The sequence below is a fragment of the Roseateles sp. PN1 genome (assembly GCF_038419725.1).
GTDB lineage: Bacteria > Pseudomonadota > Gammaproteobacteria > Burkholderiales > Burkholderiaceae_C > Paucibacter_A.
The window spans coordinates 285,130-342,800 of record NZ_JBCARA010000004.1 but is presented as its reverse complement, the minus strand read 5'-3'; the positions used below and the strand labels follow the sequence as shown (position 1 = coordinate 342,800).

The window sequence follows — 57,671 nt, the reverse complement described above, 5'->3', positions numbered from 1 at the left end:
TTTTGCAAACCCGCCGGGAAGCGCTGCGGCTTATTGGCCGGCGTTGTCATGCCTCTTGACCGAGGCGCGCCGCCCACTCCGGCAACACGGCGTGATGGGTCAGATCCACTTGCAAGGGCGTGATCGACACTTCGCCTGCCGCCGTGGCGTGAAAGTCGGTGCCGGCGCCGGCCTCACGGGCATCACCCGCCGGGCCGATCCAGTAAATCGTCTCGCCGCGCGGGCTTTGTTGCCTGATTACCGGCTCGCTGGCATGGCGGCGCCCCAAGCGCGTCACACGCCTGGGCAAGCTCAGCGCATCGGCCCGGTTCGGAATATTCACGTTGAGCAAAAAGGCCTTGTCCAAGCCACCTTGAATGACTTGCTCCACCACTTGGCGGGCCAGCGCGGCGGCGACATCCAAATGACCCCAGCCCTTCTCAACTTGAGAGAATGCAATCGAGGGGATGCCAAAAAGATAACCCTCAGTTGCAGCGGCAACCGTCCCCGAATAAAGCGTGTCATCGCCCATATTGGCGCCGTTATTGATGCCCGAGAGCACCAGATCGGGTTTGTAGCCGAGTAAGCCGGTCAGCGCCACATGCACGCAGTCCGAAGGCGTGCCATTGACGTAGCGAAAGCCATTGGCCGCGCTGAACACCGAGAGCGGCCGCCCCAGCGTGAGCGAGTTAGACGTCCCACTGGCGTTCTGCTCGGGGGCGATCACTTCGATCTGACCCAAACCTTCACAAGCCTTGACCAAAGCATGTAGCCCGGGAGCAAGGTATCCGTCGTCGTTGGCGATAAGTATGCGCATGGCGGCATTGTAGGCACGCCGTCACCTGCGCGACCCACCTGCGGCCTGAAGCCTGCCTATCATCGCGACTAAATTTTTTTGACTTGAACATCACGCGAAAGGTTGCCCCATGCATGCTTGGCTTTGTGAAGATCCGCTCGGCCCCGAGGCCCTGGTTTGGCGTGAGTTGCCCACACCGAGCCCAGCACCCGGCGAGGTCTTGGTGGCAATCAAGGCCGCCAGCCTGAACTTCCCCGACCTGCTGATCGTGCAGGGCAAGTACCAGATCAAGCCTCCCCTCCCTTTTGTGCCGGGCGCTGAATTCGCCGGCGTGGTCGAAGCCGTCGGGGCTGGCGTCACAGGCTTCAAGCCGGGCGACGCCGTTGCCGCATTTGCCGGCACAGGCGGCTTCGGCAGCCATGCCTGCGTATCTGCCAAACAATTGATGCCCCTGCCGGCCGGCTTCCCTTTTGAGGATGCTGCCGCCTTCATCTGCACTTATGCCACCAGCCACCACGCCCTGCTCGACCGCGCGGGCCTGCAAGCCGGTGAAACAGTGTTGGTCCTAGGCGCCGCGGGCGGCGTCGGCACGGCGGCCATACAGATCGCCAAGGCGGCCGGCGCTCGTGTCATCGCCGCCGCCTCCAGCGATGAAAAATGCGCGCAGTGCATGGCGCTTGGCGCCGACATCAGCATCAACTACAGCCAAGGTGATTTGCGCGCGGCCATCAAAGAAGCCACCGCGGGCAAAGGACCCGATGTTGTTTTCGACCCGGTGGGCGGTGACTTGTTTGAACCGGTTTTCCGCTCCATCGCCTGGCGCGGCCGCTACCTCGTGATTGGCTTCGCGCAGGGGCAGATTCCGGCCTTGCCGCTAAACCTAGCCCTACTCAAAGGCGCCTCCCTGATGGGCGTGTTCTGGGGCGAGTTCGCGAAACGGGAACCCGCAGCCAATGCGCAGATGATGGGCCACCTCGCACATTGGTACGCGCAGGGCAAGGTAAAACCCGTGCTGGATTCCGTGCTGGAGATGTCGCAATTGCCGGCCGCATTTGCCCGCATGGCCAGCCGCCAAGTCATCGGCAAGATCGTGCTGCACAACTGAGCCAAGGGCCGTGGCCGCAAAGGGTGAGGATTCGCCTTACGGCCTCCTACTGCTCGATATCCGCGCTTTGTGAGATACGATGAAAGCTATCTGGAACAATTCGTCATGGCAGTCAAAGTACTCATCATTGAAGACAACCCGGTTGCCCGCAGCTTTCTGTGCCGAGTGGTGCGAGAGAGCTTCAGCGACCCGATGGAAATCATCGAGGCCGGCGACCTTGAAGGCGCCCGCCGACACACCGCCGCACTTGCCGAGAGTAGCCCCGGCGCGTGCTTCAAGCTGGTCCTCGTGGACCTTGAGTTGCCCGACGGCAATGGCATGGAGTTTCTGGCGGAATTGGCGGGCACAACGACGATCAAAATCGTCACCACGCTGTACTCCGATGACGACCATCTTTTCCCCGCCTTGCAATGCGGCGCTGATGGCTATTTGCTGAAGGAAGACCGCTTCGAAGTGCTGGTCGAAGAGTTGCAGCGCATCGTGCGCGGTCAGCCGCCTTTGTCGCCAGCCATTGCGCGCCGACTGCTGTCCCACTTCCGCCCCGGCGTAGCTAGTGACAGCAGCCCGATGGCGCTCAACTCTGGTTTTGGTGCACTGTCGTCCACCGCTACCTTTGCCAGTGGCCGCGGCGTCGTGCTGGACCCGCCACCCGAGTGGGAACGCCTGACGCCGCGTGAAAGCGAAGTGCTGACCTATCTCAGCAAAGGCTTCACCATCAAGGAAATCGCCAACCTGATGGGCATCAAGTGGTTCACGGTCAACGACCACATCAAGAGCATCTACAAAAAACTCAACGTCTCCAGCCGCGCCGAGGCGGCCGTGCTGGCCAGCAAGCAAGGACTGGTGTGAGCTAGAGCCAAGCGCTGACAAAGACGCAAAGCAAAAAGGGACCTGTAAAACAGGTCCCTTTTTTGTGATCAACGTTGATGCGTCAACGATGCGCCTGGCAGCAAGCTCAAGCGCACAAAGAAAAACAGGCCCTTGAGGAGCCTGTTTCTAGCAGACTAACAATAGTCTGCAATTTCTTGGGGTGGCTGATGGGACTCGAACCCACGACAAACGGAATCACAATCCGTGACTCTACCAACTGAGCTACAACCACCGCTGAGACTCTCATTATAGTACGACTTTTAGGTCGACTTAAGAGGTTTTTGAAAAAAATTTAAACTTTGGAAGGATCCGCCTACCGGCGGATCGATTCACGCCGACAGCGCTCAAACGCCCCGCCACCATGAACCGTTCAGTATCAGCTTACTGCTGAGCCGCCGAAGCAGCCGCGCCAGGCGCCTTCACCACAGCCTTGAAACGAGCCTTCAAGGCTGCGAGATAGGCTTGAGATTCAGCCGCGCTCCAGGCTTGCGCGTATTGCTGAGCGGCACGCTGGCCGTCGATCACAGCCGGATCACGATCGTGCAGCTTGTTGAGGCGCGCCACCACGTAGCTGCCATCACCCGCATCCACGCCCACATAGGCAGGGAGCTTGCTGGCATCGGCCGCCAACACAGCCTCCAACACCTTGCGCGGCAGACCGCGCGATTGCGCGCGCGACACCAGCGTCGGCTCACTCAGGCCTGCGGCATCGCCGCCCTTCTTCAGGGCTTCGAGCTTGGCCTCGCCGGCCTTAGCTGCTTCCGCCGTCGCCAATTTATTCAGCACCTGAGCACGAACGCGATCCCGCACCTCGGCCAAGGCTTGCATCTTGGCAGGGTTGTGCTGGACCACATGCGCAGCAGTCATCTGATTCGGCGCGGTCTCAACCGCCTCGGTGTTTCGCTTGTTACGCAGCGCGTCGTTACCGAACACAGCCTCCAGCAGCTTGGCTGATGCCAAGGGACCCGCCGCACCAGGCGCAGGGGTACGCTGCACCGTGGCAGTAGCGATGCTCAGCTTGAGCTTGTCCGCCGCGGGCTGCAGGCTATCGGCCTGCTCATAAACCATATTGCTGAACTGCTCCGCAGCTTCCGAGTAACGCTTCTGGGCCAGTTGCTTGCGCACCTCGGCTTCCACTTCGGCACGAACGGTGTCGAAGCCCTTTTTGTCACCGCCGCGCACGCCGGTCAACTCGATGACGTGAAAGCCAAAGTCCGACTCGATGGGCGAGCTGATTTCACCCTTCTTCATGGCGAAGACGGCATCGTCAAAAGGCTTGACCATGGCGCCACGACCGAAGAAGTCGAGGTCACCACCATTCACCGCCGAACCTTCGTCTTGCGAATTCTTGCGCGCCAACTCGGCAAACATGGCCGGGTTCTTGCGAGCCTGGGCGGACAATTCCTCGGCGCGCGCCTTGGCTTTGCTGCGCTCTTCCGCAGAGGCCGACTTCTCGGCCTTGATCAAGATGTGGCTGGCACGGCGCTCTTCGGCCACGGCGTAGCGCGAAGCGTTCTCGTCATAGTATTTGCGCAGGTCTTCTTCGCTGAAGCTCGCGCCCTTCTTCAAGGCTTCCAGATCTAGCACCAGGTACTGGATTTGGGCAGTCTCAGGCAATTGGAACTGCGCGGCATTGGCCGGATCTTTGTAGAAAGCTTCCAGCTGCGCTTCGGTCGGCTCAATCTTGGCCGCAAAGTCCTTGGCGTCGAAGCGCTGCAATTGCAACTCACGCTGCTGCAGCAGCGCATCAAAAGCCACATTCGCATTGGCGCTATTGGCCAAGCCAGAAGCCGTTACACCCAGTGTGACTTGACGCAGGGTCAGGTCTTGCCGCAGGCGCTCAACAAACATCTGCGAGCTCATACCTTGCGCTGCAATCACCGACTTATTGACCGAGCCATCGGGATTACGCAGGAACGCAAACTGCGGGTCGTTCAGGAACAAGGACTGCAGGCGCTCATCGCTGACGATGAAATGCTGATCCTTGGCCGCTGCCTGCAGCACGCGCTCACGCACCAAACCTTCCAGGGCCTCCTTATGGGCTTCCGGCGAATCCAGCAGCTTGGGATCCAGATTAGGCATCTGCGCGCGCATGCGCTCAGCCTGCTGACGCTTGGCGTTATCCCATTCGGTTTGCGTGATCTTTTGGCCATCGACCGTCGCCACGCTTGAATTGGCGCCGTCCATAAAGCTCGTGTAGCCCTCAATGCCCACCAAGGCAAACGATGGCAGGATCAGAATCAGCAGAATGAACTGAAACAGGCGCGTGTGTTTACGGACGAACTCAAACATCGAAAAACCTCAGACATGCATGCGAATGCGACAAAGGCGAACCGAGGTCCGCCTTTGAATGAGCTGGCATTGTGATTGATGCCATGCACCAAATCGAACTCAATCGAACTTGGCACCGTACTTCCATTGAAATTTTTGGTGGGTGCTGACGGGCTCGAACCGCCGACCTGCGCCGTGTAAAGGCGACGCTCTACCAACTGAGCTAAGCACCCGGAAAACCCGAAATTATACGGGATTAATTGACCGCATCTTTCAAAGCTTTGCCCGGACGGAATTTTGGCACCTTGGCGGACTTGATTTTGATGGCGTCACCCGTGCGTGGGTTGCGGCCCGCACGCGCAGCACGCTTGGTAACGCTGAATGTGCCGAAACCCACCAGCGACACCGTGCCATTCTTCTTCAACGTGGTCTTGACACCGACTATCACTGCTTCCAAAGCCCGCGCCGCCGCTGCCTTGGAAATATCCGCTTGCGTGGCAATGTGATCGATCAGTTCAGACTTATTCACGAAGAGTCCTCTCAAATTTGAAATCAAGGCATGCGCTTGATGCCACGATTCATTGGGCTGGTTTCATTGGGCTGGTTCGGCTGCATTTGCACCGCGGCCAAACTCAAAACATCGGCCGCAGCGCCTATCGGAACAAGCCGACAGTGGCGCAGGGAAGCGGATTCTATGGGATTCCACTGAGCTTGGATGGCCGGGAAAAGTCCTGATACAAAGTGCTGGGATTTGTGCCCGAACAGCACCCCAGCAAGCATCAATAACGCCCCTCAAGTAAGAGAAACGCCTTCAGGGCTAGAACGCGCTTGAACCCGTTTTAAAGCGAGCCAAAAAGCTCAGCGCGCCTTCGCGCGAATCTCAGGCAAGGCTTTTTGAAGGTAGTAGACCATGGACCAAATGGTCAAAATCACCGCCAAATAAATCAGCCAGGTGCCCCACAACTTGGTCGAGATCAGGCCGAACAAGGGGCCGTCAAACAGCAGGAAGGGAATCGCCACCATTTGCACCGTGGTCTTGAGCTTGCCGACCATGTGTACGGCCACGCTGCTTGAAGCGCCGATCTGCGCCATCCACTCGCGCAAGGCCGAGATGGTGATCTCGCGGCCAATGATAACCAAGGCCACCAAGGCATTGACTCGCCCCAACTCCAGCAAGATCAGTAGCGCGGCGCAGACCAGAATCTTGTCAGCCACCGGGTCCAGAAAAGCCCCGAAAGCGGAGGTCTGATTCAGCTTGCGCGCCAGATAGCCGTCGAGCCAATCTGTCAGCGCCACCAGCACAAAGAGGGCTGTGGCCAACAGGTTCTGGCTGTCTTTGGAGATGTCCAAATAGAACACGCCCACGATCAGCGGAATGGCGACGATGCGGGCCCAGGTAAAGAGCGTAGGCAGTGTGAAGAACATGCTGGGCATTGTGCACAACAAAAGGGCACGATTCCGGCTTCGCCTAGCCGCACTGTCGCTTTATTGATTCAAGCGGCCTGACTCAGTCCAGCGTACGTGGCTTGAAACGGCGCTCGTCATTGAACAAAAAGGTCTCAGTGAACTTCCAGGGCTTGGGCATGGCGGCCACATTGCCAAAGGGTGCCGCACGGTGAATGGCCTCAATGGCCAATTGCACCGTCTCCGGCGCTTGGCCCGGTTTGCGCAACACATTGACGCGCTTGACGCTGCCATCCTGGTTCAGTTCAACCTCCAGCACGGGAATGGCCAATAAGATATCCGGCACCAAACCCATATAGCTGCGCTCTGGATTGGCCGCCACCAAGCGCTGCGCAGCTTGCATGCGCAAATCATCAGGTTTCCGCACCGCCTTGGGTGGCGGCAGGCTGACGCTGGGTTTGGCTCCGGGCGCGGGTGCGCTGGGCGAGCCGGGCGTTGGCGTGCGCCCACCCTGCCCGTCTCCGCTACTGGCCCCGCTCGGCGTAGCCGGACTGGATGGGCCCGTTGGGCTCATCGAGCCCGTGTTGACAGAGCAGCCGCCCAGCAAGGCCGCCAAGCCGAGGCCCAGGGCCAGATTCTTGAAGTCGTGTTTGTCAGTGCTAGACATGGTTGTTTTCTCTGGCAATGTGTTCAGGCCCTGCCTCAGTGCAGCACGCGGTAGATTTCCTCAGCGAACTCGCGTGTTCTGCACCTCAGCCTTGTCGCTTGTTGCGCGCAAAGTCCTTCGGCAGGCGCCGCAAGCCCTGCTTGCTCGGCCCGGCCTCAGTGCAGCACGCGGTAGATCTCTTCTGCAAGCTCGCGTGTTCTGCACCTTAGTGCAGCACGCGGTAGATTTCCTCGGCAAGCTCGCGTGAAATCCCCTTCACCGTTGCAATTTCCTCCACGCTGGCTTGAGCCACCCCTCGCACACCGCCAAAGCGCTGTAGCAACTGGACGCGCTTTTTGGGGCCAATACCGTCAATGTCTTCCAACCTCGAGCCGCCCGTGCGCACCGCTGCACGCTTAGCGCGCATGCCGGTGATGGCGAAGCGGTGCGCTTCGTCGCGAATCTGCGCCACCAACATCAATGCCGCCGAATCGCGCCCCAAACCAATCTTTGCGCGACCATCGGCGAAGACCAGCTCTTCCAGGCCGACCTTGCGGCCCTCGCCCTTTTCGACGCCGACGATCAAGCTCAGGTCCAGGCCCAGCTCCTCAAACACCTCGCGCGCCATCGAGACCTGCCCACGGCCGCCATCCACCAAGACCAGATCCGGCAAGCGCCCGGTACCGAGTTGCGCGGCTTCGGCCAGTTTGCCGTAACGGCGGGTCAAGACCTGACGCATGGCGGCGTAGTCATCGCCACCAGTGATGCCTTCGATGTTGTAGCGGCGGTACTGGCTGCTCTGCATTTGGTGCGACTCAAACACCACGCAAGAAGCCATGGTGGCCTCGCCCGCCGTGTGGCTGATATCGAAACACTCGATGCGGAAGGCATCCAACTCCTGCACCGACATATCCAGGGCGTCGACCAGGGCGCGGGTACGCGCCTGCTGCGAGCCCTCTTCAGACAAGAGACGCGCCAGCGCTAACTCCGCCCCTTTAACGCACATCTCTTGCCAGATGCGGCGCTGCCCACGCGGCTGCGCCTGCGTGGTGACCTTGAAACCAGCTTGCTCGGTCAGCGCCTGTGCCAGAGCCTCATCCACCGGCTCGCTGACAACGATCAGTGAAGGCACCGCCGCCTCCAGATAGTGCTGGGCCATGAAGGCCTCCAGCACCAGGCGCTCGGGCGAGTAGTCACTGGCCTGACCAGCGCCGCCGTCTTCATCCTCATCAGCCAAGCGCAGCGCCGTGGCTTCTTCGACATGCTTGGGGAAGAAGGCGCGGTCCCCCAGATGCCGGCCGCCGCGCACCATGGCCAAGTTGACGCAAGCCCGCCCGCCTTGCACCTTGGCCGCGAGGATGTCCACATCGCGGTCGCGCCCGGTGGCGCTGTTTTCGTCCATCGACTGCTGCTGCAGCACCTTGGCCAGGGCCTGGATTTGGTTGCGCAATTCGGCCGCTTGTTCAAACTCCAGGCGATCGGCATGCGCCATCATCTGCGCCTGCAAGCCGTCCATCACTTCTTGGGTGTCGCCCAGCAAGAATCGCTCGGCATGGCTGACGTTGCGGGCGTAGTCCGGGCCCTGGCCCTCGGGCACGCAAGGGCCAGAGCAGCGGCGGATCTGATACAGCAAACAAGGCCGGCTGCGGTTATTGAAGACCGTGTCTTCGCAGCTGCGCAGCTTGAAAACTTTTTGAATCAGCTGAATCGACTCCTTCACCGCCCAGGCACTGGGGAAAGGCCCGAAGTAGCGATGACGCCGATCCACCGCGCCGCGGTAGTAGCTCAGACGCGGGAAGGCATGGCCACTGAGCTTGAGATAGGGGTAGCTCTTGTCGTCCTTGAACAAGATGTTGAACTTGGGGTTCAGCGTCTTGATCAAATTGTTTTCCAGCAGCAAGGCCTCGGCCTCGGTGCGCACTACCGTCGTATCTAGGCGGGCGATGCGCGCCACCATCATGCCGATGCGGGTGCCGCCGTGGTCTTTCTGGAAATAGCTGGAGACGCGTTTTTTTAGGTGCTTGGCCTTGCCGACATAAAGCACCTGGTCCTGCGCATCGAAGTAACGGTAGACGCCGGGCAAGCCGGGCAAAGCCGCCACCTGGGCCAGAATTTTCTCGCGGCGCTCGCGGGCGGCCTGCTCCATCTCTTGCACGCGCTGGGTTTCGGCGGCTTCGATGAGTTGGCGCTCGGCGCTCCACTCGGCTTGCTTTTGGGCGCCGAGTTGGGCTGTGCCATCGTTAGTGGCCGCACTTGTTACTGCATTGGCAGTTTCACTGGCAGTGACATCCTGGAGTACGGATTGCTCCAACGGCGGGTCTTGCGGCACGGGTTCTTGCATCTCGGGGTCAGGCATCTCTGGCACTTGCATCAGCCGGATTGTGCCGCCCCGGATAATCCCCCCATGGGAATGCAATGGGATTTGTTTTGCCGGGTGATCGACAACTACGGCGACATAGGAGTCAGCTGGCGCCTGGCCCGCGATCTGGCCGCACGCGGCCAAGGGGTGCGCTTGTGGCTGGACGATGCCGCGCCGCTGCAGTGGATGGCGCCGCAGCCGCGCCCGGCGGGGATTGAGGTCTTGCCCTGGGGTGACCCGGCGGCCAACCTCAGTGATAGCGATGTGGTAATCGAAACCTTCGGCTGCGAATTGCCCGAAGCCTTTATCGCCCGAATGGCCGCGCAAGCGCACCCGCCCCTATGGATCAACCTCGAATACCTCAGCGCCGAGGCCTATGTAGAGCGCAGCCACGGCCTGGCCTCGCCGCAATTCAGCGGCCCCGGGCGCGGCTTGGCCAAGTCATTTTTTTACCCCGGCTTCACCGAGCGAACCGGTGGCCTCTTGCGCGAGCCCGGCCTGCTGCAAGCGCAGGCAGGCTTTGATGCCCAGGCCTGGCTGGCTGCGCAAGGTGTTCAACGGCCCACACCGGAAACGCAGATCGTCAGCCTGTTCGCCTACCCCAATGGCGCCCTGCCCGATCTGCTGGCCAGCCTAGCGCAGCAAGATTGCCTGCTGCTGGTCTGCGCCGGCCAGGTGCAAGAGGAGATGCTGGCACTGAGCCGCGCCCAGGCCCTGCCTGCAGGTCTGCTGTGGCAGGCCCTGCCCTATTTGAGCCAAAACGACTTTGACCATTTGCTCTGGGCCTGCGACTTCAACTTCGTGCGCGGCGAGGACTCGTTTGTGCGCGCCCAATGGGCCGGCAAGCCCTTTGTCTGGCAGATTTACCCGCAGACGGACGGCGCCCACGCGCCCAAGCTGGAGGCTTTTATGGACCGCTGGCTGGCTGGGGCCGACAGCACGATGGCTGCCGACTACCGCCAACTCTGGCGCAGCTGGAACGGCCTGCAAGCCTGGCAAGGCCTGCCTTGGCCAGGGACTTTGGCATTGCGCCACGCTCAAGATTGGCGTGATCTTTTGACGCAGCAAAACGATCTCACCAGCCAGTTGCTCGGCCTCGCCCATAAAACAAGCTAAAATCCAAGGCTTTGCCGCGCCACGGGAAATCGTTTTTTGAATATTTCTTGCCGACGCGGGCAATGAATCAATTGCTTTATTGGCCAGTAGGGGCGCGCATAGCATGCAAAAGCCCGCTGCGAAAGTGAATCAGGCTGAAATAAACGTCAAGCCACTTTCGCGCCAAGCCAAGCCCCGTAACACCTGTCCATCCCAATATCGGAACGAACACCCATGAAGATTGCACAAGAAATCCGCGCCGGCAACGTGATCATGCACGGCAAGGACCCGATGGTCGTGCTGAAGACCGAATACAGCCGTGGTGGCCGTAACGCCGCCACCGTGCGCATGAAGCTCAAGAGCTTGCTGAACAGCTCGGGCACCGAAGTCGTGTTCAAGGCCGACGACAAGATGGACCAGGTCATCCTGGAAAAGAAAGACTGCACCTACACCTACTTCGCTGACCCGATGTATGTGTTCATGGACACCGAGTACAACCAGTTCGAAGTGGAAGCCGAGAACATGGGCGACGCCCTGTCCTACCTGGAAGACTCCATGCCCGTGGAAGTGGTGTTCTACGACGGCAAGGCCATCTCGGTCGAACTGCCCACCTCGCTGGTGCGTGAAGTGACCTGGACCGAGCCAGCCGTCAAGGGCGACACTTCGGGCAAGGTTCTGAAGCCTGCCAAGATCTCCACCGGTTTCGAAATCCCCGTGCCAATCTTCGTGGCCCAGGGCGACAAGATCGAAATCGACACCCGCACGCACGAGTACCGCAAGCGCGTCTAATTGCTGCACGCAGCTTCAGACGAGTTCAAAAAGCGCACCTCGGGTGCGCTTTTTTTATGTCAAGCAGGGATGAGCATGAGCCCAGAGTCGCGACGATTGTTTGAAGCCTATGTGCACGACCAGCAGGACCTGCCGCTGCCGGGCTACGCGCTTGAAGCCCTACCCCATCTGCGCCGCCACATCCCCTTGGGCGCGGCCGCGGACCATGAAGCCCTGCTGTGCTTCGCGCGCTTAAGCCCGGGCGAAGAGTTGGCGCAGATCCAGGCGCAGATTGATTTCTTCCAGGCCCGCGGGCAAGACTTTGAATGGAAGGTCTACGCGCTTGATCAGCCCACCGATCTCAAGCAGATGTTGGAGTCGCAAGGCTTTCGGGCCAGTGACCCCGAGGTCTTCATGACTTACAGCCTGCGCGGTGCCAGCAGACCGGCGCGGGCGCTGCCAGCAGGGGTGGAGATTCGCCGCCTCAGCAGGCCAGAACAACTGGATGACATCTTGCAGGTGCAAGCGCAAATCTGGGGCCGAGACTTCGAATGGCTGCGCGCCAAACTGGCCAGCAGCCTAGAACAGCCCGAAGCCATCAGCCTGTTCTGCGCCTATGCCGACGGCCAGGCCATCGCCAGCGGCTGGACCGACTATCCCGCCAGCTCTCGCTTTGCCGAATTGCATGGCGGCGCCGTTTTGCCCGCCTGGCGCGGGCGCGGCGTGTTCTCCGCCTTGCTGGATGTCCGCATCAGAGACGCCGCCCAGCGCGGCTACGAGTGGCTGGCTGTGGACGCTGCCCCGATGAGCCACCCGATTTTGCTGGCCCAAGGCTTCACGCCCGTCTGCATGACCTGGCCGCTGCGTCGATCTCACACCCCAATCTGCGCCGAATAGGCCCGGTCTTTCGCCAGCCAGACCTGATCATGCCCGGCGCCGGCCGGAATCATCGGAAAACAGTTTTCCTCGGCCGTCACTTGCACATCCAGGAAAAAGGGGCCATCGGAATCCAAGCAGCGCAGCAAGGCCGCGTCCAGCTCCTCGCGCCGCGTCACCCGCAGCGCCTGCCAGCCAAAAGCCTGGGCCAGTGCGACAAAGTCAGGCAAGGCCTCGGTGTAGCTGTGGCTGTAGCGGCCTTCGTGGATCAGCTCTTGCCATTGCCGCACCATGCCCATGCGGCCGTTATTGCACAGCACCAGCTTGACCGGCAGGCGATGCTGAACGGCGGTGGATAGCTCTTGAATATTCATCAGCACCGAGGCGTCACCACTGACGCACACCACCGGTTTGCCCGGATGTGCCACCTGCGCGCCGATGGCCGCGGGCAGGCCGTAGCCCATGGTGCCGGCGCCGCCTGAGGTCAGCCAGCGCCGCGGCCGCTCGAACTGAAGATATTGCGCCGCCCACATCTGATGCTGGCCCACGTCGGTGGACACGATGGCATCGCGGCCGTTCAAAGCTGACTGCAAGCGGCTCATCAAGGCCTGAGGCAAGACCTGCCCCTGGGAAGCAGACTCATCAAAGTGCAGCGAGCGGGCCGAGCGCCAGTGCTCGATTTGCGCCCACCATGAGCTCAGGTCGGCTGCCTCCGCCTCACCCCAGGCTTCCTCCAGGGCCAAGAGACTAAGGCCGCAATCACCCAGCAAAGCCACATCGGCCCGGCGCACCTTGTTGATCTGGGTGGCCGCCGCGTCCAGATGGATCACCTTGGCGCCAGGGCAAAAGCGATCCAGGCGGCCGGTCACGCGATCATCAAATCGGGCGCCGACGCAGACGATCAGGTCGGCATGGTGCATGGCCAAGTTGGCCTCCAAGGTGCCATGCATGCCCAGCATGCCGATGAACTGCGGCTCACTGGCCGGGAAGGCGCCCAAGCCCATCAAGGTCAAGGTGCAAGGCGCCCCGGTACGGCGCAGCAAGCGGGCCAGGGCCGCGCAGGCGGTGTCACCTGAATTGATCAAGCCCCCGCCACCGTAGAACACCGGGCGGCGCGCGGCACGCATCAGCGCGACAGCCGCAGCCACTTGCTCGGGCGCTGGCGCCAAGGCCGTATCACTGGACGCAGCCATCGGCAGCGGCGCACAAAATGGCTGCGACAGCGGTGCTAGCTGGATGTCTTTGGGAAAGTCCACCAGCACCGGCCCCGGCCGCCCGCCGGCCGCGCAGGCGAAGACTTGCGCCACGGTGGTGGCGACCGCATCCGCCGCACGGATCTGCACATTCCACTTGGTCACCGGCTTGGAGATGCCCAAGGCATCGCATTCCTGAAAAGCGTCGGTACCGATGGCGATGGTGGCGACCTGCCCGCTGATGCACAAGACCGGCACCGAATCACACAAGGCGTCCAGCAAACCGGTGGTGGTGTTGCTCATGCCGGGGCCGGAGGTCACAAACACCACGCCGACCCGGCCGGTGCTGCGCGCATAACCCTCTGCCGCATGGACAGCCGCCTGCTCATGGCGCACCAGCACATGGCGCAGGCGCGGCTCGCCATGCAAGGCGTCATAGAGCGGCAGCACGGCACCGCCGGGGTAGCCGAACACGGTATCCACCCCCAGGCTCAGCAGGCTGGCGATGAGGGCTTGGGCGCCATTGGCGGCGCGGGTTTCAGAGGCGAGATTCATGCCTCCACTGTGCCCAAAGCCCGGCGGCAAAGGCTTTCGAAATTCTTGTGATAAAAACGAATTTCAGCAAATCCTCCTGCCAATTCGATAATTCACAGAATGAAACTGGATAAATTCGACTTTGCCATTCTGCGCGCGCTGCAGCAGGATGCCCGCATCAGCCTGCAGGAACTCAGCGCCCAGGTCGGCCTGACCAGCTCGCCCTGCTGGAGCCGCATCAAGCGCATGGAAGAAGACGGGGTGATTGAGGGCTATGCCGTGCGCGTGAACGCGGCCAAGGTTGGCCTGGCGGACACGGTGATCGTGCAGGTCACGCTGGACAATCATTCGGACCAGGCTTTGGCCGACTTTGGTCGCGCGCTGGAGCAAATTCCAGAAGTGCTGGAAGCCTTTTTGGTCTCGGGCGACTACGACTACTACGTGCGCATCGCCGTGGCGGACACGCGCGACTACGAACGCTTGCTGCGCGAGCGGCTCTACCAAATCCCCGGCATACGCCACAGCAAATCGAGCTTTGTGCTGCGCCAGCTCAAGCAGAGCCAGCTGCCGCTGCGCGCCGGGGGTGGTGGCTGAACTCAGTGTGTCCGCTTGGTCTTGGCTGCGGCCTTGACGCCGGACTTAGCACCTGCCTTGGCGCTGGACTTGGTCCCCGCCTTGGCCTGGCTCTTGTTGCTCGCTTTTTTGGCGGTCTTGTTGCCAGACTTGGCCTTGGCCGCACTCTTGCCGCTGGCGGCCTTGCTCTTGGCCGCCTTCTGGCCAGACTTGGCGCTCTTGTTGGCGGGGGCCTTCTTGCTGCTTGCTTTGGCCTTGGCTTTAGGTGCCGATGCCGGTACCTGCGCGGCAGGCTCAGGGCTGACACGGCCGGCCACCGCGGGCGGCATCGGCTGGTCCACGGCAATGGCTTGAGATTGCTGCGGAATTTGCTGCGCCAGGGCCACGCTGCTCACCAAGCTGGCCAGGGCCAAGAGCATCATTTTTTTCATCCAGGGACTCCAATAGGTTCAGATGCCAAATCGAGGGGGGCGGCATCACTGCGCGCGATTTTAGTGGCGGGCCGACATGGCCCCTCAGATGAACTCGCCTTCACGCATCCACTTGGTTGCCACCCACTTCTCACCTTCTAGCACCGGCGCGCCGCCGTGCAGGGTTTGGGTGCTGGCATCAGGCCTGTCATAGCTGAAGAACACCGCATTGCCCTTGACGGGCGAGACGGCCAGTTGGATGTCCGGAAACACCGTGGCGCCCCCCGCCAACGGCGTGTTGAGGTAGATCACCAGGGTGCCAACCCGCTGCCCGCCGCGGGCCAGAATCGCCGGCGTGGCGGGATGTTCGGGGTCGAAGTAGTCGTAGTGCGGCTGGTACTCGGCGCCGGGCCGGTAATGCAGCACTTGCAGGCCCTCACCGTTTTCCACCGGCCAGTTCAGCAAGGCGGCGATGCGAGCTTCGATGCGCGCAATTAAGCCGTCCTCGCCGCGCCGGAAGAACATGCCGTCGCTGGTGCGGGCGCTATTGACCTCGCTGCCACTGGCGGCGTCGGCCACAGTCTCTGAGCGCGTCAGGCGCGGCTCGGCCTGGGCGATCAGGGCATCGCATTCGTCATCGGACAAGATGCCGCCAAACACCACCACCCGCGGCTGCGCCAGGGTCAACAAGACCTTGACCTCATGCCCGTCCACCCACAAGCTGTTGGAGCCTTTGTTCAGCTCGGGCTCGGGCAGGCGGCCCGAGGGTGGCAGGCTGCGCTGGGTCGCGGTGAACGCCTTCAGGGCGGGTAGTTGCTGCTGCGCCTCCAGCACCTCGCGCAGGGCTTGATCGGCCACCGCTGCATCCCAACCGCTGGCGCGCATCGCCGCCAGCACTTTGTCCTGGCCATGGCCTTCTTTGAGTTGCACCGCGATCCAGCGGCGCACTTCCACAGTCACCAATTGCTGCGACATCCCCTGTCCTTTCAATCCACGCGGCGACGGAATAGCAAACGCTCGGGCGTCGACAACTCGGGCTCAAAGGCATAGCCCTCGGCATCAAAGCCCTGCAAGCCGGCCGGCGTATCAATCCGCTGAGTAATGGCGTAACGCGCCATCAGGCCACGGGCCCGTTTGGCGAAAAAGCTGATGATCTTGTACTGGCCGTTCTTCCAGTCTTCGAACTGACATTCAATCACGCGCGGGCGCAGGCTGCGGCGGTCAGCAGCCTTGAAATATTCCTGCGAGGCCAGGTTCACGATGACAGGCGACACATCGGCCGCCGCCCGGGCATTCAAATGTTCGGCCAGGCTATCACCCCAGAAGCTGTACAGGCTAGCACCGGCCGGATTGGCCAGACGCGTACCCATTTCCAGACGATAGGGCTGCACCAGATCAAGCGGGCGCAAGACCCCATAAAGCCCCGAGAGAATGGCCAGGTGCTGCTGCGCCCAAGCCAGATCATCCAAGCTCATGGTTTTGGCCGAGAGGCCGCCGTACACATCGCCATCAAAGGCAAAGGCGGCCGGCTTGCTATTGCCATGATCAAAGTGCGGCACCCAGCTCTGATAACGGTCCACATTGAGCGTGGCCAGATCGTCGGACAAATGCATCAAGGCCGCCACCTCGCCGGTCGATTTGGCTTTGAGGATCTGAATCAAGGCCTCGGACTGCGGCACAAACTGCGGCTGGGTACTGAGGGCCTGAACCGGCGCGGGAGTGGGTGTCTCGTAATCGAGCGCCTTGGCGGGAGAGATCAAATAAAGCATGCAGACATTTTCGCAGGTGGCAAAAACAAGCAAACCCGCCGCAGCGGGTTTGGGACACCGAAAAAGACGTGCTTACTTGGCCAGCAGCTGGTTCACCGAGCTGATATCGGCAGCGCTCAGCTGACCCGAGGCTTGGCGCAGCTTGAGGCCGTTGACGATGACGTCGTAACGCGCCTTGGCCAGATCACGCTGGGTGGTGAAGAGCTGGAACTGCGCATTCAACACATCCAGATTGACACGCACGCCCACCTTGTAGCCCAACTGCGTGGCTTCCAGGGCCAGCTTGGAAGACGACTCGGCCGCCTCATACGCCTTGACCTGGGCGCTCAGGGACTGCACACCGAAGAAGGCGCGCTTGGTGCCTTCGGACACGCTGCGGCGGGCGAAATCGAGGTCATTGCGTGACTTCTCTTCCAGCGCCAGCGTTTCCTTGATGCGGTTCTGATTGGCGCCACCCGAATAGAGCGGGTAGTTGATCGACAAGCCCACATTGGCCGAACGCGTTGTGCCTTCGCCAAAGGCGCGTGCAGCGGTGGCGTCCTTCAGGCTGTTATTGCTGTTTTGCACATTGATGGCACCGCTCATGTCCACCGTCACGCCATCTACAGCGCGCGCCTTGGCGGTTTCCAGCGTCGCCACTTCCAGGCCCAGCTTGGCCTTGCGAATGGCGGGGTGCAACTCATCGGCCTGGCTCACCCAGGGTTCCACATTCACCGGCATCACGGCCGGCAGGGCCACTGGCACAGCCAAGGGCTTGGGCACCACGCCCACACGGCCCACCAGCTGGTCCAGAGTCACACCCTTGACGCGCAGATCGTTGTCCGCGGCCAGCTCGGTGGCCGTGGCCAAGTCGTAGCGAGCCTGGGTTTCACGGGTGTCGGTGATGGTGGCGGTGCCGACTTCGAAATTGCGCTTGGCCGAGGCCAGCTGTTCGGCAATCGCTGCCTTAGAGGCCTTGGCAGTGCCCAGCGCATCCTTGGCGGCCAGCACATCGAAATAAGCCTGCGCCATGCGCACGATCAAATCCTGCTCGGCACTTTCCAGCTCGGCCGCAGCCACGCTGAGACCGCGCTTGGCTTGCTCGATGGTGCGAGCATTGGCGGGGTTGTACAGCGCATATTTGCCTTGCAAGCTGCCTTGCACAACCAGCGAGTTGTAGTTGACGCCGTTGATTGGCTCGGTGCGCTGCGCAGATGGGCCGACGCCAACGCCCAAGGTGGGCCGAGCCAGGGCCTCGGCCTGAGCCGCCTTGTACTGGGCCGAATCGGCCTGAGCGCGCGCCGACAGATAGCTGGCATCAAAGCCGCGCGCCGCGTCGTACAACTCCTGCAGGCTTTGCGCTTGAGCGCCAGCGGCCGAGCCAAAGGCCAGCAGCAGCGCCAGGCCCAGGCGGTTCAAGGGGGTGAAACGCGATTGGATTGCACGACGGTCAGACATGGGCGTCCTTATGAACTTGGAGTTTGAACTTGAAGTAATCAATATCTTGGCACAGCCGGGTCCACGTCCTGGGACCACGCATCGATGCCGCCGGCGAGGTTATAGACTGAATCAAAGCCCTGGCGCTGCAAAAATGCGACGACTTGCAGACTTCGCATCCCGTGATGGCAATAACAGACGATGGGCTGCGCCGGATCCAGCTCGCCAAACCGCGTCGTCACCTGCCCCATGGGCATCAAGCTGGAGCTGATGCCATCGAGGCGGATGCTGGCCAGCGCGGCCTCCCAGGGCTCGCGCACGTCCAGCAGCAGCGGTTTGAGCTCGGGGCCGGCTTGGCACATTGCCAACACCTCGCGCGGGCCGATTTGTTGCATCGCGGTCAGAAGCTGAAAGTGCTGTGCTCGGCAAAACCGTGCAGGCGCGGCGCGGCGGTATCAAACAAGACCACGCTATTGAACTGCTTGTCGGCCTGGCGGGTTACCAGGGTGGCGCGCATCACCGGCGCGTCGCCCACGATGGCCAGCAGGCGGCCGCCGACCTTGAGCTGATTCAACAATTGGGCCGGCACCTCAGCCACCGAGCCCGACAGCAAAATCGCGTCGAACGGTGCTTCGCCGGGCAAGCCAGCTAGGCCGTCTTGCTCTTGCACCACCACATTGCGCACACCGGAGCGGCGCAGGTTTTCTTTGGCCAGCGCCACCAACTCAGGATTGCTTTCCAGGCTGAAGACACGCTGGGCGCGGTGGCCCAGCAAGGCGGCCATGAAGCCGCTGCCGGTGCCGATTTCCAGCACCTTCTCATGGCGCGCCACATTCAGGGCCTGCAGCAGGCGGGCTTCAACCCGCGGGGGCAGCATTTGCTGACCGCCAGGCAGGGGGATTTCCGTATCCATGAAGGCCATCGTCTTGTAGGCCGCAGGCACGAAATCTTCGCGCTTAACCACGGCCAGAAGCGCCAGCACGCCCGCGTCCAGCACATCCCAGGGGCGGATCTGCTGTTCGATCATATTGAAGCGGGCTTGTTCGATATTCATCTTATTTCCTCGTCAAAGGACATCATCGTCCGGTCGGTCTGCGGCAATTTTAGTGGCCCGCAAACTTAGCCTTGAACCAATTCGCCAAATCATCCAGATAGCAATAGATCACCGGCACCACCACCAGGGTCAGCAAGGACGAGGTGATCACCCCGCCGATCACGGCCTGCCCCATCGGCGCGCGCTGCTCCGAGCCCTCGCTCAGCGCGAATGCCAGCGGCACCATGCCGAACACCATGGCCAGCGTGGTCATCAAAATCGGCCGCAGCCGCACCTTGGCGGCGTGCAGCAAAGCCTCCTCGCGGCCCATGGGCTCGGCGTCCACCCCGTAAGCATGCTCACCCTGGCGCGAGCGGATAGCAAAGTCGATCAGCAAAATCGCGTTCTTGGTCACCAAGCCCATCAACATGACGATGCCGATGATGCTGAACATATTCAGCGTCGAGCGGAAAGCCAGCAGCGCCAGCACCACGCCGATCAAGGTCAGCGGCAGCGAACTCATCAAGGCCAGCGGCTGCAAAAAGCTCTTGAACTGGCTGGCCAGAATCATGTAGATGAAGATGATGGCCAGGCCCAGCGCGCCCACGGCGTAGGCGAAGGACTCGTTCATATTCTTGGTCGAGCCGCCAAAGCTGTAGCGGTAGCCAGGCGGGAAGGCGGTGTCGTCGAGCACACGCTTGATCTCGGCCGAAATCTCACCGGAGCTGCGGCCCAGGGCGTTGGCGTCGATGGTGATCTCGCGGTTCATATCGCGCCGATTGATCTGGTTCGGACCCGTGGAGGGGCGCACATCGGCCACCTGGCTCAGGCGCACCACGCGCGGCGTACCGTCGGAGGCGGCCGCCACATTGATGGGCATGCGCTGCAGATCGGCAATGGCGTCGCGACTGTCGGGGCCGAGCCGCACGATCACGTCGTAGTTCTCGCCATCGGGCGCCCGCCAATTGCCCACCGTGGTGCCGGCCACCATGGTGCGCAAGCTATTCGCCAGGCTGTTGACATTGAGCCCCACATCGGCCGCCGCGTCGCGCTTGACCTCCACCGACACGGTGGGCTTGTTCGGTTTGAGCGTGGTGTCCAGATCCACCAGGCCGGGAATCTTGAGCAAGCGGGCTTGCACCTGCTTGGAGATGCGCTCCAACTCCCCCAGGTCCGGCCCTTGGATGGAGAACTGCAAGCTCTTACCGCCACCCAAATCGGTCTGCCCGATGTTGGTCACCGTGATGCCGGGAATGCGCGCCAGCTTCTCGCGCATGGGCGTGACCAGCTCATTGACGCTGAGCTTGCGATCCTTGCGATCCTGCAGGCGCACATAGGTGGCGCCGTAGATCTTGCCGGCGGCAAAGCCGCTATTGATGGTGGTGACGGTGTAGAGCACCTCAGGCATCTGGCGCAGGGCCTGGTCGATCTGCTTGGCGCGGGCCTCGGTCACTTCCAGGGCGGAGCCGACCGGGGTGTAGAAGTTGATCTGCGTCTCGGACATATCCGCCTTGGGCACGAACTCCTTACCCACGGCGGACAACAAGGCACAACTGCTCAGCAAGGTGGCCAAGGCAATGGACAGTGTCTTGCCCTTGTGGCGCAGGGACCAAGCCAAGACCGTTTGGTAAACCGCCGACAGCCATTCGGTGAAGCGATCAAAGGCGCCAGTGATGCGACCCAGGGTCTTGTCATACAAGGTCACCGGCGGGCCTTTGTGCACGCCATGCGCTTGCGGGTCGTGCCAGACGCTGGAGAGCATCGGGTCCAGGGTAAAGCTGACGAACATCGAGATCAGCACCGCCGCCACGATGGTGATACCGAACTCATGAAAGAACTTGCCGACGATACCGCCCATGAAACCGATGGGCAAGAACACCGCCACGATGGACAAGGTGGTGGCCAGCACCGCCAGGCCAATCTCTTGCGTGCCGTCCAGCGCGGCCTGCTTGGGTGAGGCGCCCATTTGCACATGGCGCACGATGTTCTCGCGCACCACGATGGCATCGTCAATCAACAAGCCCACGCACAGGCTCAAGGCCATCATGGTGATGTTGTTGATGGTGAAGCCGAAGATGTACATGAACAAGAAGGTGCCGATCAGCGCAATCGGCAAGGTCAGGCCCGTGATGATGGTGGAGCGCCAGGAGTTGAGGAACAAGAAGACGATCAAGACCGTCAGCGCCGCGCCCTCGAACAAGGTGCGCTGCACATTGGCCACCGAAACACGAATGGCACGCGAGTTGTCGCGATTGACCTCCGTGCGAATGCCTGGGGGCATGCTGCTCTGCGCGTTCTTCAGGGCGGCGTACAAGCCGTCCACCACCTCGATGGTGTTCTCACCCTGGCTTTTTTGCACGCTCAGCAAGACGGTGCGCTGGCCGTTGTAAAGCGCCAGGCTTTCCACTTCCTGCGGGCCGTCCACCACATCGGCCACTTGCCAGAGCTTGACCGAGGCCCCGCTCTTGCGCGCCACCACGATGTCTTTGAACTCCTCGGGCCGCTTCAGGCGGGCATTGATCTGCACCACCTGCTCTTTTTCGAGCGAACGCAGATTGCCCATGGGCAGTTCCTGGTTCTCGCTCTTCACCGCCGCCAGCACTTGGTCCACGGTGATGCCCATGGCCTCCATGGCCTGCGGCCGCAAACGCACCTGGATCTGGCGCTGCAAGCCGCCGACCAAGCTCACCGAACCCACGCCGCGCACATTCTCCAAGCGCTTGAGCAAGACCTGCTGCGCCCAGGTGCTGAGCTCTTGCGTGCTGTGCTGATCACCATCACTCAACACCGCCACATTGAAGATGGGCGTGCTTTGCGGGTCAAAGCGCGAGACGCGCGGCTCCTTGACCTCGTCACGCAGCAGGGGGCGGATCAGCGCCACCTTCTCGCGCACGTCTTCGGCGGCCTTGCGACCATCCACATCCAGATTGAACTCGATGATGACCACCGAGCTGCCTTCGTAGGAGCGCGATGTCAGGGCACTGATGCCCGCCACCGTGTTGACGGCCTCCTCCACCTTCTTGGTGACTTCGCTCTCCACAATCTCCGGCGAGGCGCCGGGGTACTCCATCTGCACCACCACGGTGGGGAAGTCGATATTGGGGAATTGGTCAACGGACAGGCGCTGATAGCTGAACAAGCCCAGCACCACAAAGGCCAGCATGACCATGACGGCCATGACGGGGTTTTGAATTGAAACGCGGGTGAACCACATGCTCGGTACCCCCGGCTCAGCGCTGTGCGCCGGAGGCCGGCTTGGCGGCTGAAGCGGCTGGCGCCGTCGCATTCACCGCCAAGGTCACCGGCGTGCCATCAGCCACCAGGCCCGCGGTGCCGGCCAGCACCTGGCTGCCTTCGACCAAGCCCAGGCCTGCGCTCTTACGCACTTCCACAGCGGCCTTGCCGCCGACCTCACCTGCCGGGCCCACGTCAACCGTCACCGCCTGGACCTTGCCGCCTTCAATCTTCAGCACATAAGGCCGCGCCTTTTCCAGACGCAAGGCCGACTGCGGCAGCACCAGCGCCTCACGCTCGTCCAACAGCAGCTTGCCGCGTGCGAACATGCCGTGGCGCAAGCCCGGCTGGCCGGGGATGCTCAGATAAACCAAAACCGCACGGGAACCGGCCTGCGCCATCGGACTAATGCGGCTCACCACCGCTTGCACATCTTGCGCCAGGCCTTCCACCTGCAGCCGCGCCTTGGCGCCCACCCGAACCGCAGCCGCGAACTCGGGCGCCAAGGTGGCTTCCATTTCGAGCTGGCTCAAATTGACGATTTCCAGCACCTTGGCGTCAATGGCCAGGCGCTCACCCGGTTGCGCAAAGCGCTGCGAGACTTGGCCGGAAATGGGGGCGATCAAACGGGCATCGGCCTGGGCTTTGCGCGCCAACTCCACCGCCGCCATGGCGGCCATCAAGTTCGCCTGGGCTCCCGCCTCACTGGCCACGGCTTGCTCCATGGCCGTGGGCGAGATAAAGCCTTGGGCCACCAGGGCCCGGTTGTTCTCCAGCGTGCGCTTGGCAATATCGAGCTGTGAGCGACTGGCGGCGGCCGTCTGCTCGGCCTGGCGCAGGCGCCAGTTCAGCTCGGTGGCCTCGATTTGCCCCAGGGACTGGCCGGCACGCACCGTGTCGCCCTCGCGCACGCTCAGCTGGGCCAGTTCGGCCGCGACCTTGGCCTTGATCACCGCGCTTTCCAGCGCGCGCACATTGCCCGAGATATCCAAGCTGCTTACGAAGCGCTGGCGCTTGAGCGTCAGCACATCGATGGCGGCCAACTCCAGCCCGAGGGCGGGCTTGGCTGCAGCCTGCGAGGCCGCCGCAGCGGCCTGCCGAGATTTCATGACATTGACACCCACCACACCCGCGCCCATCAGAACCGTCAAGGGCAAGGCAATCTTCAACCAAGTCTTCATCGAGAGCATTCTTTCGTGAGCGGAGGGATCGGTGGGGTCAGTGAACTTGAGGTCATCCCTTGCGGGTGGCACAGGCCGCGCAAGAGCAAATCCAGATGCACGGCCAACACGGCCGGCGGGTCAATGCTCGGGCCCTGCAACTGGTGCGGGCCAAAAGCCTGTTTGAACAAAATCATGTGCAGCATGGGGCCGATCAAGACATTGACGGTTTCATCCACCGGCACAGCGCGGAACTCACCTTGGTCAATGCCGCGCCGTAGCAAGGCGCCCAGCACCTGGTGGGTCGGCAAAATCACCTCGTCCATATAGAACTGCGCCAGTTCGGGGAAGTTGCCCGCCTCGGCCAACATGATTTTGCAGATACCGCCCAAAGCGCCCTGCCCGACCTGACAAAGCCAATCGCCCATCACCCGGCGCAGCAAATCAGCGCTGCTGCCGGTGTGCAGGGCCACTTGGCTGGCGCTGTCGGCAATATGAATCGCCAGGCTATTGCGCACCACCGCCTTGAACAGCTCTTCTTTGCTGGGGTAGTAGCGGTAGAGCGTGCCCTTGGAGACTCCGGCACGGGCCGCCACCTCCTCGCTGCGCGTGGCAGCAAAGCCGCGCTCGACGAACAAGGCCAGCGCCGCGTCCAGCAATTCCTGCGGACGCGCTTGTTTACGCCGCTGGCGTGGCGGCGTGGCTGTTGGCGATGCTGAAGACGAGGCGGCGTTCAAGAGCGGGTGTGCGGCGATGAATGTATCGGTCTGCAAGGCATGCAAGGGGGCCGATCGATTCGGCTGAGCGGCCGCCAAGAAATTATTGACTGGCCGGTCAGTAATGTATTCGGCCAGCCCGACCGGGGTCAATCCTTGCTAGCCCGCAAACCACAGTCACGCCTCAGGTGGCAAGACGCGCCCGGCACTCAAACGTGCGGTTCGAGCGGCGCCCACGCCGAGCAGTTCTGACACGGGTGCACGCTATCATCGCGCCCACCTCGAATCTGGAGTATGCGTTGGATACTGTGTTGTTGATCAAGGCCGCGATCATGGGGATCGTTGAAGGCCTGACCGAGTTCTTGCCGATTTCTTCCACCGGCCATTTGATTCTGACCGGCGCCCTACTGGGTTTTGACGACGCCAAGAGCAAGGTCTTCGACATCGCCATCCAAACCGGCGCCATCTTTGCCGTCATCCTGGTGTATTGGCAACGCCTGCGCGACACCGTGACGGGACTGGGCTCCGACGCACGCGCCCGCCGCTTCGTCACCAATGTGGGTATCGGCTTCTTCCCGGCGGTGGTGCTGGGCCTGCTCTTCGGCAAGGCCATCAAGGCGCATTTGTTCACCCCCACCGTGGTGGCCAGCACCTTCATCATCGGCGGCTTCATCATCTTGTGGGCCGAGCGCCGCCAAAGCGCGGTGGTGCGGATCGAAAACGTCGACGATATGAGCCCGCTGGACGCCTTGAAGGTGGGCATGCTGCAATGCTTGGCCATGGTGCCCGGCACCAGCCGCTCGGGCGCCACCATCATCGGCGGCATGCTGATCGGCCTCTCGCGCAAGGCGGCCACCGATTTCTCCTTCTTCCTGGCCATTCCGACCCTGATCGGCGCCGGTGCATACAGCCTGTACAAGGAACGTGCCCTGCTGAGCATGGCCGATCTGCCCATGTTCAGCGTCGGCCTGCTGTTCTCCTTCCTAAGCGCCTGGGTCTGCGTGCGCTGGTTGCTGCGCTATATCTCCAGCCACAGCTTTGTGCCCTTTGCCTATTACCGCATCATCTTCGGCGTGATCGTGCTGGCCACGGCCTGGAGCGGGCTGGTGGTTTGGGCGGATTGATTTCGCCCCAGGTCCTTGCAGCCTGAACCCTTCAGGCGGCGATGGCTGACCGCAACTGCCGGGCGTGGGCCTTTGACCGCGCCACGCGAGGGTGACTCAAGCCCGCCCCGGCATCAGCCTGACACCCAAGGCTAAAATCGCCGGATGACGATCACCCTCAAAACCGGCTCCGACATCACCGCCCTGCGCATCGCCGGGCGCCTGGCTTCCGAAGTGCTGGACATGCTGACACCGCATGTCCAACCCGGCATCACCACCGAGCAACTCGACAAGCTGGCGCATGACTACATCGTCAATGTGCAGCAAGCCATTCCTGCGCCGCTGAACTACACGCCCGCGGGCTACATCCCCTACCCCAAGTCCATCTGCACCTCGGTCAACGATGTGATCTGCCACGGCATCCCGAATGATCGGCCGCTGAAGAATGGCGACATCGTCAACATCGACGTCACCGTGATCAAGGACGGCTGGCACGGCGACACCAGCCGCATGTTTGTGGTGGGTGACAAGGGCTCCATCGCCGCCAAGCGCTTGTGCGCCTTCACGTATGAGGCCATGTGGAAGGGCATCGCCAAGGTCAAGCCGGGTGCATACTTGGGCGACATCGGCCACGCCATTCAAACCTTTGCTGAAAACGCCGGCTTCAGCGTGGTGCGCGAGTTCTGCGGCCACGGCATCGGCCAGGTCTTCCACGAAGAACCGCAAGTGCTGCACTACGGCCGCCCCGGCACCCTGGTGCAACTGGAGCCCGGCATGGTGTTCACCATCGAGCCCATGATCAATCTCGGCCGGCGCGAGATCAAAGAACACAACGATGGCTGGACCATCAAGACCAAGGATCGCTCCCTGTCGGCCCAGTGGGAGCACACGCTGATCGTGACCGAGACCGGCTACGAGGTGTTCACTCTGTCGGACGGTAGCCCGCCGCCGCCGGCCTTCATCACCGCCACCAGCACCTGAGGCCATGGGCAAGCTGCCCGCGCCTGCGCTCGCTGCGCCACTCAGCAGCGCCGATATGAGCGACCTGCGTCAACGTTTCAAGGCCGGCAAAAAGGCCTTGCTGGATGAGTTCGCCCAGGCTCGCCCCACGCTGACCGCATCGGCCACGCTGCTGCGCCGCCTGGCACGCCATGTGGATGCTCATCTGCAGCAACTCTGGGCCGCGGCGCAAATGCCTGCCGGCGCGGCGCTGGTGGCAGTGGGCGGCTACGGTCGCGATGAGCTCTTCCCCTATTCAGACGTGGATGTGCTGGTGCTACTGCCCGACGGGGTGGAAGCGCACACCAGCGGCGCCATCAAGTCAGGCATCGAGGCCTTCATCACCGCATGCTGGGACACCGGCCTGGAGATTGGCTCCTCGGTTCGCACCCTGGACGAATGCCTGATCGAAGCCGGCGCCGATGTGACGGTGCAGACCGCCTTGCTGGAGTCGCGCCTGCTGTGTGGCGCGCGCGCCCTGCACAAGCAGATGGAAGCGCAGCTGATGGCCAGCATGGACGCCAGCGCCTTTCTGCGCGCCAAGACGCTGGAAATGCGCCAGCGCCATACCAAGTACGAGGAAACGCCCTACTCGCTGGAGCCCAACTGCAAGGAAAGCCCCGGCGGCCTGCGCGACTTGCAAGTGTTGATCTGGATCGCCCGCGCCGCGGGCCTGGGGCAGACTTGGCGCGAGCTGGCGGCCAAAGGCCTGATCACCAAATTTGAAAGCCAACAGCTGCAGCGCAACGAAGGCCTGCTCAAGCTGATACGTGCCCGCCTGCACCTGATTGCTGGCCGCCGCGAAGACCGTTTGGTGTTCGATTTGCAGACCGCCGTGGCCGAGAGCTTTGGCTACACCGCCAGCAAGGCGCAGCGCGCCTCCGAGGTGTTGATGCGGCGCTACTACTGGGCCGCCAAGGCCGTCAGCCAACTCAACCAGATTCTTCTGCTGAATCTGGAAGAGCAGGTCAATGGCTCGCAGCAAGGCCTGATGCGCAATATCACGCCCGAATTCCTGGACCGCGCCGGCATGCTGGAAGTGGCCAGCGACGAGCTCTACCAGCAGCAGCCCCACGCCATTCTGCGCACCTTCTTGCTGTACCAGCAAACCCCCGGCATCAAGGGCTTGTCGGCACGCACCCTGCGCGCGCTCTACAACGCCCGCGAGCTGATGGATGCCAAGTTCCGCCGCGACCCGGTGAACCGCGCCACCTTCATGCAGATCCTGCGCCAGCCCGAGGGCCAAACGCATGCCTTCCGGCTGATGAACCAGACCTCGGTGCTGGGCCGCTACCTGTGGGTGTTCCGCCGCATCGTCGGCCAGATGCAGCATGACCTGTTCCACGTCTACACGGTGGATCAGCACATCTTGATGGTGCTGCGCAATGTGCGCCGCTTCTTCATCCCCGAGCATGCGCATGAGTACAGCTTTTGCTCGGCCCTGGCCGCGCAGTGGGACAAGCCGGAACTGCTCTACATCGCCGCCCTCTTCCACGACGTAGCCAAGGGCCGCGGCGGCGATCACTCGGACTTAGGCGCCGTCGAGGTCAAACGGTTCTGCCGCGAACACGGCCTGAACAAAGTCGACACGGCGCTGGTCTGCTTCATGGTGCAACACCACCTGACACTGTCCCGTGTGGCGCAAAAAGAAGACTTGTCCGACCCCGAGGTAATCGCTGCCTTCGCCGCCAAGATGCGGGATGAGCGCCACCTCACCGGCCTCTACTTGCTCACCGTGGCCGATATCCGCGGCACCAGCCCCAAAGTCTGGAATGCCTGGAAGGGCAAGCTGCTGGAAGACCTCTACCGGGTCACACTGCGCGCCCTGGGCGGCGCCAGGCCGAATGCCGATGCCGAAATCGAGGCCCGCAAGCATGAGGCCCGCAATGCCCTGGCCCTGCACAGCATGTTGCCCGGCACCGAAGCCCCGCTATGGGAGACGCTGGAGCTGAGCTACTTTGCCCGCCACGAGGCCAGCGAGCTGGCCTGGCATGCGCGCTCGCTCTGGCGCCATGTGGGCGCGGGCCAGGCCATCGTCAGCGCCCGCCCCTCACCGGTGGGAGAAGGCTTGCAGGTGTTGGTCTACTCGCCCGACCGGCCCGATCTATTCGCCCGGCTATGCGGTTACTTCGACGGCGCCGGCTTCAACATCCTCGACGCCAAGGTGCACACCACCCGCAATGGCTATGCGCTGGACACCTTCCAAGTCGCCAGCCCGGATCTGGACCTGCATCACCGCGATCTGGTCTCGCTGGTGGAAACCAAGCTGAGCCAGACCCTCAATGCGGCCGGACCTCTGCCGGAGCCGCGTCGCGGCCGCCTGTCGCGCCGGGTCAAGAGCTTCCCCTACACCCCACGCATTGCGCTGCGGCCGGATGAGCGTGGGCAGCGTTGGTTGCTGTCCATCAGCACCACCGACCGCGCCGGCTTGCTCTACGCCATTGCTCGTGTGCTGGCGCGTCACGGCATCAATTTGCAGCTGGCCAAGATTTCAACGCTGGGCGAGCGGGTCGAAGACACGTTTCTGGTCGACGGCCCCTCCCTGCAACTCAACCGCGCGCAGTTGCAGATCGAGAGCGAATTGCTCGACGCCATCGCCTTGCCCAAGTAAGCCAAAGACCAAATTGAAATCATGAGCCCACGCCCACAAGTCATCGACGCGGCGCAGGCCCTGGCCGCCCCACAGGCATTCGACGCCGTCATCGACGTGCGCAGCCCTTCCGAATTTGCCGAGGATCACTGGCCCGGCGCCCTCAACTGGCCGGTGCTGGGTGATGAGGAGCGCCGCATCGTCGGCACGCTCTACAAGGCCTCGCCCTTCGAGGCGCGCAAACTCGGCGCCGCCCTGGTGGCGCGCAATATCGCCAAGCATCTGGACACCCATGGCGCGGACTTGCAACGCAATTGGCGCCCGCTGGTCTACTGCTGGCGCGGCGGCCAGCGCTCCGGCGCCATGCATTGGTTCTTGGGGCAGATCGGCTTCAAGTCCCTGCAATTGGTGGGCGGCTACAAGGCCTACCGCGCGGAAGTGCGATCCGGCCTGGAGACCATGCCGCTGGGCCTGCAGCTGCGCGTTTTGTGCGGCCGCACCGGCACGGGCAAAACCCGTTTGCTGCACGCGCTGCAGGCCCAGGGTGGCCAGGTGCTGGATCTGGAAGGCCTGGCCATGCACCGTGGCTCGGTGCTGGGCGCACTGCCGGGCCAGCCCCAGCCCAGCCAGAAGCGCTTTGACTCCCTGCTGTGGCAAGCCCTCAAGTCCATGGACCTGAGCCGGCCCATCTTCGTGGAAAGCGAGAGCCGCAAGATCGGCCAGTTGCGCCTGCCCGAGCCGCTGCACGCCGCCATGCGCGCCAGCGCCACGATTTTCTGGGTCGAGATGCCTGACGAGGCCAGAGTGCAGCTGCTGCTGCAGGACTATGCCCATTTCATCCAGCAACCCGAGGCTTTCTGCGCGCTGATGGACTGCCTGGTGTCCCTGCGCGGCCGCCAAAAGGTGGAGCGCTGGCAAGCCCTGGCCCGCGAGGGCGACTTCGCCAGCGTCTTCGCCGAGCTGATGCGCGAGCATTACGACCCCGGCTACGAGCGTTCACTCAGCGGCCACTATCCCCAGTTGGCACAAGCCCAGCGCTTGCATCTGGCCGACGGCGAGAGCGCCAGCTTGAATGCAGCGGCGGCGCAATTGCTGCAGGGCTGAGGCGCGCAGCGTCCCGCCAAAACCCCAAGGGCGCCGAGGCAAGCGGCGGTCAATAATGCAGCGAAGAGTTTTTCCGATCCGGACCTGACTTGATGTTGCTCAAGCCGCTTTGGCGCGCTGCGCGGCATCATCCACGCTGACACATCATGCCCATGCTCGAAACCGAAAAAGCCCTGCAGCAATCACGCCAGTTTGGCGTCAAGCCCATTCCCCTATTGCGGCCGCTGGGCTGGCTGGCGCGGGGCTGGCAAGATCTGCTGCGCTGCCCGGGCGCTTCGCTCTTGCACGGCCTGGTGATGGCCCTGGTAGGTGGCCTGATCCTCTGGCTCGCCCGCGACCGCTTCTGGCTGCTGGCCGGCGCCTTCAGCGGCTTCTTGCTGGTGGCACCCATTCTGGCCACCGGCCTCTACGTGATCAGTCGTGATTTGGAAATGGGCCGCGAGCCCAGCCTAGCCCACGTCATCGAAGCCTGGCGCCCGCGCGATGGCCGCTTGGTCGTCTTCGGCGTGCTGCTGGCGTTTGCCGGCATTGGCTGGGTCACCACCTCCGCCGCCCTGATCACCGGTTTTGCCGAAGCCCCGATCAACACGCCAGATCAATTTTTGCGCCATGTGGTGCTGAATGAAGACTCCCATCTGTTCGAGGCCTGGCTGGGCCTGGGCGCCTTGCTGGCTGCGCCCATGTTTGCCTCCACCATGATTGCGGTGCCGCTGATGCTGGACAGCAAGGTCGGCGAAGTCAGCATCCTGGGCGCGGTATTCACCAGCTGGCGGGTGGTGATGGAATATCCGGCCCCCGTGGCCTTGTGGGCCGCCCTGATCATGCTGCTGACCCTGCTGGGCATGGCCTCGGCCATGTTGGGTTTGATCGTGGTCCTACCCTGGTTGGGCCATGCCAGCTGGCATGCCTACCGCGACCTGGTGAAGAAAGCGCAGTAGTTGCCATGTTTGGATACACCGAGCAACAAATCGCCCAGTTCGGGCTGACCTGGGGCGTCACCGCCTTCATGGTCTATATGATTTTCATCATCCTGCAGCTGGCTCGCGAGTCCAAGGCCGGGCGCTTCGGCACCTTTGTGCTCTTGCTGGCTCTGGGCTTTGGCATGGTCGGCTTCATTGCCAAAGGCATCGTCAAATGGTGGATGAACGGATGATCCAGGCATGAAGCCCATCGACAAACTGCGCGCGGCCAGCCGCAGTTTCAAGCACAGCAATTTCGAGGACGTGCAGGCCCTGATTACCGGCACCTTGTTCGTCGCCTTGGGCGTGGCCTTGTTCAAGCAAGTCGGCATGTTGACCGGCGGCACGGTGGGCATCGCCTTTCTGATCCACTATGCCTCGGGTCTGCCTTTTGGCGCCCTCTTCTTCACCATCAATCTGCCCTTCTACTGGCTGGCCTATCACCGCATGGGCCCGGCCTTCACCGTCAAAACGGTGCTGGCCGTGGGCCTGATGTCTGCGCTGAGTGAGGTCTTGCCGCTCTGGCTGCAGTTCAGCCTGCTCAATCCCATCTTCGCCGCCATCGCCGGCGGCCTGCTGATTGGCGCGGGCATGTTGATTCTGTTCCGCCACCGCGCCTCGCTGGGTGGCCTCAATGTGCTGGTGCTTTATCTGCAAGAGAAAAAGGGCTGGCCAGCCGGCTATGTGCAGGCCGCACTGGACGGGCTGATCTTGCTCAGCTCACTGGCCTTTGTGTCACCCAGCCGTGTGGCCCTGTCCTTGCTGGGCATGGCCGCCATCAACGCCGCCTTGGTGGTGAATCACAGGCCGGGCCGCTACACCGCCGTCTGAGCGGACAGCAAACGCCCGCCGCTTAAAGCAAGGGGCTGTACCAACGCAGATCCAACAGACGCCGGGCCAGCAAATGGCTTCGGCCGGCCGGGTCGGCCAGGTCGTGCAGGATGTCGAAGTGGTTGCAGCCCGCAATCTCCTCACACACCGGCACCGCGCGCGCCCCCCAGGCCTGGCGGATCAAGCGATTCTGGCGCTTGAATTCGGCACTTTCATCGGCACCCACCACGGCGCAGAACGGCGCCTCGGGCGCCGGGAAATGCACCGGACTCAAGCGCCGCACGGCCGCGGCGTCGAGGCGCAAATCGGCCTGCAGAAACGGCGTCTTGCGAATCGGCCCCAAATCATGCACGCCCGACACCGACATCGCTCCCTTGATCAAATGCCGCGGCAGATCACTGGCCACCGCCTTCCAGTCACAACAACTGAGCATGGCCGCCAAATGCCCACCGGCCGAATGGCCGAGCAACACGATGCGATTGGGGTCACCGCCAAAGTCCGCCGCATGGCGCCAGACCCAGGCCAGGGCCTGCGTCAGCTGCAAGGGGATGCGGTCCATGCTGACCTCAGGGCATAGCGCGTAGTTGGGGATGACCACCATCGCACCTTCCTCGGTGAAGGCGCTGGCCAGAAACGACATGTCCGACTTGTCCAAAGCGCGCCACCAGCCGCCATGCAAAACCACCAGCACCGGGGCTTGCGAAACATCGCTCGGAAACACATCCAAGCGCTCGCTGGGCGCAGCCCCGTAGGCCAGATCAAGGCTGCAAGCCATCTGCTCACGCACAAAACGCGAGGTACTGGCCCAACGTTCCAGCAGCACCGCGCTATCGCTCACGCGTGCCCGGTTGTTGTACTGGGCATCCAACCAGGCGGGCGAGCGGGACGACATGGGCAAAGGCCTTTCTTGCGCATCAGACGATATTGCTGCAGTGTCGCCAATCCAGAACCCGCAGGCCTCATCAAAAACCCCAAAGTTTTGCGCGGGCGAGACAAGCGAGCGTTAGCACCACACTGCCCGGTAGGCACAAAGAAAAAACCCCGCCAAGCCATACGACTTGACGGGGTGATTCTGGTGGGCGGTGCAGGGTTCGAACCTGCGACCCCTGCCGTGTGAAGGCAGTGCTCTACCGCTGAGCTAACCGCCCGGTATTTGGGCCTGCGACAAAAACTTTTAGAACAGTGAAGTCGATACGGTTGTCGACCAATCATCAATTCTGGTGGGCGGTGCAGGGTTCGAACCTGCGACCCCTGCCGTGTGAAGGCAGTGCTCTACCACTGAGCTAACCGCCCGGTATTTGCGTCGCTGCAGCAAATTTCTCGTTTGAGTTATTTGCTAACCGGGAAGCCCACGATTATGCCATGCTTTTTTTAGCCTGGCGAGAATTTCATGCAGAAATTACTTCTGCACTCTTCCAGACCCGTTTTCCACCGCTGGCTTTGTCCAGCTCCAGCAGCACTTTCTCGTGCGCTTGCAACTCCTCATCGCTGGCCGACAACACCGGCAAAGAGAAGCTGCTGAGGTCCACGGCGGCCACACGGTATTCGCCGTCTTCGCCACTGCCCTCGCCCGCATCGTCCATCACCAGCGAGTCTTGCCCGCGGGTCAGGCGGATGTAGACCTCGGCCAGCAATTCCGCGTCCAGCAAAGCGCCGTGCAGCTTGCGGTTGGAGTTGTCCACTTCCAGGCGGCGGCACAGGGCGTCCAGCGAATTGGCCTTGCCGGGGAACATCTCGCGCGCCATCAGCAAGGTGTCGCGCACGTTGCCCACCACATCGGTGATGGGGCCCAGCTTGAGGCGCTTCAACTCCGCATTGATAAAGCCAATGTCGAAGGGCGCGTTGTGAATCACCAGTTCCGCGTCGGCCAAGAACGTCAGCAGTTCGGGCGCGATCTGCGCGAACAGTGGCTTGTCGGACAAAAACGCCTCGGTCAGGCCGTGGACCCGCAAGGCGTCCTCATGGCTGGCGCGTTGCGGATTGATGTAGATGTGCAGGTTGTTACCGGTCAGCTGGCGGTTGATCATCTCAACGCAGCCGATTTCAATCACGCGGTCACCGCCCTCGGCCAGCAGGCCGGTGGTTTCGGTGTCGAAGAAGATTTGACGCATAGTTTTTGAAAGTAACTGGGCGGAGGGTCAGGTCTTGCTAGCGGCGGGTTGGCGCTGCTTGCTGGCCCACAGCCAGATCAGTAGGCCCACCGCAATCATGGGCAAAGACAGCCATTGACCCTGGCTCAGGTTGAGGGCCCGCAGGCCCAGGAAGTCGTCCGGCTGGCGGAAGTATTCGGTGACGAAGCGCTGCAGGCCATAGCCCATCAGGAACACGCCGGAGACTTGGCCGGTCAGACGCGGCTTCTTGGCGTAGAACCACACCAGCAGGAAGAGCAACACGCCTTCGCCGATGAATTGATAAAGCGGCGACGGGTGCAAAGGCAGGGGCGAACCCGATTGCGGATAGACCATGGCCCAGGGCAGGTTTGGGTCGGCCGGCCGGCCCCACAACTCACCGTTGATGAAGTTACCGATGCGCCCGGCCCCCAGGCCGGTGGGCACGCAAGGCGCAATCAGGTCGGTGACCTGGAAGAAGCTGCGGCCGCGCAGCTTGGCAAACAGCGCCATTGCCGCGATCACGCCCAGCAAGCCGCCGTGGAAGGCCATGCCGCCCTTCCACACCGCGAACACCTCGCCGAGGTTGTGGATGTAGTAGTCAGGCTTGTAGAACAGGACATAACCCAGGCGCCCACCCAGCACCACGCCCAGCACGCCGAAGAAGAGCAAATCGTCCACGTCCTGGCGGGTCCAGCCTTGCGAGGCCCACTCCGGCTGCGACACGCGCTTGCTGGCCAGCCATATGAACATGCCGAAGGCGGCCAGATAAGTCAGCCCATACCAATGAATGGCGAGTGGGCCGAGCTTGAGAGCGATGGGGTCGAATTGGGGGTGAACCCACATGGGAAATCCTTCTGAAATCAGCCGCGCATCATAGTGCGGCGGCTTCTTGGCCCGCCGCTGGGGAGGGCCGCGAGAACTTGTTCAAGTCGGCATAGCGACCATTAACCGAGGGCGGCCAAACTCTTGCGGGCATCCTTCAAATGGCCGGGCTCCGCGCGTTTGCTGGCCAGATAGCGGCGGTAAGCCTGCTTGGCCGGCTCAATCTGCCCCACCGCGACCAAGGCGTCGGCCAAGCGGTGGTCGATGGGCAAGCCCTCCGCGCCGGCCAAGCCACTGGCTTGCTCAAAAAGCGGGATGGCCTCGGCGGGCTGCTCCAGCTCCTGGGCCAAGCGCGCCAGATAGTAGTAAGCGGCGGCCTGCTTGGGCTGGTCTTTTTGCAGCTGGACGTACATGCGCTTGACGCGATCAAACTGCTTGTCCTTGATCCAATGCCGACCCAGCTCGCCGTAGGCATTGCGCACATCCTCGGCCAAGGCCGCATCGTTGCCGACGCGCACGGCCATCAACTCGCGTTCCGCCTCGTCCCATTTGTCTTGGCGCGCCTGGATGAGCGAGCGCAGCAAGCGCGCCTGCTCCGGCTGCTTGCTGCGGATGGCTGCCTCCAGCTCGCGCGCCTTGGCCACGCTGCCGCCCAGAAACTCCGGGATCAGCAAATAGATCTGAGCGAGCTTGCTGCGCGCTTCAAACAGCTCGGGGTCCAGCTCCAAGGCTGTGCTCAGGCTGGCCCGCACCTTGGGCAAGAGGCTCAGGGCCTTGAACTTGCTCTCGATCAGCACCTGCTGGCCCAGCACCCGCGCCAGCGCCAGATGGCACACCGCCTCGCGCGGCGCACGTTCCACGCATTGCTGAGCAGTCTTGGCGGCGGCGTCCAGCTGGCGAGCGTCATAGCCCGCGGTGGCGGCAATAGCCTTGGCGGCCAGGGCCTGGCTGTCGTCCGGCGCTTGGGTCAGGCGCTGCTGCGCCGCCTGCTCAAGCGCGTCGAACTTTTCGGCCTCCAGCAGTTGCTGCAACTGCGGCTCCTTGAACACGACAGCATGTGCGAACTGGCTGCACAGCAGCAGGGCAAGACCTGCCCCCAGCATGCGCAGCGACACTTTGGATGAGCGGGGGCTGCGCTGAGACTTATGGGATGTGTGCAAAGGTTTGATGCCATGCGGCCGCAATGAGAACGGCCTAATTATCGGCGGCCCGCATCAGACGCCGGTCGAGGGCGCAATTTGCCCCGCAATATGCTCGACAAAGCGCTGCACCGTCGGTGCGCAGTCGCGCCGCCAGATCAGGCTGGTTTCACAGGTGGGTGCCAAGGCCTGCACCGCTTTGTAAGCCACCCCGGCGCGGCCAAAAGCCTGCACGCTGGCCGGCACCCAGGCCGCGCCAATGCCTGCCGACACCAGGTTGACGATGGTTTGCATCTGGATCGCCTCTTGCACGATGCGCGGCTGCCGGCCCTGCGCTTGATAAAAGCCCAGCACCGCATCAAACAAGGTGGGTGCAATGGCGCGGGGAAAGATCACCAGCGGCAAGGCCAGTACCTGCTCGGCCGTCAAGCAAGGCAAAGCGGCCTCGGCCTGCGCGGTGCTGACGGCCAAGACCATTGCTTCGCTGGCGATGCTCAGACGCTCAAAGCCCGGCGGGCATGCGCCGGGTGCGTGAATGATGAAGCCCGCGTCCAGCTCGCCGCTGGCGAAGTCAGGCAACTGCACGTCCAGAGTGGCCTCGCGCAAGCTCAAGGAAATGTCGGGATAGCGCTCGCGAAAGCCGCGCAGCCAGCGTGGGAAGTCACCATAGCCCACGGTCGACACAAAGCCCAGCTTGAGTTCGCCGCGGCTGCCGCTGGCCGCTGCGCGGACCAAAGGCCCCAAGCCCTCGGCCTGCGCCAGCAAGGCCCGCGCCTGCGGCAGCAGGGCTGCACCGGCCGGCGTCAACGCCACGGTGCGGCTGGTGCGCGCCAGCAGCGGCACGCCCAGCGATTGCTCCAACTTCTGGATCGCCTGGGTCAGCGGTGGCTGGGTCATGTGCAGGCGCTGGGCGGCTCGGCCAAAGTGCAGGTCTTCGGCCACGGCCACAAATTGACGCAGGCTGCGCAAGTCGGTCATTGATATGAAAGTCAGATTGATTCAGTGTCAATAATATATTTGATAAAGCAATGTCGGCAATTCATACTGGCGCATCGCTTGGCAGATTGACCCATCAAAAAGCCAGCCCACCCCGCTATCGCAGGAGACATCAGCCATGAGCAGCACCCCCGCCAATCGCCGATCCAAGAACATCACCGAAGGCGTTGCCCGCGCCCCGAACCGTTCCATGTACTACGGCATGGGCTATCAGGAAAGCGACTTCGGCAAGCCGATGATCGGCGTGGCCAACGGCCACTCCACCATCACGCCTTGCAACTCAGGCCTGCAAAAGCTGGCCGATGCGGCCGTGATCGGCCTGAAAGAAGCCGGTGCCAACCCGCAGATCTTCGGCACGCCCACCATCTCCGACGGCATGGCCATGGGCACAGAGGGCATGAAGTACAGCCTGGTTTCGCGCGAGGTGATTTCCGACTGCGTGGAGACCTGCGTCGGCGGTCAGTGGATGGACGGCGTCATCGTCATCGGCGGCTGCGACAAGAACATGCCCGGCGGCATGATGGGCATGCTGCGCGCCAATGTGCCCTCGCTGTATGTCTACGGCGGCACCATCCTGCCGGGCAAGCACAAGGGCCAGGATCTGAACATCGTCAGCGTCTTTGAAGCCGTGGGCCAATTCAGCGCCGGCAAGATGAGCGAAGAAGACTTCTGCGCCATTGAGCGCAAAGCCATCCCCGGCAGCGGCTCTTGCGGCGGCATGTACACCGCCAACACCATGAGCTCGTCCTTCGAGGCGCTGGGCATGAGCCTGCCCTACTCTTCGACCATGGCCAATGTCGAGGACGAGGTGGTGCAAAGCGTCAAGAAGGCGGCGGCCGTGCTGGTCGAAGCCGTCAAGGCTGACCTGAAGCCGCGTGACATCGTCACCAAGCAAGCGATCGAAAACGCCGTGGCCGTCATCATGGCCACGGGTGGCTCCACCAACGCGGTGCTGCACTTCCTGGCGATTGCCCATGCGGCCGAGGTGGACTGGACCATCGATGACTTCGAGCGTGTGCGTCGCCGCACGCCAGTGCTGTGCGACTTGAAGCCCAGCGGTCAGTTCCTGGCGATTGATCTGCACCACGCCGGCGGCATCCCCGCAGTGATGAAGGAGTTGCTCAAGCACGGCCTGCTGCATGGCGACGCCATGACCATCACCGGCAAGACGGTGGCCGAGAACCTGGCCGATGTGCCCGAGCTGCGCGCCGATCAAACCGTGATCCGCCCGGTGACGAATCCCATCTACGCCGAAGGCCATCTGGCCATCCTGAAGGGCAATCTCTCGCCCGAGGGCTGCGTGGCCAAGATCACCGGCCTGAAAAACCCGGTGATGAGCGGCCCAGCGCGGGTGTTCGAAGACGAGCAATCGGCCCTGGCCGCCATCATGGCCGGCAAGATCGTCGCCGGTGACGTCATGGTGCTGCGTTATCTGGGCCCCAAGGGCGGCCCAGGCATGCCCGAAATGTTGGCCCCCACCGGCGCCCTGATCGGCCAAGGCCTGGGCGAAAGCGTGGGCCTGATCACCGACGGCCGCTTCTCCGGCGGCACCTGGGGCATGGTGGTCGGCCACGTGGCCCCCGAGGCCTATGAAGGCGGCGTGATCGCCCTGGTGAAGGAAGGTGACCGCATCACCATCGACGCCCATCAGCTGCTGCTGGAGTTGCATGTCGATGCGGCAGAACTGGCTACCCGCAAGGCCGCCTGGGTCAAGCCCGCGCCGCGTTACACCCGTGGCGTGTTGGCCAAGTTCGCGAAGAACGCCTCCAGCGCCAGTTCAGGCGCGGTGTTGGACAAGTTCGAGTAATTGCGAAGCAATTTGCTTGGCTGAGTCAGCCAAGCAGGACGCAGCACAGCTGCGTCCTCTCGCACTTGCGCCACAAATTTGAATAAGTGCGAAGCACTTAGCTTGGTCTGAAGGACCGAGCCTGCCGCCGCAAAGCGGAGGCAGTTCAAATTTGCGCCACAAGTTCGAATAATTGCGTAGCAATTGCCTTGGTCGAGAAGACCAAGGCTGCCACTGCCACGCGGCGCCAATTCGAACTTGCGCTACAAATTTGAGTAACGCGAACTACCCCACCCGTTCGCGCTAACTCAAAACCTCTACGGGCATCGCACACTCGCCGCCGGCACCGCCTCAATGCGCACATGGTGCAAGACCATGTCCAACTCGCCGCTGGTGCTCAGCGCAAACGGCGACAGCAACATATCCAGCTTGGCCGTAGCAAAACACGCCATGCTGACCGACAAGGTTTCCCACTGATCCGGCTTGGCCTGGCGCAAGGCCTGCGTGATGGAACGCTCGGCCAGGCAGTCGGTGCCGCAATTCATGGCCAGCTTCACCTCGGCCGTGGGCGCGCGCTTGACCCGGACATCAAAGACCAAAGCCTTAGCCGCAAGGGCCGAGTAGTCCACACGCTCCTTGGCAAAGAAACCTGCGCTAGCCGCGGCCCTGCCACTCCATTGCAGCTGAATGGCGTCCTCTTGCACCAGGCGATCAACTGCACGGTAGCTGATGGCACCCAGGCTGGCCACATTGGAAGTGACGGTTTTGCTGTGATTCAGATCGTCCGCCAGCATCAATTGCCAAGGCTCCAGCGTGCGGTTCTTGAAGATGGTGGCCGTTTGTGCAGACTGCTTTGCAAGTTGCCAAGCCTCAGACAAATCATCACCCACTGAACTCTTGTCCGCATAAGTCAGCCCATAGCCACGCGGGAAAAGCGGCCCATCCCCCTCGCCCTTCCCTTCGGCCAGTCCTGGCGCTTGGTCAGGCCGTGCCGGCCAGGCAAAAGCCAGCTTGCCTTTGAAGTCGAAACGCACGCCGTTCTTTGCATCGCGCATGATCACATCGGCCACGCCCGCACCTTCGGTGCCCGGTTGCCAGATCACCGCAAAAGCATCCGATGCATTCAATTCCGGGTTCACCCACAGTGGTCGCCCGGTGATGAAGAGCGAGACCACCGGGATACCCTGCGCCTTGAACTTCTTCAAGAGTTGCAATTCCTTGTCGGAGGCGAAATCCAGCTTGCTGATATCGCCTTGCATCTCGGCATAGGGGTTCTCGCCAAACACCACCACGGCGACATCTGGGCGTTCTTGGTAGTCGCCATTGACGCTCAAAGTCACCCGGCTGCCATTCGCATTGGCCGCGGCGGCCATGCCCTGGTAAATCGAGGTGGCACCGGGGAAGTCGCTGTTCACATTGCCCGTGCCTTGCCAGGAGATGCTCCAGCCGCCCGCTTGCTTGCCGATGTCATCCGCGCCATCACCGGCCAGCAAGATCTTGCTGCCGGCCTTGATGGGCAATAACTGATTCTTGTTTTTCAGCAAGACCAGCGATTCACGCACCGCCTGGCGAGCAATGTCGCGGTGCGCGGCAGCGCCCAACACTTCACTCTTGCCAGCCAGCGCATAGCTCGATGGTGCACCCCGCTCAAACAAACCGGCTCGCATTTTGACGCGCAGGATCCGGCGCACCGCGTCGTCCAGGCGTGCCTGTGGAATCTCGCCACTTCTGGCCTGAGCCAGGGTGTTTTCATAGAGAAGCTTCCAGTCTTCCGGCACCATGAAGATGTCGATGCCGGCATTGATGGCCTGCGCGCAATTGTTTCGGGTGCAGCCGGGCACAAACTCATGGCCGCTCCAGTCGCCCACCACCAGGCCATCGAAGCCCATATGGTCTTTGAGAATGTCGGTCAGCAGGTATTTGTGGCCGTGCATGCGATCACCCCGCCAACTGCTGAAAGACACCATCACGGTTTGCACGCCCGACTCAATCGCGCTGACATAGCCCTGGGCGTGCAGTCTCACCAACTCGGCTTCGCTGGCATCGGTTTGGCCACGATCAATACCGCCTTGCGTGCCACCGTCGCCGATATAGTGCTTGGCGGTGGCGATCACATGCTGATCGGAGAGAAAGCCCTTCGTTCCAGGCTCGCCTTGAAGGCCCTCCACCATTTTTCCGGCATAGGCTTTGACGATCTCCGGGCTTTCGGCATAGGACTCGTAGGTGCGACCCCAGCGAGCGTCGCGCGCCACGGCCACCGTCGGTGCAAAGCTCCAACCAATCCCGGTAACGCCAATTTCGCGGGCCGTGGCCGCGCCGATCTGTTTGATCAAGCCCGGGTTGTTCGCCGCACCCAGCGCGATATTGTGGGGATACAAGGTCGCGCCGATCACATTGTTATGCCCGTGCACCGCGTCCGTGCCCCACATGATGGGAATGACCACACCGTTTGCGCTCGGCTGCATCGAGGCTTTGTAAAAGCCATCCGCCAGGGCCACCCAATCCTGGGCCTTGGCAAACTTGTCATTGCCGGGGAAACTACCACCGCCATTCAGCACCGAGCCGATGTGATATTTGCTGACATCGGTCAGGCTGATATGGCGAATCTCGGGCTGTATGGTTTGCCCGACTTTTTGTTCCAGGCTCATCTTGGCAATGAGCGCGTCAATCCTCTTTTCCATTGCCGGGTCTTTGGCGAGGCGGCTGATGGGTTTGGGCCAAAGCGCGGGGTTGCCGCTCATCGTCGTAGCGCTTGTTGCCGCCACCGCTGCCGGCGAACTCACGACCGTTGCGGCACTTTGGCAGGCCGCCAGCATCCAAACACCCGCGGCATAGACCGGCAGATGGGGCAAATTGCGTTTCAAGAATTGCGTCATAGGGCTTGCCTTGCGATCAGGGGTTCCAGGGCCGCCATCAGCGGGCGGCAGCGAATGAACGAAAAGAAAAGAAAAGTCAGGGGCAACGCCGATGGCTACTCTGAGCCAGCCGGACGGCCTGCCTGCATGCCAGCCTCTTGTCGAGACGGCTACCGCATGGCCTTGGCGAACTGCGCCGCATCGCTGCCAACGATCAGGTGCAGGGTGTCCGCACTGACCCGCATCACCGCATTGGCCCCCGCCTTGCTCGCCGCAGCTTCATCAAACTGAGCAGCGTCGAGCAATTGCACCCGCAGGCGGGTAAAGGCCACGGCCTGCAAGCTGCGTAGATTGGCTTTGCCGCCCAGCGCGGCCAAGAGCGGCCCGGCAGCTTCGGCCACCCAGGGAGAAATGGGCTGCTCAGCGCTGCCGGCATCCACCGCATGACTCGCTGCGCCTGCTGAACCCGCTGCACCCGCTGCTCCAGTCGAAGCTGGGCTGGCTAAGGCCTCGCCGCCATCGGCTTCCGCGCCAGCCACCGCCAGATAGTCCTGCATCTCACCTTTGAGGTTCTCCGCTGCGGGGCCAAAAATGGCCTGAACACCGCTACCCACAACAACCACGCCGGCGGCGCCAAGCGCCTTGAGCCGCGCCTGGTCGACCTTGGCAGGCGTCTTCACCGTCACCCGAAGACGCGTGATGCAGGCATCCAGATTGACGATATTGCTGCGGCCGCCAAAGGCCAGCACCAGATCCAGTGCGCGGCCAAATTGACCGTTACTCGTCACCACTTCCGCAGCGTTGCTCGGCGTGCTGCCATCCGCCTCCACTTCACGGCCCGGTGTTTTGAGATTGAACTTGACGATCACGAAGCGGAACACGCCGTAATAGATGGCCGCGTAAATCGGGCCAAGCACGAACACATACCAAGCGTGTTGGGCCTTATCCCCGATCAGGTTGAACATCAAGAAGTCGATGCCCCCTTGCGAGAAAGTGAAGCCCATATGCATGTGCAGGCTGTTGGCCAGGAACTGCGCCGAGGCGGCCAAGCAGGCATGCAGGAAGTACAGCACCGGGGCAACGAAGAGAAACGCGAACTCGATGGGCTCGGTGATGCCGGTCAAAAATGACGTTAGCGCTGCCGACACCATCATGCCACCCACGGCCAGCTTCTTCTCAGGCCGCGCGGTATGCCAAATCGCAATCGCGGCAGCCGGCAGGCCGAACATCTTGAACAAAAACGCGCCGGCCAAGATGCCTGCCGTCGGGTCGCCGGCGAAGAAGCGGTTGATGTCACCGCTCACCACCTTGCCCGAGGCGTCGGTGAAGGAGCCCATCTCAAAGAAGAAAGGCACGTTCCAGATGTGGTGCAAGCCGAAGGGAATCAGCAAACGCTCGAAGAAGCCGTAGACCGTGGCGGCGGTGGTGGGGTCGCTGACGGCGGCCCAATGCGAGAAGGCCTTGATGGCGCCACCAATCGGCGGCCAGATGAAGGCCAGCACGACGCCCAGCACCAATGCGCCGAGCGCAGTGACGATGGGCACAAAGCGCTTGCCGGCAAAAAAGCCCAGGTAGGCCGGCAGCGAAATCCGGTAATAGCGGTTGAACATCATGGCGGCCATACCGCCCGCCAGGATGCCGCCAAACACGCCGGTTTGAATCGAAGGCTGGCCCATGATCATGTCGGGCTTGATGCCAAGAATGCCGGCCATCACGCCCAGCGTCACCGTCATCACCAGAAAGCCTATGGTGGCTGCAATCGCGGCCACCCCATCGTTCTGGGTAAAGCCCAGGGCCACACCGATGGCAAAGATCAGCGGCAAATTGCCGAAGATCACATCGCCCGCATTCTTCATCAGCGACAGGATCGCCAGGAACACGGCATTGCTAGTGTGGAAGTCGGTGGCGCCCAAGCCGAGCAGCAAGCCGGCCACCGGCAGCACCGCGACCGGCATCATCAAGGCCTTGCCGATTTTTTGCAGCGCCGAAAAAGCGTTTTGGAACATGGCTGTGGTCTCTTTTTTTAGATTGTTGTTTCGGCCAGGGCCGCGAAGGCGGCCAGGCGGGCACGCACCTCACGGGCGCTACCCAGCAGCAGCACCTCGCGCGCCAGCTGCTGGCACGCGGTCAGGGTCAAGCGTTTGACCTGCGCCTTGATGGCAGGGATGGCCGGCACCGAGACTGACAGCTCTGTCACCCCCAGGCCGATCAGCACCGGCACGGCCAGCGGCTCAGACGCCAGGCCGCCACACACGCCAACCCATTTGCCATGCTGGCTCGCGCCCTCGCAGCTCATGGCGATCATCTTCAGCACGGCCGGGTGCAAGGCATCGGCCTGTTTGGCCAGCTGCGGGTGGCCGCGGTCCATCGCCAGCGTGTACTGGGTCAGGTCATTGCTGCCGATGGAGAAAAAGTCCGCCTCGCGGGCGAATTGCTCGGCCAGCAGCGCAGCCGATGGCACCTCAATCATCAAGCCGACTTTCACATCGCCGACGCCCAACGCCACTTGCTCTTCGGCCAAGATGCCGCGGGCTTCCCGCCACTCGTCCAAGGTGGCGATCATGGGGAACATGATGTGCAGCTGCGCCAGCGGCGCGGCGCGCAAGATGGCACGCAACTGGGTGCGGAACATAGCTGGCCGCGCCAAGCTCACCCGCACGCCGCGCAGGCCCAGGAAGGGGTTGTCCTCCTTGGGCAGGGGCAGATAGGGCAAGGGTTTGTCACCGCCGACATCGAGCGTGCGAATCACCAGCACCCGCTCAGGCCCGAGGGCTTGGGCCACGGCGCTGTAGGCCTGGGCCTGCTCTTCCTCGCTGGGCGCCGTGTCGCGTTCATCAAAAAGGAATTCTGAACGCAGCAAGCCCACGCCTTCGGCGCCATGCGTTAAGCCCTCAAGCGTGTCGGCCGCATTGCGCACATTGGCCACGACCTCGATGCGCTGCCCATCCAAGGTGGTGGCGGGCAGATGCGCCTGCGCCGCTTCTTCGCTGCGGCGCTGCGCTTGTTGCGCCATGCGCAGCCGGGCCGACTCAAGTGCTGCAGCGTCGGGTGCGGTTTGCAGAACGCCGCTGGAGCCGTCCATTACCACTTGGCTGCCCTCGGCCAGATTCAGCGCGGCGGCATCGATGCCGCAGATGGCCGGAATACCCAGTGAGCGGGCCAGAATCGCCACATGGCTGGTGGCGCCGCCGGTGGTGGTGCAAAAGCCCAGCACCTTGCTGCGATCCAGGGCGGCAGTGTCGGACGGGCTCAATTCCTCGGCAATCAGAATCGAGTTGTCAGGGACTTGGATGGCCGTCTGCGCCACCCCAGCCAGCAAGGCCAGCACGCGCCGCCCAACGTCACGGATGTCGTGGGCGCGCTCGCGCAACAGTGCGTTGTCCAGCGCCTCCAACTGGGCGGCAGCGCCGGTGTAGGCGCTGCGCCAAGCGTAGCCGGCGCTTTCGCCAGCGCTGATGCCGGCAATCGCGGCTTCAAACAAATCGGGGTCGGCCAGCAACTCTTGGTGGGCGCTGAGGATTTGTGCCTTGCTGGCATCGGACAGTGCGGCCTTGAGGGTCTCCAGCTGGGCATGGGCTTCATGCAAGGCGGCGTCTAGACGGGCGCGTTCATGCTTGGGCGTGCCACCCGTTTTTGCGACATCAATCGCGCCCACGCGGAACTGCACGATCTGGCCCACGGCCAAGCCGGGAGAAGCCGACACGCCCACGAGCTCTCCGGCCGCGGCGGCGACAGTCCGCGCCGCCACCGGGTTCGCGGAAGCTGCAGGTTCGGCGCGAGCTGGCGCAGCTGAAACCGCCTCAGCAAGGTTCTCGCCACAGCCTTGCGCCAGCAACTCTGCCAGCACCGAAGTCGCCTCGGCCGCGTCGGGCCCCGAAGCCTGAATCAACACCTCATCGCCCTGCTTAGTTGAGAGCGCCATGACGGCCACCAAAGACTTGGCATTGGCCTCTTTTGAGCCCAGCACCAGTCGCACATCGGACAAGTATTTCTTCGCTGCGGCGGCCAGCACCGCAGCGGGCCGGGCGTGCAAGCCTGCCGGGTTGGGCAAGCGAACGGGGGCTGAGCGCTGTGCGCTAGTTGAGCTGCTGTCGCTGCCTTGGCGACTGACGGCCGCTGTCTCGGCCAAATCCAGCACCATCAAAGCGTCTTGGCCGGCCACAACACGGCCACGCGCCGGCGCAATGCGAGTCACCGACTCCCCATTGGCCACCACGATTTGCGTCAGCAAGCTGCGCGCACCCAGGGCCACCGCATCGGCATCGAAGCGAATCAGCGCCTGGCCCACCGCTACACGATCCCCTTGCTTGACCAAGGGGGTGAAGCCTGCGCCCTTCAGCAAGACGGTATCCACGCCGATATGCAGCAAGATCTCGGGGCCGGCGTCGCTGGCGATGGTGAGCGCGTGATGGGCGTCGTGCAGCTGAGTGATCCGGCCTGCCACCGGTGCGAGCAATTCATTCGAAGTGGGGTCCAGCGAAATGCCGTCGCCCACCATCTTTTGCGCAAACACGGGGTCGGGCACCTGCTCGAGCGGCAGCAAGAGGCCCGAGAGCGGCGCCAAGAGAGTGAGTTGATTTTGGTTTTTGCTGCTTTGTTGCATGGTTTGAGAAAAAATTGGGAGGCGCTCTGCCCATAGACGCAAGTTTGCTCAGGGCTTGTTGACCAAGGCAGGTGAACAACTCCGATGCTGACCGCCACGCGGCAGGGCCAACATCCCTACTCTGAATTTGTCATGGCGGCTGAGCACCGGCCCCTCGCTACAAACCAAGATCCAGCGCCCGCGAGGCGCCATCCAGGGCCGGCGAAACCGCCGCATCAATGACAAAGCAAGGAATGGCGGCCAAGTAGTCAGCGAAGCGGCCCTTGCCTTCAAAGCGGGCACGGAAGTTCGACTGGCGTAACTCCTTGAGTAAACGGGGTGCCACGCCGCCGCCGATGTAAACGCCGCCTCGCGCCCCCAGCGTCAGGGCCAGATTGCCGGCCACGCTACCCAGGAAGTTGCAGAAGAGCTCAATCGCTTGCTTGGCCAGGGCATCGCCTTGCTCGGCACGCTGCAAAACCTCGGGAGGGGTCAGTTCGGGCAAGTCTTGGCCGGCAATTTCAGCGCAGGCCCGGTAGAGATTGACCAAGCCCGGCCCCGAGAGCGCGCGCTCCGCCGACACATGGCCAAAGCGCAGACGCAGGCGAGCGACCACCGCATCCTCAAAAGCATCTTGGCCCGCCAGCGTGGTGTGCCCGCCCTCACCCGACAAGGGGCACCACGTGCCATTGGGCAGGGCCAGCAGACCGGCGACACCCAGGCCGGTGCCGGCGCCCAGCACGGCCAGCGGCTCGCCGGCGACCGAACTGCCACCGTCCAGGGCATGCAACTGGCTGGAGTCCAGGCTTGGCAGGGCCAGGGCCAAGGCAGTGAAGTCATTCACCACCGACAGGTGCTCCACGCCCAGATCGCGTTTGAGCGCCTGGATCGAGAAGGACCAATTGCCATTGGTCATACGCACCTGATCACCGTCGATTGGATTGGCAATGCCCAGTGCGGCGGCCTGCGGCCGAGCCGGGGCATGCTCCGCCACATAACTTGAAATAGCGTCGGCAATGGTTGGGTAGTCGGCACAGCGATAGTTCACACAGTGGGCCACCGGCACTTCGGGTGCCTCGACCCATGCAAAGCGGGCATTGGTCCCGCCGATATCACCCAACAAGCGGGGGTAGGTTTCGGTCATCACAGCTTCAGTTTGCAAAAAAGAGGAAAGCCATCAAGGCGGAGAAAACTCCGCCTTGCGCGTCGTTCAGGCCGCGGCACGGTAAGGCGCACACAAGCGCTCCACATAAGCGGCATGGGGCGGCAAGGTGGCCAGTCGTTGCGAGACCTGGCGGCGGATGTGCTCCAGGAATTGCTGCAACTCCGCGTCACCCATCAAGTCGGCCACAGGATGGTGATGGCGTGGGCTGATGCCCTGCCCCAGCATCACCTGGATCCAGGAGTTTTCGGCGAACAACTCATCCAGCGGACGGAACACCCGCGCCGTTTCGGTGAAGAGCTCGATCCGGTGGCGCAGTGTCTCGGGCACGGCCATCGTGCGCACATGGCGCCACAAATCAGAGTCGTCCCGCTCGGTCACGTGATAGTGCAGGATGATGAAGTCGCGGATGTGCTCCAGGTCATCCTGCGTCTGGCGGTTGAACTCGACCCGGTCCACCTCACGCACACCACCGGCGGGGAACAAGCGCATCAAGCGGATCGCCGCGCGCTGGATCAGGTGGATGCTGGTGGACTCCAGCGGTTCGATGAAACCGCTGGACAGGCCCACCGCGATGCAATTGCGATTCCACACCTCGCGGCGCTGGCCCGGTGTGAAGCGCAGCAGGCGCGGCTTCATCAAAAGCTCGCCTTCAACATGGCGGGTCAAGACCTCGGGCGCGTCGGCATCGGACAGCTCACGGCTGCTATAGACCAGGCCATTGCCCACCCGGTGCTGCAGTGGAATGCGCCACTGCCAGCCAAACGGGTGCGCGATGGAGCGGGTGTAAGGCGGTGCCTCGCGCACCGAAGCAGTCTGCACCGCCACCGCACGGTCGCAGGGCAGCCAGTGGGTCCAATCCTCATACGGCACACCCAGGGTCTCACCCAGCAAGAGCGCACGAAAACCGGTGCAGTCGATGAACAAGTCGCCTTCCACCAGGGCGCCATCGCCCAGGCGCAGCGCGCTCAAGTCGCCGTCGGGCGTGACGCGCAGTACCTCGGTGATCTTGCCCTCGATGCGCTGTACGCCATGCGCCTCGGCGATGCCGCGCAGGTAACGCGCATAACGCGTGGCATCGAGGTGGTAGGCGTAGTTCATGCCGTTTTGCGGCAGATGGGCAAAGCGGTTCTCTTCCGCAGCGCGCAGCTCCAGGCAATAGTCGCCGTAGCGCTGCGCCAAGCCGCGCTGCCGGCCCTTGAGCCAGAAGTGCTGGAAACCGGCACTCCAATGGTCTTGGCCGGTCAAGCCGAAGGAGTGGATGTAGTCCTCGCCGGGCGCCTTCCAGCCTTCGAACTTGATGCCGAGCTTGAAGGTGGCCTGGGTCGCAGCCATGAACTCGGCCTCCTTGATGCCCAGCAGTTCGTGGAACATATGCAAGGCGGGAATGGTGGCCTCGCCGACGCCGACGGTGCCGATCTCATCGGACTCCACCAGGCGGATCTCAAGCTGCTTGCCCATCAGCTTGCCCATCAGGGCGGCCACCATCCAGCCGGCGGTGCCGCCACCGGCGATGACGACGCGGCGCACCGCTGACGCGCTGCTGCGGGCACTCTCGGTCGGAAAAGCTTGAACGTTCATTTGCAGCCTTATCGATTGAGTTTTTTCATCAGCCATGCACGCATACGGCGCATGGCGGTTTCGTCAAAGGGCGCGAGCAGGCCGCGCGCTTGGGCAGGGATATGCGCGGCGGTATTGGCATCGGCCTCAAACACATAGTGATCAAAGAGCGCGCGCCAAGCCTGCCGCTCGGCCTGCGGTAAATCACGCAGCGTGGCCAAGGCCAACCACAGCGCGGTATTGGGCGAATCCGCCCAGGCCGGGCTGCGACGCCACCAGTAGTTGACCAGGGCATTGAGCCCATCCAGACCCTCGACCTGATGCCACCACAGGCTGGGGATGTAGATCGCATCGCCCGGCGCCAACTCCGCCACCTGGGCCCGCGCCAGGGCCTGAGCAAAACGAGGGAAACGCTGCAAATCGGGTACGGACGCATCGGCCAGGCTGATGGGCTGACCAGCCGGCGTCAGGTCCAGCGGACCTACGTACAAATCGCCCACCGCGTCGGGCGGGAACAAGGTGAAACGCCGCCGGCCAGCAACACAGCAGGCGATGTTCGAGGGCCAGTCCTGATGCGCCGGCACCGTGATCTGGTTGCCCATCCACAAGCTCACCAAGGCCTCTTCTGGCGAGTCCAGCTGCAGCGCGTGGCTAGAGCGAAAGCTAGGTAGGCAGGTGTCCACCGTGGTCGAGCCCATGTACAGATAGGGCGAAGGCTCTTGCTCGCGGCAGGCCAGCAACTGGTCCAGCAACTGATCAAAGCGCAGGAACTCGCGGCTGAAATTTAAGCCGCTGAAATCTTCGTTGTAAGCAATGCGCCCCTGGGTCGACGGCGCCATGCGGAACACGCCAACGGTGGCATCGCGCCAGTACGACTTCAGGCAAGCGGCCGCGGCTTCCCCGCTAGTTCCGCCAGCCCGCACCACGGGCCAATGCGAGACCAAACCGCGCAGCACACAGGGCTCGTCCATGGCGAGCAGCTGCGGCGGCACCTGGCCGGCTTGGTCGACCTTGAATTCCCTGAGGGCTTGCATGAGTGCAATCTCAAGCCAGAGCCAGCCGCTGTTCGCGCTCAAGCAAGGCCGGAATCCTTGCCAACGAGGCCACCGCCATGGCGATGGCAAACCAGTGCCCCGCCTCGTGCAGCGCGGCTACGGCCGTGCCCGGCAAGGCCGCGAGCCGCTCTTCGTCGATGACGTAATAGCCGGCCACACGGCGCACCGAGCCGTCAGCTTGCTCGATGTCCAGGCTCATGGGCTCCAGCAGTTGGTACTGCAAGAGTGCATCTATGAAGTAAGGCAAGGTCTGCATGCCTTCGTGCAAGGCTTGCAGCACCGAGACCCGACGCTCCAATAGCGGCGACTGCCCGCCATTGGGTAGAAAAAGTGGCGCGCCTTCGCTCAAGCTCAGGCGCGGGCTGTCTAAATCGATATGAACCACCCAGCCCTCACCATCACGCCCCACCAACAAGGGCTGGCGCTCCAGGGCCCAAGGTAGATGGCCGGCCTCCCAGCCGCGCGGCCCCAAAAAGCTGCTGCGCGATTCCAGCAAGCCGAGCAAGGCCACCGGCTGAAAGCGGCTGGCATCGCCGCTTTGCTGAAACACGATGGGGAAATGCGCCTGCATCTGCTTGAACTCTGCGGGCACCGTGGGCACGGCGCTCACAGCGTCACCCCAAGCAAAATCCAGCCGGGTCTGCAGGCGCAGATCCCGGTGGGTCACGTTATCAAGCAGAGCAGCACGCATCGGGTCGTCTCGTCGGTCAGAAGGTGTAGCGCGCGTTCAAGCTGTAGCGACGGCCCGTTTGGGTCGAGTACAGCGTCTCTTCCTTGGCACGACCGTGGACACGCTGGAGACCGTCGTTCAGATTGAGCGCCTCGAAGTTCAAACTCAGGTTCTTGTTGAACTTATAACCCAGGCTGAGGTCCCACTGACCGTAGGCGTCGGTGTAGGCCGGGCCTGCGGAGCCGAACACATCCGCCGTGGTGCTGCTCAGGAACTCATCGCGCCAGTTGTAGGCGGCGCGAACGCTGAAGTTGGCGTTCTCAAAGAAGCCCACCAAGTTGGCCGAGTTACCCAGGCCCAAGAGCGCGTTCTGCTCGGTCAGATTGCTGTTGTCGTACTTCAGGCCCGACTTCACCAAGGTGTAGTTGGCGGCAACACCAAAGCCGCTGCTTCCGAAGGCGTGCTGGACATTGAACTCCACACCCTTGATGTGATCACTGCGCTGATTGCTGGGCGCGCTGATGGTGAACACGGCTTCCGGATCACCCGCTTGACCCGCAATGGTGCCAACAGGATTGCCGGTGCCATCGAAGCCGGTGCGCACCACACCACGCGTGCCGTTATAGGTGTTCAAGATGTAGTTGCGAATGCAAACCGCATCCTTGGTCGCGCAGTTCTTCGCCACCGCTTCGGTGTAGAGCGGGCCGTTGATCGGCGTAGTCAGACCAGCCGGCTTGGACTGCAGCGAGCTTGAACCAATGAAATTGCTGATGTTCTTTTTGAACAGACCCAGCGACGCATAGCTGGCCTTGGCGTAGTAGAACTCGGCCGAGAGGTCAAAGTTCTTCGACAGCAGCGGCTTCAGGGCCGGATTGCCTTGGCTACCCGAGCCGCCATTGACACGGAAGTCCGACAAGGTCACGCCACCCTGAATCGCCCCCCAACCCGGGCGGCCAATGGTCTCGCCATAGCTGGCCCGCAGCTTGAGTTTGTCGCTCAGCTCTGCCTCGTAGTCGATGCTGGGCAGGTAATAGTTGTAGCTGCCCGAGAGCGAGGTGAAGTCTGACTTGCCCTTGACCAGCGCAAACTCATTCGCGCTCACCCAGTTGATGCCCGTGACGATGGGCACCAAGGCTTGTGAATCCACCGTGGTGCGCTCATAGCGCACACCCATGGCCACATTCATCGGCACGCCCCACTCCCAGTCCTTGTAATACTGGACGAAGGCGTTGGTGGATTTCTCTTGCGTGCGGCGGTCGTCGGTGAAGTCCGACGAGGGCACAAACCACTTGTCGCTCTTGTCGGCCTTGATCGCTGCCGCGCGCACGGCCTCAAAGTCCCACAAATAGAAGTTGTTGAACAAGCCGGCGCCGTTGGCGGCACCGAAGGAATGAGCAAAGTAGTCCTGCAGCTTGGCCGGCTTCCACAGCCCGTCGTCATAGTCGGAGGGCTTGTTGTGGCCACCCCAATCGTCCTGCTGCACATTGGCGTAGGCGGTGCGGTTCTTCACCTTGGTGAGGCCTACGCCGAAGTCCAGACCCGAGCTTTCAGACAAGACGTACTTACCCTTGAGCTGCGCCTGGTCGATCTCGTTGCGCATATAGCTGTTGCGGAAAGACGAGCCGGTCACCTGCATCAGGCTGGGCGCGGTCGCCGGATCGCCATGCAAACCAATGCTCAAGATCGGGAACTTCTGCGAGAAGTCGGCCGTGGCAAAAGCCCGGTTTTGCATCGACACGCCCAGGGTCGAATTGCTGCCGTAGGGGCTATCCGCGGCCGATGTGGCGGTGGAGTGATGGACGTCAAGGTCAAAGGACAGGGTATTCGAGGCCTTCCACGCCACGTTCAAGCCCGTCGATTGGTTGGTGTTCTTGGTGCCGTAGATGCTGCCGGCCATGGCCACGTCTGCGGGGCCGGTGACCGGATAGGTCTCGGTGTAATTCGTCGGTGTGGCGATCGGGCCATTGGTCCAGCTGGAGGACGAGGGGCCGAAGTTGAACCAAGCGGACAGCTCGGCACGCTTGGAGTGGATCTTGTTTTCCGAGTAGGTGTGATCCAGGGTGGCCGTCAGATCCTTGATGGGGCGGAACTGCAAGACCAGCTGGCCATTGGTGCGGGTGCGCTCAAAAGCGTTCAAGCTGTAACGCAACTCCTGCGGCACCACATACAGATCGGTGGGCTTGGGGCGATTGGTGATCTTGTCTGCACCCGCCTGGCCTGGCAGCGGGATGGTGCCCCAGTTCTGCTCATCGCCCTTGAAGGTGCGCCAGCCGGCATCCACCGCCGCCTGGTTGTAGCCGCCATTGCGTTTTTGGTAGCTGCCCACCAGGGCGATACCGAAGGTGCCGTCGGCAAACACATTGCTGTAGATGCCCGAGACTTCGGGCGTGATCTGCGTGCCCTTCATCGAATCAGGCAAGCGCTTGTTCGATTCATCGCTGACCAGCTTGGCGCCGATGCTGGCGACCAGCTTGGGGTTGTCCAGCGGACGCGCGGTCTTGATATTGATGGTGGCGCCAATGCCGCCGGTCGGTGCATCGGCGCGGCTGGTCTTGTAGACCTCCAGGGCAGCAATGCCTTCGGAGGCCAGATTGGCGAAGTCAAAAGAGCGAGAGTTCGAAGCAAAAGTAGCGCCCAGGCTGGAGGCCGGCATCTGGCGGCCGTTGAGCAGCACCAGATTGAAGTCGGGGCCCACACCACGCACCGTCACCTTGGAGCCTTCGCCATTGCTGCGGTCGATGGACACGCCGGCAATGCGCTGCATGGACTCGGCCAAGTTGGCGTCGGGGAACTTGCCGATTTCCTCGGCCACGATGCCGTCCACCACCCCGCGCGCATTGCGTTTCAAGCTGAGCGAGGTCTCCAAGCTTTGCCGAATGCCGGTCACAACAACCGTATCGAGTTGCTGCGCGTCTGGCGATTTGGGCGCAGACGCAGCTGCGGAAGGGGGTACCGGCGCCGCATTTGTGCTCTGCTGAGCCTGTGCGTTCATGCCGGCCACCAAAAGGCCGGCCGCACTGGCCAATAGGGACAGACGGCAGACGGGTCGAGTGTGTCTCATGGGCTTGTCTCCGATATGTTTTTGAACTCTTATGACATGAACAACGCTGAAAGCGCTTTCATTGACCGAAAGAATCCCCTATTTGCAAGCGCTTTCAAATTGGGGCGCACCCTAGGTTGGCGGGTTTGAGCAACGCAAAAGCCGCGTCACCCAGCCCTTTCCCCCTACTTTGAATTAGCGCGCAAGCCGGCGGGCGGACTCACGCATCACCAACTCTGGCGCCGCCAGATTGACCGCGGGCACTGTGCCCTGCAGCAGGGCCAACATGGCAGCCGCGGCCTGGGTGCCCGTCTCATAAACGGACTGCCGCACCGTGGTCAAAGGCGGCATGGTGTAGCGCGACATGGTCAGGTCATCAAAGCCCACCACCGACACATCATCCGGCACCCGCAAATTGCGGCGCGACAAGCCCAGCATCGCGCCATAAGCCATCTGGTCGTTGGAGCTGAAGATGGCGCTGAAACCCACCTCGCGCTCCAGCAAGCGACTCACCGCCAACATGCCGCCGGCCTCGGTGTAATCGCTTTGCACGATCAGCCGGGGGTCCACTGGAATGCCGGCCGCAGCCAGCGCATCCAGATAGCCGCTTTGCCGTTCAATCGCGTCTTCATGGATCAAATCGCCCTGCAGCAGGGCAATGCGCCGATGGCCCAGATCAATCAAATGCTCGGTCGCTAACTTGGCACCTGCACGGTTATCAAAGCTGAAACTGAACAAGCCGCTGGGGCTGGGCTGCCGCCCCACCACCACCGAAGGCACATTGGCCAGCAGCGCTTTCAACTCCTGATTGCTGAGCCGCCCCGCCAACACAATCACCCCGTCGACCCGGCGCGAGAGCAGCGACTCAATCGCCTTACGCTCATCCACCTCGTTCCAATTGCCGCTAACGAAAAGCGGCACATAACCGGCAGCCTCCAGCGCCACCTCGATGCCGCTGAGCGCCTCACCGTAAAAGGGACTGGCAATACGCTGGGTGACTACGCCCACGCTCATGGTTCGGCCGCCCGCCAAGCCGCGCGCCACCGGATTGGGCCGGAAACCCAGTTCACGGATGGCTTCATCCACCGCCGCTTTCTTCGCTTCACTGACGATGGCCGTGCCATTCAGAATGCGTGAGACCGTACTGGGCGACACGCCCGCTCGCAAGGCCACCTGCTCCAAGGTGACGACACCCTCCGTGCGGTTTGAAGGCGCTTTCTTGACGGGCGATTTGCTGGGCACAGAGCCTCCTTGAGTCGATGGTTACTCAGTGTAAGACGAGCGATGCCTCTCAGTTCGCCCCGAGCACCCGCACGGTGCTAGGGTTTACGCTGCTGGGCTTGAAGGCTGCTTGCACTCAGAATTATGAAAACGCTTTCAAGCGTACTAAAACGATAAATTCCGAGACATCCATGCCACACCCTTGCAGACGCCGATTGCTGGCTGCCGCCGCGCTGGCGCCAGTCACCAGCCTCGGCCGTGCCGCCTCAAGCGCAGCGCCGCAGCGCTTGGTGATCGCCGCCTTTCCGATGGTGGACCAGATCATCAAGAGCGCCCTGCCCGCCTGGCGCGATGCGCATGGCGGCATTGAGGTCGAGGTGATCAGTCGCCAGTACGACGATCACCACACCGCCATGACCACCGCCTTGTCCTCCTCCAGCGGCGGCCAGCACTTGCCGGATGTGATGGCGCTGGAGACCATGTATATGGGCCGCTTCTCGCTGGGTGCAGGCTTGCAAGACCTCTCGGTCGCCCCCTATCTGGCCGAGTCCGTGCGTGATCGCTTTGTGCCTTTCGCCTTTGAGCAGGCGCGCAATCGCACCGGTGCTGTGGTGGCTTTGCCGACCGATATCGGTCCCGGCTCGCTGTTCTATCGGGTCGACCTGCTGCAACGCGCCGGCCTGCACATCAAGGATTTGTGCGAGAGCTGGGAGAGCTATGTGCAAGCCGGCGTGCAACTCAAGGCCCGCACCGGCGCCTACTTGTTCGCCCATGCCCGCTACCTGAAAGACATCGTGCTCTTTGCCAGCACGCCCGCCGGCCAAAGCATTTACTTCGACGCCCAGGGCCGCCCCAGCATCACCTCCGCCCACTTCCAGCGCGCCTTCCAACTGGCGCAGCAAGCGCGCCAACTGGGTCTGGACGCCATCGTTGACACCTGGCGCAATGACTGGAGCGAGCATCTGCGTCGCGGCCGTCTGGCCACCGAACTCACCGGTGCCTGGATGGCCGGGCAATTGGCCAATAGCGTGGCGCCCGCGACCAAGGGCTTGTGGCGGGTGGCGCAGCTGCCGGGCCAGAGCTTTGCGGGTTGGGGCGGCACCTATTACGCCATTCCGCGCCGCTCCGATCCGGCCAAGAAGGCGCTGGCCTGGGACTTGATCCAGCACCTGACGCTGAACCGCGACCTGCAACTGCGCGCCTTCAAAAGCCAGGACGCTTTCCCGGCCCTGCTCTCGGCCCATGAAGACCCGTTTTTCGACGAGCCAGTGGAATTCCTCGGTGGCCAGCGGGCGCGCCAACTGTGGCGCGAGGCGGCAAGGCGCATCCCGGCTCGCCCGCTGCACCGCCAAAACAAATTTGCCGAAGAGGTGGTCAATGGCGAGCTGGACAACGTGCTGATCTACGGCAAAGCCATTCCCCAAGCCCTGGCCGACGCACAGGCCTTGCTGATGCACCGCGCCACACGATGAAGCTCCCATCACGCCATCAGCATCGCCATCGCCGCCACTGGCTGCCCAGCCGCTGGGCGCCCTACCTCTTGCTCAGTCCCTTCTTGCTGCTGTTTGCGGTGTTCGGCCTGTTCCCGCTGCTGTTCTCGCTATGGATGGCCTTCCAGAGTTGGGAGCCGACCGCCGGCCTGGAGGCCATGCGTTTTGTCGGCAGCGAGAACTTCGCCTTTGTGCTCGGCGACGCCTGGTTTTGGAAGTCTTTGCAAAACACCTTGTGGCTGGCCGTGGTCTCGGGCGTGCCCCAGCATCTGGTGGCCTTGCCCTTGGCGGTGTTCATCAACCAAGCTTTTGGGCGCCATGGCCATGCGGTATCGGCCGCTTACTTCTTGCCCTACATCACCTCGACGGTGGCCATCGCCATGATGTTCACCTCGCTGCTGTCGACCGACTACGGCCTGATCAACGTGGTGCTGCACAGCGTCTTCGGCATGGAGCCGATCAACTGGCTGTGGCAGCCGCAGACCCTCAAGCCTGCGGTGGCCATGGTGGTGTTCTGGCGCTACCTGGGCTTCAACCTGGTGCTTTATCTGGCCGCGCTGCAAACCATTCCGCGCGACCTTTATCAGGCCGCAAGGCTGGATGGCGCCGGCGCCTGGTCGCAGTTCCGCTACATCACCTTGCCGGCGCTGCGACCCATGATTTTGTTCGGCATCACGCTGAGCATCATCGGCGGCATGCAGCTGTTCGAAGAGCCCTTCATCCTCACCAGCGGCCGCGGCGGCCCTGGCCAAGCGGCCATGACCGTGGCCATGTATGTCTACCGCCTGGCTTTTGACTTCAGCGACTTCGGCGCCGCCAACGCCATCTCCTGGCTGCTGTTCGCGCTGCTGGTGCTGATCACCTGGCTGACCAATAAAGCCTTCAAGGAGAGACAGGCATGAAAGCCACGCCATCCCGCCTTGCCGCCTACGCCGTGGTCGTCTGCGGTGCCCTGCTGATGCTGGCGCCCTTCTACTTCATGTTCGTGTTCGCCACGCAATCCAACGCGGCCATCTTCAATGTGCCGCCACCGCTGTGGTTTGGCGGTGAGCTGGAACGCAATATGGCCACGCTGACCAGCCGCCTGCCGTTTTGGCGCAACCTCGGCTGGAGCTTGTATGTGGCCTTGATGTCCACCGCGCTGACCCTGCTGTTTTGCTCCATGGCCGGCTATGCCTTTGCGATGCTGGAGTTCCGCTTCAAGCAGCCGCTCTTTCTACTGGTGATGGGCACGATGCTGGTGCCGCCCTTCATGACCATGATCCCCAACTTCATGGTGATGGACGCGCTAGGCTGGATCGACACCCACCGCGCGCTCTACATCCCCGGCGCCGCCAGTGCCTTCGGCATCTATCTGATGCGCCAGTTCGCCGCCGCCTCGGTGCCGGC

General features: G+C 62.5%; 48 protein-coding genes and 4 tRNA genes (2 of these 52 only partly in view). 17 read left to right on the top strand and 35 right to left on the bottom strand.

The genetic code is table 11. The features are described from left to right. A protein-coding gene (locus AABB87_RS08720) for a protein-L-isoaspartate(D-aspartate) O-methyltransferase (RefSeq protein ID WP_445944849.1) crosses the window boundary here: on the bottom strand, positions 1 to 50 show its 5' end (the start). The gene continues 769 nt to the left of window position 1, outside the view; 50 of the gene's 819 nt are visible here — the first part of the coding sequence; the start codon lies at positions 48 to 50; its stop codon lies off the left edge, out of view. Further along, entirely contained in the window at positions 47 to 796 is a 750-nt protein-coding gene (gene surE / locus AABB87_RS08715) for a 5'/3'-nucleotidase SurE (protein ID WP_341970862.1), read from the bottom strand. Before surE ends, AABB87_RS08720 begins: the two co-directional genes overlap by 4 nt. A 109-nt stretch (positions 797 to 905) precedes the next feature. On the opposite strand from surE, the gene AABB87_RS08710 reads away from it, so the two are divergent. Together AABB87_RS08710 and AABB87_RS08705 are read left to right on the top strand one after the other, a co-directional pair. Continuing rightward, the gene (locus tag AABB87_RS08710; protein WP_341970861.1) at positions 906 to 1,880 is read left to right on the top strand and encodes an NADPH:quinone oxidoreductase family protein; all 975 of its coding nucleotides are present in this window, start codon (positions 906 to 908) and stop codon (positions 1,878 to 1,880) included. Positions 1,881 to 1,985: 105 nt separating this feature from the next. Further along, a complete protein-coding gene (locus AABB87_RS08705; protein ID WP_058722137.1) occupies positions 1,986 to 2,729 on the top strand; it encodes a LuxR C-terminal-related transcriptional regulator in 744 nt (247 codons plus the stop codon). A 177-nt stretch (positions 2,730 to 2,906) separates the two neighbouring features. Here the strand turns inward: AABB87_RS08705 and AABB87_RS08700 are convergent. The 7 genes from AABB87_RS08700 to uvrC all read right to left on the bottom strand — a co-directional run bounded on the left by AABB87_RS08700 (position 2,907) and on the right by uvrC (position 9,217). Continuing rightward, positions 2,907 to 2,982, bottom strand: a tRNA-His gene (locus AABB87_RS08700). Between the two features lie 149 nt (positions 2,983 to 3,131). Beyond that, complete coding sequence (locus AABB87_RS08695; RefSeq protein ID WP_341970860.1) at positions 3,132 to 5,042, bottom strand: peptidylprolyl isomerase; 1,911 nt, start codon at positions 5,040 to 5,042, stop codon at positions 3,132 to 3,134. 136 nt (positions 5,043 to 5,178) lie between these two features. Beyond that, positions 5,179 to 5,254, bottom strand: a tRNA-Val gene (locus AABB87_RS08690). A gap of 23 nt (positions 5,255 to 5,277) precedes the next feature. Then, complete coding sequence (locus tag AABB87_RS08685) at positions 5,278 to 5,550, bottom strand: HU family DNA-binding protein (protein ID WP_058719413.1); 273 nt, start codon at positions 5,548 to 5,550, stop codon at positions 5,278 to 5,280. A 329-nt stretch (positions 5,551 to 5,879) separates the two neighbouring features. Further along, positions 5,880 to 6,446: a CDP-diacylglycerol--glycerol-3-phosphate 3-phosphatidyltransferase gene (pgsA, locus tag AABB87_RS08680; protein ID WP_058722136.1), complete on the bottom strand. Its 567-nt coding sequence runs from the start codon at positions 6,444 to 6,446 to the stop codon at positions 5,880 to 5,882. Between the two features lie 82 nt (positions 6,447 to 6,528). Beyond that, the gene (locus tag AABB87_RS08675; protein ID WP_341970859.1) at positions 6,529 to 7,092 is read right to left on the bottom strand and encodes a hypothetical protein; all 564 of its coding nucleotides are present in this window, start codon (positions 7,090 to 7,092) and stop codon (positions 6,529 to 6,531) included. Between the two features lie 205 nt (positions 7,093 to 7,297). Beyond that, the gene (gene uvrC, locus AABB87_RS08670; RefSeq protein ID WP_341970964.1) at positions 7,298 to 9,217 is read right to left on the bottom strand and encodes an excinuclease ABC subunit UvrC; all 1,920 of its coding nucleotides are present in this window, start codon (positions 9,215 to 9,217) and stop codon (positions 7,298 to 7,300) included. 258 nt (positions 9,218 to 9,475) lie between these two features. Between uvrC and earP the strand changes: the two genes are divergently transcribed. From earP to AABB87_RS08655, 3 genes are all read left to right on the top strand, one after another. Continuing rightward, positions 9,476 to 10,546 carry an elongation factor P maturation arginine rhamnosyltransferase EarP gene (gene earP, locus AABB87_RS08665; RefSeq protein ID WP_341970858.1) on the top strand — a complete coding sequence of 357 codons (1,071 nt, stop codon included), beginning with the start codon at positions 9,476 to 9,478 and terminating at the stop codon, positions 10,544 to 10,546. Positions 10,547 to 10,759: 213 nt separating this feature from the next. Beyond that, positions 10,760 to 11,314, top strand: a complete 555-nt coding sequence (efp, locus tag AABB87_RS08660; RefSeq protein ID WP_058719411.1) for an elongation factor P — start codon at positions 10,760 to 10,762, stop codon at positions 11,312 to 11,314. Positions 11,315 to 11,389: 75 nt separating this feature from the next. Continuing rightward, entirely contained in the window at positions 11,390 to 12,190 is an 801-nt protein-coding gene (locus AABB87_RS08655; RefSeq protein ID WP_341970857.1) for a GNAT family N-acetyltransferase, read from the top strand. On the opposite strand, the gene ilvB is transcribed toward AABB87_RS08655, so the two are convergent. Continuing rightward, entirely contained in the window at positions 12,166 to 13,917 is a 1,752-nt protein-coding gene (ilvB, locus tag AABB87_RS08650; RefSeq protein ID WP_341970856.1) for a biosynthetic-type acetolactate synthase large subunit, read from the bottom strand. The two genes, AABB87_RS08655 and ilvB, sit on opposite strands and share 25 nt — an antisense overlap. A gap of 99 nt (positions 13,918 to 14,016) precedes the next feature. On the opposite strand from ilvB, the gene AABB87_RS08645 reads away from it, so the two are divergent. Next, positions 14,017 to 14,490: an Lrp/AsnC family transcriptional regulator gene (locus AABB87_RS08645; RefSeq protein WP_058719408.1), complete on the top strand. Its 474-nt coding sequence runs from the start codon at positions 14,017 to 14,019 to the stop codon at positions 14,488 to 14,490. 2 nt (positions 14,491 to 14,492) lie between these two features. Here AABB87_RS08645 and AABB87_RS08640 read toward each other — a convergent pair whose 3' ends face one another. The 9 genes from AABB87_RS08640 to AABB87_RS08600 form a co-directional block, all read right to left on the bottom strand. Then, entirely contained in the window at positions 14,493 to 14,900 is a 408-nt protein-coding gene (locus AABB87_RS08640) for a hypothetical protein (RefSeq protein WP_341970855.1), read from the bottom strand. 84 nt (positions 14,901 to 14,984) lie between these two features. Next, positions 14,985 to 15,854, bottom strand: a complete 870-nt coding sequence (locus AABB87_RS08635; protein ID WP_341970854.1) for a 2OG-Fe(II) oxygenase — start codon at positions 15,852 to 15,854, stop codon at positions 14,985 to 14,987. Positions 15,855 to 15,865: 11 nt separating this feature from the next. Continuing rightward, positions 15,866 to 16,648, bottom strand: a complete 783-nt coding sequence (gene yaaA / locus AABB87_RS08630) for a peroxide stress protein YaaA (protein WP_341970853.1) — start codon at positions 16,646 to 16,648, stop codon at positions 15,866 to 15,868. A 72-nt stretch (positions 16,649 to 16,720) separates the two neighbouring features. Then, positions 16,721 to 18,085, bottom strand: a complete 1,365-nt coding sequence (locus tag AABB87_RS08625) for a TolC family outer membrane protein (RefSeq protein ID WP_341970852.1) — start codon at positions 18,083 to 18,085, stop codon at positions 16,721 to 16,723. A 38-nt stretch (positions 18,086 to 18,123) separates the two neighbouring features. After that, entirely contained in the window at positions 18,124 to 18,459 is a 336-nt protein-coding gene (locus AABB87_RS08620) for a rhodanese-like domain-containing protein (RefSeq protein ID WP_341970851.1), read from the bottom strand. Between the two features lie 5 nt (positions 18,460 to 18,464). Next, positions 18,465 to 19,118, bottom strand: a complete 654-nt coding sequence (locus AABB87_RS08615) for a protein-L-isoaspartate O-methyltransferase family protein (protein WP_341970850.1) — start codon at positions 19,116 to 19,118, stop codon at positions 18,465 to 18,467. 49 nt (positions 19,119 to 19,167) lie between these two features. Beyond that, positions 19,168 to 22,311, bottom strand: a complete 3,144-nt coding sequence (locus AABB87_RS08610) for an efflux RND transporter permease subunit (protein ID WP_341970849.1) — start codon at positions 22,309 to 22,311, stop codon at positions 19,168 to 19,170. Between the two features lie 16 nt (positions 22,312 to 22,327). Further along, the gene (locus AABB87_RS08605; RefSeq protein WP_341970848.1) at positions 22,328 to 23,512 is read right to left on the bottom strand and encodes an efflux RND transporter periplasmic adaptor subunit; all 1,185 of its coding nucleotides are present in this window, start codon (positions 23,510 to 23,512) and stop codon (positions 22,328 to 22,330) included. Further along, the gene (locus tag AABB87_RS08600; protein ID WP_341970847.1) at positions 23,509 to 24,264 is read right to left on the bottom strand and encodes a TetR/AcrR family transcriptional regulator; all 756 of its coding nucleotides are present in this window, start codon (positions 24,262 to 24,264) and stop codon (positions 23,509 to 23,511) included. Before AABB87_RS08600 ends, AABB87_RS08605 begins: the two co-directional genes overlap by 4 nt. A 242-nt stretch (positions 24,265 to 24,506) precedes the next feature. On the opposite strand from AABB87_RS08600, the gene AABB87_RS08595 reads away from it, so the two are divergent. The 7 genes from AABB87_RS08595 (at position 24,507) to AABB87_RS08565 (ending at position 31,793) form a co-directional block, all read left to right on the top strand. Further along, positions 24,507 to 25,331, top strand: a complete 825-nt coding sequence (locus tag AABB87_RS08595; protein WP_341970846.1) for an undecaprenyl-diphosphate phosphatase — start codon at positions 24,507 to 24,509, stop codon at positions 25,329 to 25,331. 144 nt (positions 25,332 to 25,475) lie between these two features. Beyond that, the gene (gene map, locus AABB87_RS08590) at positions 25,476 to 26,291 is read left to right on the top strand and encodes a type I methionyl aminopeptidase (RefSeq protein WP_341970845.1); all 816 of its coding nucleotides are present in this window, start codon (positions 25,476 to 25,478) and stop codon (positions 26,289 to 26,291) included. Positions 26,292 to 26,295: 4 nt separating this feature from the next. Beyond that, positions 26,296 to 28,920, top strand: a complete 2,625-nt coding sequence (locus AABB87_RS08585) for a [protein-PII] uridylyltransferase (protein WP_341970844.1) — start codon at positions 26,296 to 26,298, stop codon at positions 28,918 to 28,920. 21 nt (positions 28,921 to 28,941) lie between these two features. Further along, positions 28,942 to 30,003 (top strand): tRNA 2-selenouridine(34) synthase MnmH, encoded by a 1,062-nt coding sequence (gene mnmH / locus AABB87_RS08580; RefSeq protein ID WP_341970843.1) that lies wholly within the window; start codon positions 28,942 to 28,944, stop codon positions 30,001 to 30,003. A gap of 146 nt (positions 30,004 to 30,149) precedes the next feature. Further along, the gene (locus AABB87_RS08575; protein ID WP_341970842.1) at positions 30,150 to 30,941 is read left to right on the top strand and encodes a DUF2189 domain-containing protein; all 792 of its coding nucleotides are present in this window, start codon (positions 30,150 to 30,152) and stop codon (positions 30,939 to 30,941) included. Between the two features lie 5 nt (positions 30,942 to 30,946). Continuing rightward, the gene (locus AABB87_RS08570; RefSeq protein WP_341970841.1) at positions 30,947 to 31,156 is read left to right on the top strand and encodes a DUF2788 domain-containing protein; all 210 of its coding nucleotides are present in this window, start codon (positions 30,947 to 30,949) and stop codon (positions 31,154 to 31,156) included. Positions 31,157 to 31,163: 7 nt separating this feature from the next. After that, positions 31,164 to 31,793, top strand: a complete 630-nt coding sequence (locus AABB87_RS08565; protein WP_341970840.1) for a YitT family protein — start codon at positions 31,164 to 31,166, stop codon at positions 31,791 to 31,793. A gap of 22 nt (positions 31,794 to 31,815) precedes the next feature. On the opposite strand, the gene AABB87_RS08560 is transcribed toward AABB87_RS08565, so the two are convergent. The 7 genes from AABB87_RS08560 to AABB87_RS08530 all read right to left on the bottom strand — a co-directional run bounded on the left by AABB87_RS08560 (position 31,816) and on the right by AABB87_RS08530 (position 36,843). Then, positions 31,816 to 32,685, bottom strand: a complete 870-nt coding sequence (locus tag AABB87_RS08560) for an alpha/beta hydrolase (protein ID WP_341970839.1) — start codon at positions 32,683 to 32,685, stop codon at positions 31,816 to 31,818. 181 nt (positions 32,686 to 32,866) lie between these two features. Beyond that, positions 32,867 to 32,941, bottom strand: a tRNA-Val gene (locus AABB87_RS08555). A gap of 70 nt (positions 32,942 to 33,011) precedes the next feature. Then, positions 33,012 to 33,086: transfer RNA gene (locus AABB87_RS08550), tRNA-Val, on the bottom strand. 95 nt (positions 33,087 to 33,181) lie between these two features. Then, positions 33,182 to 33,904 (bottom strand): DNA polymerase III subunit epsilon, encoded by a 723-nt coding sequence (gene dnaQ, locus AABB87_RS08545; protein WP_341970838.1) that lies wholly within the window; start codon positions 33,902 to 33,904, stop codon positions 33,182 to 33,184. Between the two features lie 27 nt (positions 33,905 to 33,931). Continuing rightward, positions 33,932 to 34,747, bottom strand: a complete 816-nt coding sequence (gene lgt, locus AABB87_RS08540; protein WP_341970837.1) for a prolipoprotein diacylglyceryl transferase — start codon at positions 34,745 to 34,747, stop codon at positions 33,932 to 33,934. A 101-nt stretch (positions 34,748 to 34,848) separates the two neighbouring features. Next, a complete protein-coding gene (locus AABB87_RS08535; RefSeq protein WP_341970836.1) occupies positions 34,849 to 35,841 on the bottom strand; it encodes a tetratricopeptide repeat protein in 993 nt (330 codons plus the stop codon). A gap of 99 nt (positions 35,842 to 35,940) precedes the next feature. After that, positions 35,941 to 36,843 (bottom strand): LysR family transcriptional regulator, encoded by a 903-nt coding sequence (locus AABB87_RS08530; protein WP_341970835.1) that lies wholly within the window; start codon positions 36,841 to 36,843, stop codon positions 35,941 to 35,943. A 136-nt stretch (positions 36,844 to 36,979) separates the two neighbouring features. On the opposite strand from AABB87_RS08530, the gene ilvD reads away from it, so the two are divergent. After that, a complete protein-coding gene (gene ilvD, locus AABB87_RS08525; RefSeq protein ID WP_058719390.1) occupies positions 36,980 to 38,668 on the top strand; it encodes a dihydroxy-acid dehydratase in 1,689 nt (562 codons plus the stop codon). 296 nt (positions 38,669 to 38,964) lie between these two features. Here the strand turns inward: ilvD and AABB87_RS08520 are convergent, their stop codons facing one another. The 9 genes from AABB87_RS08520 to AABB87_RS08480 form a co-directional block, all read right to left on the bottom strand. Beyond that, positions 38,965 to 41,523 (bottom strand): glycoside hydrolase family 3 protein, encoded by a 2,559-nt coding sequence (locus AABB87_RS08520; RefSeq protein ID WP_341970834.1) that lies wholly within the window; start codon positions 41,521 to 41,523, stop codon positions 38,965 to 38,967. A gap of 149 nt (positions 41,524 to 41,672) precedes the next feature. Continuing rightward, positions 41,673 to 43,508 (bottom strand): PTS glucose transporter subunit IIBC, encoded by a 1,836-nt coding sequence (ptsG, locus tag AABB87_RS08515; RefSeq protein ID WP_341970833.1) that lies wholly within the window; start codon positions 43,506 to 43,508, stop codon positions 41,673 to 41,675. Between the two features lie 17 nt (positions 43,509 to 43,525). Further along, positions 43,526 to 46,105 carry a phosphoenolpyruvate--protein phosphotransferase gene (gene ptsP, locus AABB87_RS08510; RefSeq protein ID WP_341970832.1) on the bottom strand — a complete coding sequence of 860 codons (2,580 nt, stop codon included), beginning with the start codon at positions 46,103 to 46,105 and terminating at the stop codon, positions 43,526 to 43,528. Between the two features lie 157 nt (positions 46,106 to 46,262). Then, the gene (gene glk, locus AABB87_RS08505; RefSeq protein WP_341970831.1) at positions 46,263 to 47,228 is read right to left on the bottom strand and encodes a glucokinase; all 966 of its coding nucleotides are present in this window, start codon (positions 47,226 to 47,228) and stop codon (positions 46,263 to 46,265) included. Between the two features lie 66 nt (positions 47,229 to 47,294). Next, entirely contained in the window at positions 47,295 to 48,827 is a 1,533-nt protein-coding gene (locus AABB87_RS08500) for a tryptophan halogenase family protein (RefSeq protein ID WP_341970830.1), read from the bottom strand. 8 nt (positions 48,828 to 48,835) lie between these two features. Then, positions 48,836 to 49,840: a cupin-like domain-containing protein gene (locus AABB87_RS08495; protein WP_341970829.1), complete on the bottom strand. Its 1,005-nt coding sequence runs from the start codon at positions 49,838 to 49,840 to the stop codon at positions 48,836 to 48,838. 10 nt (positions 49,841 to 49,850) lie between these two features. Further along, positions 49,851 to 50,552, bottom strand: coding sequence for a SapC family protein (locus tag AABB87_RS08490; RefSeq protein ID WP_341970828.1), 702 nt, complete (start codon positions 50,550 to 50,552; stop codon positions 49,851 to 49,853). A 16-nt stretch (positions 50,553 to 50,568) separates the two neighbouring features. After that, the gene (locus AABB87_RS08485) at positions 50,569 to 53,592 is read right to left on the bottom strand and encodes a TonB-dependent receptor (protein WP_058719383.1); all 3,024 of its coding nucleotides are present in this window, start codon (positions 53,590 to 53,592) and stop codon (positions 50,569 to 50,571) included. A 174-nt stretch (positions 53,593 to 53,766) separates the two neighbouring features. Next, entirely contained in the window at positions 53,767 to 54,813 is a 1,047-nt protein-coding gene (locus tag AABB87_RS08480; protein ID WP_341970827.1) for a LacI family DNA-binding transcriptional regulator, read from the bottom strand. Between the two features lie 194 nt (positions 54,814 to 55,007). Between AABB87_RS08480 and AABB87_RS08475 the strand changes: the two genes are divergently transcribed. The 3 genes in view from AABB87_RS08475 to AABB87_RS08465 are tightly spaced (each overlapping or abutting the next) and all read left to right on the top strand, a layout consistent with a single transcriptional unit that may run on beyond the window. Continuing rightward, complete coding sequence (locus tag AABB87_RS08475; RefSeq protein ID WP_341970826.1) at positions 55,008 to 56,264, top strand: ABC transporter substrate-binding protein; 1,257 nt, start codon at positions 55,008 to 55,010, stop codon at positions 56,262 to 56,264. Then, positions 56,261 to 57,184, top strand: coding sequence for a carbohydrate ABC transporter permease (locus tag AABB87_RS08470; RefSeq protein WP_341970825.1), 924 nt, complete (start codon positions 56,261 to 56,263; stop codon positions 57,182 to 57,184). Before AABB87_RS08475 ends, AABB87_RS08470 begins: the two co-directional genes overlap by 4 nt. Then, positions 57,181 to 57,671: the 5' portion of a carbohydrate ABC transporter permease gene (locus AABB87_RS08465; RefSeq protein ID WP_058719380.1), read on the top strand. The gene runs 331 nt beyond the window's last position; 491 of the gene's 822 nt are visible here — the first part of the coding sequence; it begins with the start codon at positions 57,181 to 57,183; the stop codon falls past the right edge of the window. Before AABB87_RS08470 ends, AABB87_RS08465 begins: the two co-directional genes overlap by 4 nt.

Coding starts and splice junctions, on each gene's coding strand:
- surE (WP_341970862.1), bottom strand. CDS start 796: ATGCGCATACTTATCGCCAACGACGACGGATACCTTGCTCCCGGGCTA.
- AABB87_RS08710 (WP_341970861.1), top strand. CDS start 906: ATGCATGCTTGGCTTTGTGAAGATCCGCTCGGCCCCGAGGCCCTGGTT.
- AABB87_RS08705 (WP_058722137.1), top strand. CDS start 1,986: ATGGCAGTCAAAGTACTCATCATTGAAGACAACCCGGTTGCCCGCAGC.
- AABB87_RS08695 (WP_341970860.1), bottom strand. CDS start 5,042: ATGTTTGAGTTCGTCCGTAAACACACGCGCCTGTTTCAGTTCATTCTG.
- pgsA (WP_058722136.1), bottom strand. CDS start 6,446: ATGTTCTTCACACTGCCTACGCTCTTTACCTGGGCCCGCATCGTCGCC.
- AABB87_RS08675 (WP_341970859.1), bottom strand. CDS start 7,092: ATGTCTAGCACTGACAAACACGACTTCAAGAATCTGGCCCTGGGCCTC.
- uvrC (WP_341970964.1), bottom strand. CDS start 9,217: ATGGAGCAGGCCGCCCGCGAGCGCCGCGAGAAAATTCTGGCCCAGGTG.
- earP (WP_341970858.1), top strand. CDS start 9,476: ATGGGAATGCAATGGGATTTGTTTTGCCGGGTGATCGACAACTACGGC.
- efp (WP_058719411.1), top strand. CDS start 10,760: ATGAAGATTGCACAAGAAATCCGCGCCGGCAACGTGATCATGCACGGC.
- AABB87_RS08655 (WP_341970857.1), top strand. CDS start 11,390: ATGAGCCCAGAGTCGCGACGATTGTTTGAAGCCTATGTGCACGACCAG.
- ilvB (WP_341970856.1), bottom strand. CDS start 13,917: ATGAATCTCGCCTCTGAAACCCGCGCCGCCAATGGCGCCCAAGCCCTC.
- AABB87_RS08645 (WP_058719408.1), top strand. CDS start 14,017: ATGAAACTGGATAAATTCGACTTTGCCATTCTGCGCGCGCTGCAGCAG.
- AABB87_RS08640 (WP_341970855.1), bottom strand. CDS start 14,900: ATGAAAAAAATGATGCTCTTGGCCCTGGCCAGCTTGGTGAGCAGCGTG.
- AABB87_RS08635 (WP_341970854.1), bottom strand. CDS start 15,854: ATGTCGCAGCAATTGGTGACTGTGGAAGTGCGCCGCTGGATCGCGGTG.
- yaaA (WP_341970853.1), bottom strand. CDS start 16,648: ATGCTTTATTTGATCTCTCCCGCCAAGGCGCTCGATTACGAGACACCC.
- AABB87_RS08625 (WP_341970852.1), bottom strand. CDS start 18,085: ATGTCTGACCGTCGTGCAATCCAATCGCGTTTCACCCCCTTGAACCGC.
- AABB87_RS08620 (WP_341970851.1), bottom strand. CDS start 18,459: ATGCAACAAATCGGCCCGCGCGAGGTGTTGGCAATGTGCCAAGCCGGC.
- AABB87_RS08615 (WP_341970850.1), bottom strand. CDS start 19,118: ATGAATATCGAACAAGCCCGCTTCAATATGATCGAACAGCAGATCCGC.
- AABB87_RS08610 (WP_341970849.1), bottom strand. CDS start 22,311: ATGTGGTTCACCCGCGTTTCAATTCAAAACCCCGTCATGGCCGTCATG.
- AABB87_RS08605 (WP_341970848.1), bottom strand. CDS start 23,512: ATGAAGACTTGGTTGAAGATTGCCTTGCCCTTGACGGTTCTGATGGGC.
- map (WP_341970845.1), top strand. CDS start 25,476: ATGACGATCACCCTCAAAACCGGCTCCGACATCACCGCCCTGCGCATC.
- AABB87_RS08585 (WP_341970844.1), top strand. CDS start 26,296: ATGGGCAAGCTGCCCGCGCCTGCGCTCGCTGCGCCACTCAGCAGCGCC.
- mnmH (WP_341970843.1), top strand. CDS start 28,942: ATGAGCCCACGCCCACAAGTCATCGACGCGGCGCAGGCCCTGGCCGCC.
- AABB87_RS08575 (WP_341970842.1), top strand. CDS start 30,150: ATGCCCATGCTCGAAACCGAAAAAGCCCTGCAGCAATCACGCCAGTTT.
- AABB87_RS08570 (WP_341970841.1), top strand. CDS start 30,947: ATGTTTGGATACACCGAGCAACAAATCGCCCAGTTCGGGCTGACCTGG.
- AABB87_RS08565 (WP_341970840.1), top strand. CDS start 31,164: ATGAAGCCCATCGACAAACTGCGCGCGGCCAGCCGCAGTTTCAAGCAC.
- AABB87_RS08560 (WP_341970839.1), bottom strand. CDS start 32,685: ATGTCGTCCCGCTCGCCCGCCTGGTTGGATGCCCAGTACAACAACCGG.
- dnaQ (WP_341970838.1), bottom strand. CDS start 33,904: ATGCGTCAAATCTTCTTCGACACCGAAACCACCGGCCTGCTGGCCGAG.
- lgt (WP_341970837.1), bottom strand. CDS start 34,747: ATGTGGGTTCACCCCCAATTCGACCCCATCGCTCTCAAGCTCGGCCCA.
- AABB87_RS08530 (WP_341970835.1), bottom strand. CDS start 36,843: ATGACCGACTTGCGCAGCCTGCGTCAATTTGTGGCCGTGGCCGAAGAC.
- ilvD (WP_058719390.1), top strand. CDS start 36,980: ATGAGCAGCACCCCCGCCAATCGCCGATCCAAGAACATCACCGAAGGC.
- AABB87_RS08520 (WP_341970834.1), bottom strand. CDS start 41,523: ATGACGCAATTCTTGAAACGCAATTTGCCCCATCTGCCGGTCTATGCC.
- ptsG (WP_341970833.1), bottom strand. CDS start 43,508: ATGTTCCAAAACGCTTTTTCGGCGCTGCAAAAAATCGGCAAGGCCTTG.
- ptsP (WP_341970832.1), bottom strand. CDS start 46,105: ATGCAACAAAGCAGCAAAAACCAAAATCAACTCACTCTCTTGGCGCCG.
- glk (WP_341970831.1), bottom strand. CDS start 47,228: ATGACCGAAACCTACCCCCGCTTGTTGGGTGATATCGGCGGGACCAAT.
- AABB87_RS08500 (WP_341970830.1), bottom strand. CDS start 48,827: ATGAACGTTCAAGCTTTTCCGACCGAGAGTGCCCGCAGCAGCGCGTCA.
- AABB87_RS08495 (WP_341970829.1), bottom strand. CDS start 49,840: ATGCAAGCCCTCAGGGAATTCAAGGTCGACCAAGCCGGCCAGGTGCCG.
- AABB87_RS08490 (WP_341970828.1), bottom strand. CDS start 50,552: ATGCGTGCTGCTCTGCTTGATAACGTGACCCACCGGGATCTGCGCCTG.
- AABB87_RS08485 (WP_058719383.1), bottom strand. CDS start 53,592: ATGAGACACACTCGACCCGTCTGCCGTCTGTCCCTATTGGCCAGTGCG.
- AABB87_RS08470 (WP_341970825.1), top strand. CDS start 56,261: ATGAAGCTCCCATCACGCCATCAGCATCGCCATCGCCGCCACTGGCTG.